The following is a 56531-nucleotide window of genomic DNA, read 5'->3' as shown; positions in this document are numbered from 1 at the left end:
CGAAGCCGAAGCCGAAGCCGAAGCCGAAGCCGAAGCCGAAGCCGAAGCCGAAGCCGAAGCCGAAGCCGAAGCCGAAGCCGAAGCCGAAGCCGAAGCCGAAGCCCCGGTCACTGAAAAGACCGTCGAACGCGTAGTTGAAAAACGTGGCGGTTTCGTTCCGGCCCTGTTGGGGGGCGCGCTGGCTGCCGTTGCAGGTTACGCGCTGGGCAACGGAGGGCTGCTGCCAACCAGCCCGGACAACTCGGGAGCGCTGGCAGAGCTGGAAGCAAAGCTGACAGAACAATCGGACCAGATCGCCAAACTGTCACAGGCGCTTGCAAACAGCCCTGATGTGTCTGGACTGGCAGATCAGGTCAAAGCACTGTCGGACAAGCTGACACCGGTTGAAGGCGACCTGAGCACGGTAAAATCCTCGGTTGATGCGCTGTCCGGTGAGGTCGCGCCATTGACGGACCGGATCGCCGCGCTGGAAAAAGCCCCGATTGCCTCCACGGCTTCACCCGAGGCAACCGCCGCGTTTGAGGCGGAACTGAAGAAACTTCAGGACTCGCTGGCCGCTCAACGGGCTGAAGTCGAAAAAATGGTTTCGGACGCTCAGGCTCTTGAAGCGAAAGCCTCGGCAGAAGCACAAGCCGCAACGAATGCTGCCATTCTGGCGCGTCTGCGTGGGCAGCTGGACACCGGCCAGCCTTTTTCGGAATTGGTTGCTGAATTGAAGGCAGGCGGCGTGAATGTGCCGGACGCCCTGTCCGGCCCGTCGGAAAAAGGCGTGGCAACTCTGACCGCGCTTCGGGCGTCGTTCGAGCCTGCTGCGCGAAATGCATTGGCCGAGGCGCGCGAGGCTGACAAAGGAACGGGTTTGGTCGCCTTCCTGCAACGTCAAACGGGCGCCCGTTCCGTCACGCCTCAGGAAGGTGATGGTCCAGACGCTGTTCTGTCGCGCGCGCAGGCTGCGCTGGCAGATGGCGACCTGACCAAAGCTTTGAATGAACTGAAATCACTTCCCGAAGTGGCGCAGGCTGCGATGGCCGATTGGGAGCAGGCGGCCGGGACACGAGCCGCCGCCGTTGACTCCGTGAATACGCTGGCTTCCAGCCTGAACTCGAACTGAAGGACCTGCCATGCTGTGGTCATTGTTTAAGATCCTCGTTTTTGTTGCGATTATCGGCCTGCTGGCGCTGGGCGGTCACTTCCTGATGCAAACCAGCGGTGGGGTGCAGATCACCGTCGCGGGCACGGAATTCACCCTTGGGCCGCTTCAGTCGGTGATTGCATTGGGTGTTCTGGTGCTTGCGGTCTGGCTGTTCTTCAAACTGCTCAGCCTGTTGGTTGCGACACTCAAATTCCTTAACGGCGACGAAACCGCCTTGTCGCGGTATTTCGATCGCAGTCGGGAACAGCGCGGCTATCAGGCGCTGGCCGATGGGTTGATGGCGTTGGCCTCGGGCGAGGGGCGCATTGCCATGACCAAGGCCAGTAAAGCCGAAAAGCTGTTGAACAAGCCGGAACTGACGGATCTTCTGGTGGCGCAGGCTGCCGAGATGACGGGTGACACCAAGAAAGCTTCGGACACCTACAAGAAACTGGTGACAAACAGTGCGACCCGATTTGTCGGGGTGCGCGGTATCATGAAACAGAAGCTGGCCGAGGGAGATGATGAAACCGCCCGCAAGCTGGCCGAAAAGGCACTGGCCATCAAACCGCGTCACGAAGAGACACAGGATGTTCTGCTGAATTTGCAGACCAAGGCGCAGGATTGGGCCGGTGCCCGGTCGACGCTGACTTCCAAGTTGAAAGCAGGGTATCTGCCGCGCGACGTCTTCAAACGCCGTGATGCGGTTCTGGCGCTGTCCGAAGCCAAGGGAATCCTAGATGAAGGCGCAACTGTCGAGCAACAGGAGCGCGCGATCGAAGCCAATCGCCTGTCGCCCGATCTGGTGCCTGCCGCCGCCATGGCGGCCCGCGCGTATATCGCCAAGGGTAAGTCGCGGGCGGCGACAAAGATCCTGAAAAAAGCGTGGGAGGTTCGCCCACATCCGGATCTGGCCCATGCCTTTGCCGAGATCGCGCCGGATGAAACCCCGGAACAACGGGTCAGACGATTCACGGCACTGACCCGCATTCATCCTGAAAACATGGAAACTCGTTTGATCCTGGCCGAGCTGAACATTGTGGCCGAAGACTTTCCCGAAGCCCGCCGTGCCCTGGGTGATGTTGTCGAAAAACGGGGTGATGCGCGCGCCTATACATTGATGGCTGCTGTTGAGCGCGGCGAGGGTGCCACGGATGCCGTTGTCCAAGGTTGGCTTGCCAAGGCGCTGAACGCGCCGCGCGGCCCGCAATGGGTGTGCGACAACTGTCATGACATTCAACCCGAATGGGGACCTGTCTGTCAGAACTGCCACAGCTTCGATACGCTCAGCTGGCAGACACCACAGACACCCGAGATTGCAACAGCAACCGGGGTTCACATGTTGCCCCTGATCGTCGGCGCACTTGAGAACCAGACCGAAGAACCCGAAACAGTCGAGCCTGCGGAAGACGATGACGTGGTTGAAGCCACGGTGGATGCCGTAGAGGTCGCGGACGATGCAGAGGCTCAGAAACAGGTCTGAGCCCTGCTGTTGCTAACTGTGAATTGTCGCAATCAATTCGGTTTGCTAACGTCATCCTCGCGTCGGGGAGGGCGTTCAAATCCAAATGCTGGACTACTCTCACAACACTTGGTTGGTGGTGGCTTCGCTTGCCGTGGCGCTCATGGCCGGGTTCACGGGTCTGTACCTGACGCATGGCGCGTCAAGGCTGGATAGCCAGCAGCGCAAGTTCGTGGTGGCATTGGCCGCTGTCATTCTGGGCGGCGGCATCTGGTCGATGCATTTCGTAGCGATGCTGGGGCTGCAACTGCCAATCCTGTTCTACTATGATGCCCTGATCACTCTGATGTCGGCACTGGTCGCGATCCTGATGGTCGGGCTGGCGTTGCTGCTGCTGCATTTCCGGCCTCGCTCGGTTCAGACGATGATCGGATCTGGTGTGATTGTCGGGCTGGGCATCGTCGCGATGCACTTTGTCGGGATGGCTGGTATGCAGCTTTGCCGCCCCGTCTATGACATTTTCGATGTTGCTCTGTCAGCACTGGCATCAGTAATCTTGTCGGTGGCTGCAATTTGGGTGGCTTATGGCAACCGGACACAACGGAACATCCTGCTTGGCACGGTTTGTTTCGGGCTGGCGGTGTTCACCATGCATTTTGTTGCCACGGGCCTGACTGATTTCGTCGCGAGCGACAGCCTCGGCGGGGCGGGTCCAGCGCTGGATAATCAGGTTTTGGCAATGGGGGTGACGGTATCCGTCTTTCTGATCTGTGGTGCTTTCCTGTTGACCGGTATTACGTTCATAGAGCCAAAGCCCGTGACTGCACCTGCCTCAGGACCTGTGTCGGAACCCACCCCAATGCGCGCTGGTGTTCCGTATGAGCGCGAAGGCCAGACTTTTTTTGCGCATCCCGCGCGGATCGCCGCAATTCGGGCCGAAGGGCATTACACGGTACTCTATATGGATGCAGAGAAACTGTTCTGCCCCTGGTCGATCACCGATGCGGAAACGCGGCTTTTGCCCGAAGGGTTCCTGCGGGCGCATCGCAGTTATCTGGTGAACCCGAAACACGTCTCGCGATTTGAACGTCACAAGGACAACGGCACCTGTTATTTCGATGGTGTTGACGCGCTGAGCAAGGTGCCGGTCAGCCGGTCCCGCCTGACAGATATTCGCGAGGCACTGGGGGTCTAGGCGCAACTCGTGCAGTTCTTTCGCATTTCGTGAAACAAGCCGCGCGCTCCGTTTTCCTTAACTGGATCAGTTAAATCCGCCGTTCTTTCCTTACCTCAGGTCCCCCAAGGCATATCGCCCGGACCCAGGGAGGAAAAACATGATACCAGCCGGCTTTGAGTATCACCGGCCAGGCGACATTGCCTCGGCCATCGGCATTCTACAGGAATATGGCGACGAGGCGCGCGTGATCGCGGGCGGGCATAGCCTGATCCCGATGATGAAGCTTCGCATGGCCGAGATGGGTCATCTGGTCGATCTTCAGGCCATTGAAGAACTCAAGGGGATAGAGGTCGGGCCTGACACCGTTACTTTGGGTGCGATGGTCACGCAGCACGAGCTGATCACCCACAGCGGTCTGGCCGAAGCCATTCCGTTGATCCGCGAGGCGGCGCTTCAGATTGCGGATCCGCAAGTGCGGTACATGGGCACTGTCGGTGGCAATGTAGCCAATGGTGACCCGGGCAATGACATGCCGGGTCTGATGCAATGCTTGAACGCCGCGTTCGAGTTGTCCGGCCCGGACGGGAACCGGACAGTTGCCGCGCGTGATTTTTATGAGGCCGCGTATTTCACCGCCCGCGAAGACGAAGAAATCCTGACCCGGATTTCGATCCCTGTACCGGGTGCAGGCGTGGGGCAGGCCTATCAAAAGCAAAAGCGCAAGATAGGAGATTATGCGACCGCCGCCGCGGCTGTGATGGTTGGCAACGGTCAGGCCTCGGTTGCGATGACCAATCTGGCCGACACGCCCATCTGGTCGGATGAGTCCAGCACCGCGCTGGCCGGGGGTGATGTCGAAGGGTGCGTTGCCGCAATGCTAGACGCAATCGATCCGGTCGCTGACAACCGCGGCCCCGTCGAATTCAAGAAACACGTGGCAGCCGTGGTGCTGCGCCGCGCCATCGACCGTGCGCAAAGCCGCGCGGGCTGAGGGAGAAGGAACCAATGTCGAAAATGCATGTCAAACTGACCGTAAACGGCAAGCAGGTTGAAGATCTGGCCGAGCCGCGCACGCTGCTGATCCACTTCCTGCGGGAAGACCTGAAAATCACCGGCCCACATATCGGGTGTGAAACCAGCCACTGCGGTGCCTGCACCGTGGATATCGACGGCAAGTCGGTCAAATCCTGCACCGCCTTTGTAGCGCAGGTAAACGGTGCTGAGATCACAACTGTTGAAGGCCTGACCAATGATGATGGCAGCCTTGGAGTGTTGCAGGAAATGTTTCGCGAACATCACGGGCTGCAATGTGGGTTCTGCACGCCGGGCATGATCACCCGGGCGCATCGTCTGTTGCAGGAGAATCCGAACCCGACCGAGGAGGAAATCCGTTTCGGCATGGCCGGAAACCTGTGCCGCTGCACGGGATACCAGAATATCGTCAAAGCGATCTCGGCCTCGGCTGATTTGCTCAATGCACAGAAGGAGGCCGCGGAATGACCGACCAGACTCTGACCCCCGAAGAACGCGCTGCCAACCTCAAAGGTATGGGCTGCGCCCGAAAGCGCGTCGAGGACGTGCGTTTCACTCAAGGCAAGGGTAATTACGTTGATGACATCAAGTTGGACGGGATGCTGTTTGGCGATTTTGTGCGCTCCCCCTACGCACATGCCCGCGTCATCAGCGTGAACAAAGAGGCGGCCTTGGCACTGCCCGGCGTGATCGCCGTTTTGACCGCCGAAGACCTGTCGCCTTTGGGATTGCACTGGATGCCGACACTGGCCGGTGACAAGCAGATGGTGCTGGCCGATGGCAAGGTGTTGTTTCAGGGCCAGGAAGTTGCCTATGTCGTGGCCGAAGACCGCTATGTCGCGGCAGATGCCGTTGAACTGGTCGAGGTCGAATACGAAGAGCTTCCTGTCATCACGGACCCGTTCGAATCGTTGAAGTCGGACGTGGTGCTCCGCGAAGACCTGGAAGGTCAGACCGAAGGCGCACATGGTCCGCGCAAACATCACAACCACATCTTTACGTGGGAACAGGGCGACAAGGACGCGACCGAAGCTGTGCTGGCCGAGGCGGACGTGGTCGCCGAAGAGATGATCTATTACCACCGCACCCATCCGTGCCCGCTTGAGACCTGCGGTTGCGTGGCGTCGATGGACAAGGTGACTGGCAAGCTGACTCTGTACGGGACGTTCCAGGCCCCCCATGCAATCCGGACAGTTGTGTCTCTGATTTCGGGGCTGGCCGAGCATAATATCCGCGTGATCAGCCCCGATATCGGTGGTGGGTTTGGCAACAAGGTGGGGGCTTACGCAGGCTATGTGTGTTCGGTGGTGGCCTCGATCGTTACCGGCAAGCCGGTGAAGTGGGTCGAGGACCGGATGGAAAACCTGATGTCCACTGCCTTTGCCCGCGACTACTGGATGCAGGGGAAGATTGCCGCCACCAAGGATGGCAAGATCACCGGATTGTGGTGTCACACCACGGCGGATCATGGTGGTTTCGACGCTTGTGCCGATCCGACCAAATTCCCTGCCGGCTTCATGAATATCTGCACCGGGTCTTATGACATCCCGACTGCCTATCTGGCGGTGGATGGTGTCTATACCAACAAGGCGCCGGGCGGTGTGGCCTATCGCTGTTCCTTCCGCGTAACCGAAGCCGCCTATTTCATCGAACGCATGATCGAGGTTCTGGCCATCAAGCTGAACATGGACGCGGCCGAGTTGCGTCGGATCAACTTCATCAAGGCAGATCAGTTTCCCTATCAATCCGCGCTGGGCTGGGAATATGACTCGGGCGATTATCACACGGCCTGGGACAAAGCGCTGAAGGCTGTGAACTATGAGGGTCTGCGGGCGGAACAGGCGCAGCGGATCGCGGATTTCAAGGACGGAAAAACGCGCAAGCTGCTGGGCATCGGCCTGACGCATTTCACGGAAATCGTCGGAGCCGGACCGGTGAAGAACTGCGATATCCTCGGGCTGGGGATGTTCGACAGCTGCGAGATTCGCATTCATCCGACCGGATCAGCGATCGCGCGGCTGGGGACGATCAGTCAAGGGCAGGGCCATGCCACAACCTTTGCCCAGATCATCGCCAGTGAAATCGGCCTGCCCGCCGATGACATCACGCTGGAAGAGGGTGACACGGATACCGCGCCTTACGGGCTTGGGACCTATGGATCCCGGTCCACTCCGGTCGCTGGCGCGGCCACGGCAATGGCGGCCCGCAAAATTCGGGCAAAAGCCCAGATGATCGCGGCCTATCTGCTGGAGGTACACGACAATGACGTCGAATGGGACGTGGATCGCTTTGCTGTCAAAGGCGCGCCGGAGCGGTTCAAGACCATGAAGGAAATCGCATTCGCCGCCTATAATCAGGCCATTCCTGGGCTGGAGCCGGGTCTGGAGGCCGTCAGTTACTATGACCCGCCCAATATGACTTATCCGTTCGGAGCCTATATCTGTGTCATGGAGATTGACGTGGATACTGGTGAATGGGAAGTCCGGCAGTTCTATGCGCTGGATGACTGCGGTACTCGGATCAACCCGATGATCATCGAGGGGCAGGTCCATGGGGGTGTGACCGAGGCACTGGCCATCGCGATGGGTCAGGAGATTGCCTATGATGACATGGGCAATGTGAAAACCGGTACGCTGATGGACTTTTTCCTGCCAACCGCGTGGGAGACGCCGAACTATACCACTGACCATACGGTGACCCCATCCCCGCACCATCCGATTGGCGCAAAGGGTGTGGGGGAAAGCCCGAATGTCGGCGGTGTGCCTGCGTTCTCGAACGCAGTGCATGACGCGTTCCGGCCTTTTGGGTTGGTGCAGAGCCATATGCCGCACGATCACTGGCGGATTTGGAAGATTGCCAATGGTCTGGGGATGCATGGGTGATTGGTATCGGACCGGCTGTTGCCGGTCCGACCGACGGAGGGGGCTCTGCCCCCTCCGAACCTCCCCCGGGATATTTGGGGCCAGATGAAGATAGGATCCTGGTTTTGACCTTTAAAGATGTGCAGAACGGGCTGGCCGCGCAGGGCTATGTTGCCGATGATCGGTTGGCCATGGCGCTGCATCTGGCGCAGCAACTTGGGCGCCCTTTGTTGCTGGAGGGGCCGGCGGGCGTGGGGAAAACCGAAGTTGCGAAAGCGGTGGCAGCCTGGCGCGATACGCGATTGATACGTCTGCAATGCTACGAAGGTCTGGATGCCAGTCATGCCATCTATGAATGGAACTATCAGCGACAGCTATTGGCGATCCGGGCGAGCGAAGCGCAAGGCGGCGTCGCTGAGGCGCAGCTGTTTTCGGATGAATATTTGCTGAAAAGGCCTTTGTTAGAGGCTATCTCGGAAACGAAACCTCCGGTTCTTTTGATTGATGAGATTGATCGGGCGGATGAGGAGTTCGAAGCCTATCTTCTGGAAATCCTGTCAGACTTTCAGATCACCATACCCGAGTTGGGAACGGTGCAGGCACATGTGCGGCCTGTCGTCATTCTGACGGCCAACGGGACGCGGGATTTGTCGGATGCGCTGCGCAGAAGGTGTTTGTACAGCTTTCTTGACTACCCATCGAGGGAGACCGAACTGGCAATCCTGCGGGCGCGACTGCCTGAAATTGAAGGGATTCTGGCGCGTCAGATCATCGGTGTTGTACAGGCGCTGCGTCAGGAAGATCTTGAGAAGAAACCGGGCATCGCAGAAATGCTGGATTGGGCAGCAGCCCTGTCCGGGTTGGGTGTCAATGATCTGGCCAAATCCCGCGAAGACGTGCAGGCGACGCTGGTGTGTTTGCTGAAAACTGCCGCAGATTACAATGCGGCACCGCCCGAGGTGATGGATCGCCTGATTGGAAAGGTCGCGTGATGCAGGTTACGCGCTTTCCCTCTCGGGCCTCGGGTCTTGCCGACCGTATGTCGGGTTTCATAGCGCATTTGCGAATGAACGGTATGCAATTGGGGGCGTCGGATGCGGCGGACGTGCTTGCCGCCTTGTCCGAAGTGGATGCAACGGATGCCAAACAGGCCCGGCAAGCCATGTGCGCGATATTGACCGGAGATGCAGAAGATTGGCGCCGGTTTGATGAACTGTTTGACGCCTATTGGTTCAACGCTGGCGCACAGCGTTCGGGAAAAGCGAAAAACAAGCATGTGCGGGTGCAGTCCGCCAAGCCAATGATCTGGCAGACCAGAACTCAGGGTGAGGACGAACCACGATCCGGGTCGGAGCAAGAGGCCACTCTGCCTGACTGCGGTGAAGGGGAAGCCGAAGGGGTGGACGGCAAGTTGATCGCCACGCGAACGGCCAACCTGTCACGCCGGGACTTGCGAGAGTTGATGGATGAAGAGGCCCTAAAACAGGCTGAAACAGCCGCGCTGACCTTGGCGCGGGCATTTCGGGACAGGCGATCGCGCCGCCGGAAACGGGCGTTGCGCGGGGCTGTTCTGGATATGCGCCAAATACAGCGCGCCAGTCTGGCGCGTGGCGGTGAGCCGCTGGACCTGTATCGCCGAGCGCGGCCACCGCGTCCGATGCGGATTGTGGCATTGTGCGACGTGAGTGGTTCGATGACCGCGTACTCACGCGTGTTTCTGGCCTTCCTGAAAGGGTTGATCGGCAGCGGGATCAAGGCGGATGCGTATTTGTTTCACACACGATTGATGCGGGTTACAGATGCGTTGCGCGACCATGACACCCTCCGGGCTGCGGGGCGATTGTCGCTGATGGCCGAAGGCTTCGGCGGCGGTACCGATATTTCCGGCAGTCTGGAGCGATTTCTGTCGGGATACGGCGCGCGGGCACTGAACGGGCGTACTGTTGTCCTGATCCTGTCGGACGGATATTGCAGTTCTGATCCGCAGGCTCTGGGGGATATGCTGGCGCGTATCAGGCGCAAGGCACGCCGGATCGTCTGGCTGAACCCCTTGAAGGGCTGGAAGGACTATCAACCTATTGCGGCAGCGATGCAGGCGGCTGAACCCTATCTGGATGCGCATTTGCCGGCCAATACACTGGATGCATTGGCGGCGCTTGAGCCGCAGTTCCAAAAGCTGTGAAAGGAGTCTGACCTTGGCGAATTTCGACATTTTTGACACTATCGATCAGCTGCGCGGAACCGGAGAGGCATTTTGTGTGGCGACGGTTTTGCGCACGGCGGATGCGACTTCGGCCAAAGCTGGGGGGAAGGCGGCGATTACCCGGGCGGGTGAAATTCTGGGGCATCTTGGCGGGGCTTGTGTGCAGCGCGCAGTCCGGGCAGCGGCGCAACAAGCTTGGGCGTCCGGGGCGCCGCAGATTATCCGTGTCAAACCTTCGGAAAAGGTGGTGAACATGACGGATCCCGATGGTGTTCAAACGTTCAAAAGTGGGTGCCCGTCCGGTGGTACAGTTGATCTTTTGGTCGAACCCTATCAACACGCGCCCCGGCTGGTGATTTTCGGCGAGGGGTTGATTGCCAAAGCTCTGGCAGCGCATGGATCGCTGGCCGGATTTCGCACGGCTGTCGAGGATGGGCTTGATATTGCTGGAAACCATGTGCGGTTCGCCTTGGCTCAGGTCGATGCGCTGGGCGTGGAGCCGCGGGACTTTGTCGTGGTGGCTGCGCAGGGGCGCAGCGACGCATCCGCTTTGAAGGCGGCCTTGGAAACCGATGCGGCACGTGTGTCGATGGTGGCCAGTCGCCGCAAGGCAGCTACGCTGACTGCAAAGCTTATCGCCCAGAGATTGGACCCTTTGAAAGTTGCGCGCCTGAAATCCCCGGCGGGGTTGGACATACATGCCATAGATCCGCATGAGATCGCCCTGTCGATTTTGGCCGAGATTGTGATGTGGCGGAACGGTGAAAAGGCAGCAAAGGTGCCGCATGATGAAAAGCTTGCTTGAACACCTTTGCCACATGTGGCCTGCGTGGCTGGCTCAAAGGATAGAAACGGCTGCAATGCGCCTATTTCCAAGATGTTGTTGAACAAAGGAAAGACCTGAATGGAACTGACTGATGAAATCCGTATCGCAGCGCCACGCGACGTCGTTTACCGCGCGCTTAACGATCCCGACATTTTGATGGAATGCATCCCGGGATGTGAGGAACTGACGCAGAAATCACCAACCGAGCTTGAGGCGAAAGTTGTTCTGAAAATTGGCCCGGTCAAAGCGCGCTTTGCGGGTGAGGTCACATTGGACACGGCCAATGCACCAAACGGGTTCTCTTTGATGGGTGAAGGCAAGGGCGGGGCGGCTGGATTTGCCAAAGGCGGCGCAGACGTTTCGTTGACCGAAGAAGGGGACGAAACTGTACTGAAATACACGGCGAAGGTTGATGTTGGTGGCAAGATCGCTCAGCTCGGCAGTCGGCTGATTGCGGGAACCGCCAAGAAGTTGTCGGCAAAGTTCTTTACGCGGTTCGGAGAGATCGTGTCAGAGCAGTCGACTGCATGATCCGGGGCGTTCCATAGCCGAGAGGTTGTCAAAGCATGGACCACTGACGACAAGGCGGGGGAACCCGCCATCAACCGAAGTGTGGCAATCGGCGGTGACTGCAAATACTCAGTCAGGACAACACCCTTCAGCGAGAGCTGCGAGCACCCCTGTCAACGGGGGGTTGAAAATCGGGTTCTGCCCATAAAAAATTGGCTTTTCCCGAAATAACCGGTAGATTTTCTGCAAAAGGTGGAAAACACCGGAGGCAGTAAGAGAGCAGATGTCACAGGCAAAAACTCGTGTTTTGCGGACCACGATACCTGCCGGTCTTGTCGGCAAACGGGACGGTCTTTTTTTCTTGTGGGGCGAGATTGAGCGCGCCCGTTTGAAAATTGAAGACGGAGCCCACCACGACTCTGCAACGCCAGATGGGCCAAATGTAAACATGGCAGACGCAGCAAGGCGTCTGGTACAGGTGCCGGTGGACGAGTTCATATTTTATTGATGGGCAACGTTTGGATGGAAATAGCGGAATCTATTCTTTTTCAAAGATCAGGATAACTTCGCCGAGGCGTATGCCAAAGCGTGAGACGTAAGCGCGGTTTAACAGACGGTCCTCGGTCAGCAGCCACATCCAATCGTCAAAACTGACGCGCATCGTGCCATCTTTGACAGGCAGGTCTATTTTGTATTTCCAGTTGAAGGTGTCGCCCCTCTCGGTCCCGCTGGCGGTTCCCAGCACACCGGGCGCAGTACCAGTCCACGTGTCATCGCCAGTCTTTGTCAACGTCCAGATGCGCTGTTCAGTTGCGCCGTCGTCGTAGATAAAATCCTCGACCAGTGTCAGGGTTTTCCCGTCCCATGTGCCGTCGATATCGACTTCAAATCTGCGTGGAACATTCCCCAACACATCCTGAAACTGCCCGTAAGCTACGGTCTTTCCGTCGAAGAATTCCTCGAGGTTCAGTTGCCGTTCAGACAGAAAAGTTGTCGGAACCTTCGGTTTGCCGGAGCAGGCAGCCAGAAGAGCAAGGCTTGCGACGGCAACACATGTAATCAGAGAGCGACCTGTGATCATTGCACCAGCTGCCTTTCTGAAGTGATGCTGTACTCATTTGCGCCACTTACGTGGATCGGATGTGATTTGAGGTTCGGGCGCATTGTTGCAACGAGCTCAGCAACCTTGATGCCGAACTTACGCATCTCGGAACGATTCATAATGACGCCATGTTCTGTCAGATACATCCAGTCTGTAACATCCAGTGTGTGTCCTCCTGCGTCTTTGGGCAGAATGATCCTGTAGGTCAGCTTGATCGTTGCGCCGGATATCGTGCCGTGACCTTCGCCAACGATATCCTCTGCTGTTGCCGTGAACGTATTTCTGGTGCCTAGCGTCAGATACCATTTACGGTTCATCTTTTTGCCATTTGAGTACGTGAAGAACTCGGAAAGTGTGCCGGTGTTCCCATTCCACTCACCGATCATGCGGGCCACAAAGCTGTTCGACATCCTGCCATTGGGGCCATAGATCAGACCCTCGGACAGGATTTCACCGTTCAGATGCCTTTTCAGCGAAAAGATGGGCCCAGTACCGGCATAGTCTGACGGGGTCTGCGCACGAAAGCTCAGCAGTCGGGCGCGGAAAAACATTGCAATCAGCAGAGCCAGCAGGATGATGGCGAAAGCATTCATTTGCTTGTAACCTCGGTTGGCAGGGTCAGGACCATTCCAAAGGCCCCAAGTTTCAGGATGCAGGGCAGCACCGCGTAGGCGAGATTGAGTGAATCAAGCGCTTGGGCGGAATTGGTTTGACCGGGGGTGAAGCCACTGCGCTCCAGCAATGGCAGGGTAATAAAGGCTGCCAGAGCCAGGCCCAGCTTGCCAGCAAAGGACCAGATACCAAACGCTGTGGACGCGTTAAGACCGGCTCGGGTCAAAGTGACCGAAAACATGGCGGGCAGCACGACCATATCCGCGCCCAGAGCGGCACCCGAGGCGAGGCAAATCAACGCAAAACCGGTGAGGTTCCCAGCGCTCAGTGTGGCGGCACCGATAAACCCCGCGATGGAAAGCGGCATCGCAATTATCAGTGTCTGTTTCGAGCCAATTTTGTTGCTGAGCTTTGCCCAAAGCGGCACGCTTGCGCCCGCGCTGAGGAAAAACAGGATCAGCAACGGTCCGGCTTTGCCGGGCAGTTGCAAACGGTCCTCTACGAAAAAGAGAAACAGGGTCGATGTGATGGCCACAGGCAGGCTGTTGATCAAAGCCAGCACCAGAAGGCGCAAACCCCCGGCCTTGCCCAGGCTTGCGAAAGACAGACCGGATCCGGTGATTGGGGGCCGCCGCCAGATCGGAACAGTCAACAAAAGGGTTGCGACCGATAGCAGACCCAGAAACAGACCAAATGCGGGATAGCCTTGCGCGTGGGCTCCGGCGGCAACAAAAAAGGCAGGGGCACTTGCCGCGATGATAACGCCCGTCAGTTGTCCGCCTTCCCGATAAGCGGCGAGGGTCATCAACTCCTTCGCATCAGCGCGTTTTGCTAGCGTCGCACTACGCCCGTAGAGCAGGATAGTCCCCAGGCTAAAAGCCGAAAACAACAGTATCAGAAGAACAATCAATGTCAGTACATCTGCGCCTTGTTGCAGGCTGAACAGTGCCGGAAATCCAATGGCAAGGCCGAGAGCTGCCATGGACGCAAAGACAAGCTGGCCACTGGGCCATCTGTCAATCGCCCAACCGATCAGTGGGTCCTGTACCAGATCGACCAAACGGATCACCAGCAAGACGGTACCGATCACCCCCAGTCCAATGCCCAGATTCACCGCCGCAAAACGCGGCAGATGAATGTATAGCGGGATACCCGCCGCAGCGAGCATCAGCGCGTATAAGCTGACCCGAGGGTAAAGCATCACTTTCCCTGAAGCATTTGGGTGAAGGACGCTGACCGTGTGTTTTCGCCGAGGAAAACCGACATGAAACTGCGTTTGATGCCCGGATATGCCATTGTGCAGGTCTTTCGACCGTTCAGCCAGAAACTGACCTTGTCTGGCCCGTCGGACACCGCCAGATAGCTGTCACCCTTGGTGACACCCCTAAAACACACGTCCAGTTGGTCGCCGACCGGGGCAGGGTGGCCGACGCGTTTCATCTCGCCGAGCGTCGAGTTGACCAGCGCATTCTTCTTGATGCTTTTACGGTATGTCAGCTGAAGCCCGAAATCTTCACTCCAACTGAACGAAGCACCTTTGGGTGTGTAAAGCTTGGCGTCGTAGATCGGAAACCCGAGATAGCGGAAGGTTGCAGTTCCGCGAAGTTGTGCACCATCCAACTCTTCCGTCACAGGCGACGCGATCAACCCAGTGGGGGCCAGCAAGGAAAGGCTTAGAAGGCTCGCGCGCAACATCCCGCTATTCGGCGGCAACAGAGATGGCCGGATTTTGTCCAAGAATGGCATATTCAGCTCCGATTGTTTGCGGGGCACCATTTATCCGCTCAACAACATGCATCGCGCTGGCGATCCCGTCTTCGTGAAATCCGTGCCGGTTATACGCACCGGCGAACCAGGTTCGGTTCTGTCCCTGTATCTCGCGAATATGCCCCTGTGCTTTCAGGGCGGCTTTGTCGAATACCGGGTGGGCAAATTCGACCTGATCATAGATTTTATCCTCAGGAACCTCTGTCGAGGCGTTCAGCGTCACAAAAAGCGGGTCGTTGTCCGGTATGTTCTGTAGTCGATTCATCCAATATGTAACGCCTACGTCTCCGGCCTGTGATCGATAGGTCCAGCTGGACCAGCATGCACGCCGCTTTGGCATCTGGCCAGGATCACAATGCAGGGTGGCGGTGTTGGGTTGGTACCGAATTGCGCCCAGTGCAGCGGTTTCCGCCGGGGTGGCATTCGCGCCCAAAATGGCAAGCGATTGGTCAGAGTGGGTAGCCAGGATGATCTCATCAAACTGATCCACCGCACCCTGACTGCGGACCGTAACACCTGTCTCACTCCGGGAAATGTTCTGAACCGGACTGGCCAAACGGATTGCCGCCCCTCGTGCCCGTAGGGCGGCATCGATCCTGCGGACATATTCGATACTGCCACCTTTAACTGTGTACCACTGGTGTTGATTTGCGCGGCCACTGGCCAGAAGGGCGTGATTTCGAAAGAACTGCACCAATGAGCGTGCAGGGAACTGATCCACCAGTTCAACCGGAGTTGACCAGATCGCCCCACACATTGGCATCAGATAGTTGTGGCGGAACCAGTGTCCCAGACGAAGCTGATCCACCAACTCACCAATCGTGGTGTCGTCATCTCTTGCAGCCTCCGGAGCCTTTTTGCCAAAGCGCAGAATGTCGGCAATCATCTTGTAATAGGCAGGGCGCGCAAGATTGCGCCTCTGCGCGGTCAGGGTGCGCAGATTGTTCAAACCATATTCGATACGACCATTGTCGATTGTCGCTCCAAAACTCATTTCGCTTTCGATCACGGGAACATTGAGCTCATCAAAAAGTCGGGTCAGAAAAGGATAGGTTGCGTAGTTGAAGACGATGAAACCAGTATCCACCGGTTGATCGCCGTTCTTCCCGGCCATGACAGTGCGGGCATGGCCACCTAAACGCGGTTCCGCCTCATAGAGGGTCACGTCGTGGTTTTCTGAAAGGTAGTAGGCGGCTGAAAGGCCTGAAATACCTGCACCAATAACTGCGATTTTCTTCCGTACACCCTGGGTTTCGTCGAACATTCCAGCCTCGTTATGTGGTTCTTAGAATGAAATACGCGGGGTAGGTGCAGTTGGATCAATCCGGTTGGAAGTTTTACCAGAGGTGCGATCCCGTTTGATCCAATTGCGTCACGGGCCCGTAAAATGTGAAACATGACTGAATCGGCCCGTGCATGAGCAGCTTTGACGGAAAAGCCTATTGGATCATCGGCGCAAGCGAAGGTTTGGGTCGTGCTTTGGCTAATGCGCTAAGCGACAGCGGCGCGCATTTGATCTTGTCGGCGCGTAATTCCGAACGTTTGGCTGACATCTGCTCCGAGCTTCCCAATGCCCGTGCGATCCGGTGCGATGTCACCGATTTAGACTCTGTTCGCGGGGCTGTGGCCGAGGCGGGTCTGGTCGATGGGCTGGTTTACAATGCCGGCGCGTATGACCCCGTGCGCTCGGCGGATTGGGATACAGAAGCGTCGCTCAGGATGGGTGATGTGAACTATCTGGGTGCTTTGCGTGTGTTGGGTGAAACCGTTCCGGACCTTGTCAAGGCAGGTCGGGGGGATATTACGCTGATCGGGTCGCTCGCGGGCTATCACGGGTTGCCAGCGGCCATCGGATATGGGGCCAGCAAGGCGGCACTGATTTCTCTGGCGGAAACGATGCGCCACGATCTGGCGGGCACCGGCGTGACCGTGCGGATCATTAATCCCGGCTTCATCAAGACCCGACTGACTGAGAAAAACAGCTTCAGGATGCCCATGCTGATGAGCCCCGAGGATGCGGCGGGTCGTGTGGTCAAGGCGATGTCGCGGCGCCGTTTCCGTACGGATTTTCCTGCACCATTCTCGTGGTTTATCCGTCTGATTGACTATCTGCCGGATCTGTTGGTGTACCGAGGGAAATAGACCCTAACCAAACTGCCCGTGACAGAACCAGCCTGCAGACATGGTTCCGCCATGGCCGTAAAACAGCCACAACCGCTCGCCCTGCTGTGTCACCACAACCCAGTAGTCCCGCACGCCGCTGCGCCAGTTCGGGTCATCCAGCCACCATTCCGGTGCGATCCGTTCCGGGCCGGTGGCCTGCGCCAGCTGCCAGTTACGCCCGCGCCAGCGAAAGGCGCTGGGCACGTCAGGGGTTTCCGGTGCCATCACCGGCTCAGGCTGCCACATCAGCAGGGGGCGGGGGCGTGGCGGCGCAGGCCAGTCGCGGGCAGGTTCCGACCATGCCGCCGCCAGCGTTTGCGCCGTTTTCTCAGGGATGTGCGAGGCCGCGGGATGGCGCCGGGTGATCGCCTCAAGCCCCACCCGCGCGCCCAGCTTGCCGATCAGATCATCCACGGCGGTGTTGCCCGCCAGCCGGTTGCGGGCCACACGGCGGGCTTCGGCATGGCCGGCCACGGTACGGGCGTGGATGGGTTCTGTCTGAACCGCCTCAAGCCGCAGCATGTCGATGCCGTAGCCTGCGTCGATCTTGTCAACTTTCATCTCTAACAAAGGGCGAATGCGGTATTTATCGTAAGTTGGGCGGGCCAGGCCGACCTCGATAACCTCAGCTGCCTGATCGGCGCGGTGCGCCTCCAGCCGCAGGGTGCGGGCACCGCGCCCCTTTTCTTCCAGCTTGGTGCAAAGCGTTGGCAGAACCCGATCAACCGCAGCCATGACATCCTCAACCAGACCAATCGGGTTGGGCAGGGTCATCCGCACCGCGAAATGGTGCGGCGGGCGGGCGGGCGAAACAGGCTCGGGCGCGCTGCCCATGGCCTGATCCAACCGCAGAACCAGCCCGCGTCCAAACCTCCGCGCAAGGCTGGCGCGGGGTTGACCCAGCAGATCGCCGATGCGGCGCAGGCCCAGACGGTTCAGCTGCACGACAACCTGATCTTCCAATCGCAGCGCGGCGATAGGCAGGGGGCTGAGTGCGCCATAAGATTGACCCGGCGGTGCGATCCGCGCGCCTCCACCCAGGGCCCTCACTTGCGGCGCGGTGCCGCCTTTGGTCCAGTGCCGCCGTTTACCCGCCCGGGCGCGGGTGGCACGGGCCTCCTGACTGATGGCGTCGCCATTGCGGTCGGATGTGGCCGCCTGCCCCGCATAGCGCGCCAAAGCCCAGGCTGCGCCCAGCGTGTCGGCGATGCCAATCTGTACGCTGAGGCCCATATCCGCGCAATCGGTTTCAAGAACGTTCAGCAACGCCTCCTCTCCGCCAAACAGATGGGCGCAACCTGACAGATCGACGATCAGCCCGTCCGGGGCCTCTTCGGCCACCCATGGGCTGAACTTTCCCGCCCAGCGACGCAACGCGGCCAGGAACGCGGCTTCGGCCGGGGCGTTACGGTGCCGCGTGATCAGGTTGGCACACATGGCATGAGCATCCCGCACCGGCTGGCCGATACGCAGCCCGACAGCCTGCGCATCGGCATTCACTGAGGTAATAACCTGCATGTTCGACTGTTCGGCCACGATGGCCAAAGGCCCGGTATGCAACCCCCGCGCAGCGCGGATCAGCCGTTCAGCCCCCAGACGGGGGAACCATAGCGAAAGTATTCGGCGTTTGGGCATTTGCAGGCATCACAATGTTCTTACTTTGTTCTTAAGTGAGAATCGATGCCTGAGTCGAGTCCGCCCTTATCCGCAGGTCAGCCGCAGGATGATCCCGTCGCCATTCACGTACACGTTCAGCCGGTCGATGCGGTAATCCTGTGTGGCGATGCCATCCGGGCCCAGCACGCGCGACCGTGCGGGCAGGTTTGCCTGAATGTTCGAAACCGGCTGGCCAACGGTATCGGAAAAATCTTCTCCCTGACAAAAGGCCAGATCGACCGGGGCAGGTTCCGGCGGCAGCAAAGCGTCTTCGGGCGCGGGCGGGGTTTCAGCACAGGCCGCCAGAAAGAACAGGATCGGGAAAAATCGGTGCATTGGCGTTCCTCATTCTGGCAATGTCGTTTCTGCAATATCAATTAATTAGCCAACCTGCCATGAAAGCACGGTTGAAAACACCCTGTAATTGACGCAGGGTCGGGGCAAAAGTGACAGGGAGATAAGTAGCATGCGTACCCGTGCCGCCGTCGCCATTCAGGCAGGCAAACCTTTGGAAGTGATGGATGTGAACCTCGAAGGCCCCAAGGCGGGCGAGGTTCTGGTCGAGATCAAGGCCACCGGTATCTGTCATACCGACGAATTCACCCTGTCGGGTGCCGACCCCGAAGGCTTGTTCCCGGCCATTCTGGGCCATGAAGGCGCAGGCGTGGTGGTCGAAGTGGGTCCGGGCGTAACCAGCCTGAAGCCGGGCGATCATGTGATCCCGCTTTACACGCCGGAATGTCGCGAGTGTGAATACTGTCTGCACCCCAAGACCAACCTGTGTCAGGCGATCCGGGAAACCCAGGGCAAGGGCCTGATGCCCGATGGCACCTCTCGTTTCTCGACCTCGGATGGCGATCCGATCCTGCACTACATGGGCTGCTCGACCTTCTCGAACCACACAGTTCTGCCTGAAATCGCCCTGGCCAAGGTGCGCGAGGACGCGCCGTTCGACAAGATCTGCTATATCGGCTGTGGTGTCACGACCGGTATCGGCGCGGTCATCAACACCGCCAAGGTGGAAATCGGCAGCCGCGCAATCGTGTTTGGTCTGGGCGGTATCGGCCTGAACGTCATTCAGGGCCTGCGTCTGGCCGGAGCAGACCAGATCGTCGGCGTCGACCTGAACCCCTCCAAAGTGGAAATGGCCACCAGGTTTGGCATGACAGACTTCGTGAACCCGTCTGAAGTTGAAGGCGATCTGGTGCCGTATCTCGTCAACCTGACCAAGGGCGGAGCGGATTATACGTTTGACGCCACAGGCAATGTCGGCGTGATGCGCGCAGCACTTGAAGCAGCGCATAAGGGATGGGGTGAGTCGATCATCATCGGTGTGGCACCTGCAGGGGCCGAAATCTCGACCCGGCCATTCCAGCTGGTTACCGGTCGTTCATGGCGCGGTACCGCGTTCGGCGGCGCGCGTGGGCGCACGGATGTGCCCAAGATCGTCGACTGGTACATGGAAGGCAAAATCGAGATCGACCCGATGATCACCCACACCATGGGTCTAGACGACATCAACCACGGCTTTGACCTGATGCATAAGGGCGAAAGTATCCGTTCGGTGGTTATCTACTAAGAGAAAATCCACAGTTTTCCAACCAAGGCGCGCTGATCGGCGCGCCGTTTTTGTTGGACCTACTTTCCAGGCCGTGACGCCCCGGTATCTGAACGCGGCGACCGAACCCGCAGAACCGGGGTGTTGACCGAGGTGGTGTTGGCCCGGCTTTCTCGCCAAACAACATAGACGCCGGACGCGATGATGATGCTGGCACCGACGGCGACCCAGATGTCAGGGCGCTCGTCGAAGAAGATCATTCCAAACAGTGTTGCCCAGATGATCTGGCTGTATTGGCTGGGGGCGACGACACCGGCGGGTGCGGCGCGGTAGGCCAGAATGATCAGGTGTTGCGCGATGACCGAGAACACCCCAACCAGCGCCATCATCGCCAGATGAAGCAGGGAAGGCGGCTGGTATACAGCCGGTTGGGCAAGGCTCATCACAACGATGGCCAGCAGCATCGGATAAAGGATCAGCACGGCCGAGCGTTCCTCATTCCCGATCTTGCGCACCAGGACCGAGGCAAAGGCGCTGCAAAAGGCGGCCATCAGGGCGGCCATATGGCCTAGTGTGATATCCGTTGCACCGGGGCGCAGAACGATCAGGACGCCGATTAGGCCGACGCCAACCGCAGCCCAGCGCTGGACGCGGACCACTTCACCCAGTATCGGGATCGACAGCACCGTGACGATCAGCGGGAATGAAAACAGCAGGGAATAGACCTCGGCCAGTGGCAGAACCGAAAACGCATAAAACGCGCAGGACATGGCCGTAACCATCAGGCCCGAACGCAGCAATACCAGCCATGGGTGATGCGGCAGAAAGTTTCCCGTCGTGCGGTCGGTCAGGATCGTGACGGCCATTGGAACGAACGAAAACAGCGTGGCGAAAAAGATGATCTGCATCACTGAATAGGTGCCGCCCAGCACCTTGATCAGCGCGTCGTGGCTGGCAAAGACGGCAAATCCCAGAAATGCATAGCCAAGCCCCCGCAGGGTGTTGTTTTGAGCACTCATCAATCCGGCCTCGGCCTATGTTGGTATGGTGACGATACATCATAGCAGCGCAGGCAGGGTTCCCGGCTGTCCGTAGTGCTGCTTAACCCTATTCCGAGGGCGCGAATAGCCCTTATTTTATCGCTAACATCGCATGGCCGCCATGATCCGGGATCATCGCAGGATCGGCGGCGCGTCTTTGGGCTGTCGTGCGGATTGGACACCTGCCTTCATGCCGACACCGATGCGGCGGGCCAAGGCGACCCACGGTGTGGCCGTTTCCGCGGGCAGGGTCCGGGCGGCGACCTCCTCGAACAGATCCAGCCAATGGGCAAAGAATTCCGGTTTCACATCGGGCCGTTCGATATGGACCCGTTGCGGATTGCCGTCATAGCAGCGCTCATACAGGATGGCATTGCGCCAGAAGGCGGCGATCTTGTCTTCATGCGCGGGCCAGTCGGTGACGTGGTTTGCGAATACGGGTCCAAGAACCGTGTCTTGCCGGACACGGGCATAAAAGGCGCGAACTTGCGCGTTGATCTGCGCGGGCGTCGCGGGAAAGCGCGGGGGAAGGATGGGTCTGGTCATGACGGCCTGAATTTCGACTCTGTTTTTGGCAGATAGGGTGTTCCGGGGTTACGGAACAGAGGTGGTTTTGTCGCGCCCATCCGGCGTCAGCAGGTACCGCAGCAGGGCCACCGGGTGCGCCCGCAGGCTGAGGCGGGTGGCGACGTAATCTTCGACCACCTGTTCGCCCAGCGTCATTTGCGGCAGATAAGCCTCGGGTTCGTCCAGCGCCTCGCCCTCCAGATCTTGCGAAAACAGGGGCAGAGGCTTGGCTGTGGCAATTGCCTTGGCCTGCCACAGCGCCTCGCGCCGGGTCAGGTCGCAGGCGGCGAAGGCATCAGCCTCGGCCAGCCGTTCGATCACCGATGGTCCAAGGCCTGCGCGGCGCCAGACATCGTCGACCTGGGTGTAGCCGTTGCCGCGCGCGGCGGTCAGCCAGCTGGCGTCTTCCTCGCTCAGGCCCTTGATCTGGCGAAAGCCCAGCCGCAGCGCCAGCCCGCCATGGCCATCAGGCTCCATCACATTGTCCCAAAAGCTGGCATTGATGCAGACCGGGCGCACCTGCACCCCATGCTCGCGCGCATCCCGCACAATCTGGGCCGGCGCGTAGAACCCCATCGGCTGCGAATTCAGCAGGGCGCAGGCGAAGATGCCCGGATGGTGGCATTTGATCCAGGCCGAGGCATAGACCAGCAGCGCAAAACTGGCCGCGTGGCTTTCGGGGAAACCGTACGAGCCGAAGCCTTCGATCTGGGAAAAGCAACGTTCCGCGAAATCCTGTTCATACCCGTTGCGCTTCATCCCGCGCAAAAAGAGCGCGCGGAACTCGCTGACATTGCCATGTTTCTTGAAGGTCGCCAGCGAGCGGCGCAGCCGATCGGCCTGTTCCGGGGTGAAGCCCGCGCCGACAATGGCGATCTGCATCGCCTGTTCCTGAAACAACGGCACGCCCAGCGTTTTGCCCAGCACCTCGCCCAGCGCGTCCGAGGGGAAGCTGACCTCCTCCTCTCCGTTCCGGCGGCGGATATAGGGGTGGACCATGTCGCCCTGAATGGGGCCGGGGCGGATGATAGCAACCTCGATCACCAGATCATAGAAATTACGCGGCCGCATCCGCGGCAGGAAGTTCATCTGTGCACGTGATTCCACCTGAAACACGCCGATGCTGTCCGCCTTGCAGAGCATGTCATAGACTGCCGGATCCTCGGGTGGCAGGGTGGCGAGGGTATAGCTGGTCTGGTGGTGCTGGCCGATCAGGTCAAACGCCTTGCGGATGCAGGTGAGCATCCCGAGGCTGAGGACATCGACCTTGAGGATGCCAAGACTGTCGATATCGTCCTTGTCCCAGCAGATGACCGTGCGGCCCTCCATCGTGGCGTTTTCGATGGGGACAAGCTCATCCAGCCGACCCTCGGTGATGATGAATCCTCCCACATGCTGCGAGAGGTGGCGGGGAAAGCCGTCGATCTCATAAACCAGCATTAGAGTCTGTTTCAGGCGCCGATCTTCGGGGTCGAGGCCAATTTCGCGCATCCGTTGCGCCTCAAGCCCCGAGGCCGAGAAAAAGCCCCAAAGCTGTGAGGAAAGCGCCGAGATTGTATCTTCGGTCAGGCCCATGGCGCGTCCAACCTCGCGGATGGCGCGTTTGCCGCGGTAATGGACCACCGTGGCACAGAGGCCCGCGCGTTCGCGGCCATAGCGGTCATAGATGTGCTGGATCACCTCTTCGCGGCGTTCATGTTCGAAATCGACGTCTATGTCTGGCGGTTCATCGCGCGCCTCGGAGACGAAGCGTTCAAACACCATGGTGCCCATCTCGGGGCTGACCTCGGTGATGCCGAGGCAGAAACAGACGACCGAGTTGGCAGCCGATCCGCGCCCCTGGCAGAGGATGCTGCGCGACCGGGCGAAATGGACGATATCGCGGACGGTCAGGAAGTAGGGTTCGTATTTCAGCTTGCCGATCAGCGTCAGCTCATGCGCCAGCATTTTTTTCGCCTTTTCGGACGCCCCGGCGGGATAACGCCATTTCAACCCCTCATGCGCCAGACGGTGCAGGCGCTGGGTCGGGGTTTCTTGCGTGCTGCCCTCGTTGGGGTATTCATAACGCAGCTCGTCCAGCGAGAACGTGAGTTGTTCGCTGAGCGCATAAGCGCGGGCAACGGCCCCCTCATGACCTTTGAAGATGCGTAGCATCTCGGCCTCGGAGCGCAGGCGCTGTTCACCATTGGCCAAAGCGTCCCGGCCCAATGCATCCACTTTGCGACGCAGGCGGATGGCAGTCAGCACATCGCCCAGTTTGCGGCGGGTGCCGTGGTGCATCATCGGTGTCGCGCTGGCGAGCGTGAGGATGCCAAGCTGTTTTGCTTCAGTCTCTAATAAAGAGAAAAATGCGCTATCGGCGCCATCATACCGGGGGTGCATCAACAGATGCATCCGCCCGGCAAAGCGGCGCGTCAGCTGCTGCGCCTGTGTCCGCCACGCGCCCGCGCCGCCCGGAGAGCCCGCCGCCTGTGGCCACAGCAGCAGGTGGAGGCCATCGGAAAATTCGAGCAGGTCAGACAGGTGCAGGATGCAGTCGCCTTTCTCGGCGCGCAGGCGGCCTTTGGAGAGGATGCGACACAGGTTGGCCCAGCCCTGCCGGTTCAGGGGCAGAGCGGTGACCGTGGGCGCATCGGTGAAGATCAGCCGCGCCGCCGGGATCAGGCGGGGAACCGCGTGGATGGGATAGGAGGGCGGCCTGGGGATGTGATCGGGGCAGGGTGGACCGATTGAGGTATTCTGTGCCTCCCACGCCAGCCGTTCGCGGACCTTGCGGGCGATCTCGCGCGCCTGAGTATGGGCGCGGACGATCCCGGCGACCGAGTTGTCATCGGCAATCGCAATGGCGGGTAGGCCCAGGGTGACGGCACGCTCCATATACTCCTCGGGGTGCGACGCCCCGGTGAGGAAGGTAAAATTCGACGTGATCGACAGCTCGGCATACATGGCGATTCCACATTATATTCACGTTTTGTTCTTTTTCGAGTCCTTTGCGCAGGAAACGGGTCGATTGGGTCCGGCCGCACGGGCATGGTCAGCAAAAAAGGAGATCCGAGATGTTCAAAATCACCGCTTTGCCCACCAACGATGTACGCGCCCTTCAGGAAGGTGGCGCGGATGCATATGGTTCAACGCCGGAACGTGCTGTTTCGACGGGTGCAGGTAACCCGTGCCGCCACTGCCTGCGACATATCCCCGAGGGCGATGAGATGCTGATATTGGCACATCGACCTTTTTCAAAGACACATCCCTATGCAGAAACCGGCCCGATCTTTCTGTGCGCAACACCATGTGATCGGTACGAAGAAGACGCGCTGCCCGAAATTCTGACCACCTCGCCCGACTATCTGATCAAGGGCTACGGTACGGATGACAGGATCGTCTATGGCACCGGGGCGATCACGCCGACGGATCAGATCGGCGCAAAAGTCAGGGATATCTTTTCCCGATCCGACGTTGCCTATATTCACGTGCGATCTGCGCGGAATAACTGCTATCAGGCGCGAATAGACCGGGCTTAAAGCTTGACGCGGTGGATGCCCCGGCGTGGCTGATCCTGATCATCCGCCGGATGATCTTCGGTACGGGACGAGGTCAGGGCAAGGAATACATCCTCAAGATCGGCCTCTTCGGTGCGGACGTCGCGGATGCGGATATTCGCGGCGCGCACCGATTCCAGAACCTGTTCGGCGCTGGTCTGGATGTTTCGGTATTGCAGGACAAGGCTGCCATCATCGCGGAGAGCTGCCTCGACGCCTTCTGACGCAGGCAGATCAGTGATCGGGCTGTCGGGCACAATCACCATGGTGCGGCTGTCCATGCGGCCCAGCAAGTTGGCCGTGCTGTCCTGCGCGACCTTTTCACCGTGGTTGATAATGGCGATCTCGTCGCACATCTCCTGCGCTTCTTCCAGGTAGTGGGTGGTCAGGATGATGGTCATGCCCTGTTCGTTCAGCTTGCGCACATTGGCCCAGAGCATCTGGCGCAGTTCGATATCCACACCCGCTGTGGGTTCATCAAGCACAAGGATTTTCGGGTGATGCACCAGTGCCTTGGCCAGCAGCAACCGCCGCCGCATACCGCCCGAAAGAGTGCGGGCATAGGCCTCGGCCTTGTCGCTGAGACCGACCAATTCCAGAATCTGATCACTGCGCCGTTGGGATTTCGGAACGCCATAGAGACCGGCCTGAACCTCAAGCGCGCCGCGCGGGGTGAAAAACGGGTCGAGGTTGAGCTCTTGTGGCATTACACCGATGGCCGATCGCGACTGGCGTGGACTCTGATCCTGATCGAAGCCCCAGATCGCCACGCGACCCGCCGATTTCACCACCAGACCAGCCAGGATATTGATCAGGGTCGATTTTCCGGCACCGTTCGGACCCAGCAGACCAAAAACCGAGCCGCGCGGGACGGTCAGGTCAATGCCTTTCAGCGCATGCTTTTCGGGCTGACCCTTGCCACCGCGATAGGTTTTGCGCAGCCCTTCGATCCTGATTGCCGCGTCGCACATGTGGCACTTGCCCCCGGTTTGATCATCGCTCATAAACGCACCTAATACATGCCCGCGTGGCCGACAACCGAAGAAGGATCGCCAGCCGTGACCATCGAAGCGCCGGAAACCAAGATCGTCGAAACCGCCCGTGTTGCCTGTGATGGCGGCGAAGGTGCGTTGGGCCATCCGCGCGTGTGGCTGCAAATTCCAGAAGACGCAGGCTGGGTCGAATGCCCCTATTGCGACTGCAAATATGTTCTGGCCGGGCATCAGACTGACGCCTGAGCCTGTGTTGCCCTGAGTGGGCATTGAGTATTTATGAAAAGATGAAGTTTGCGGCTGCGGTGCGGGTGGCTCTATCGTTGCACCCGTGGCATTAGTGTTTTCGCAAACGATCAGAGAGGGCGCGTAATGACCACGAATTTCGGAAAAGGGTGCCACCTGCATCTGATCGACGGATCGGCCTTTATTTTCCGGGCCTATCATGCGCTGCCGCCACTGACCCGCAAGTCGGATGGGTTGCCGATTGGGGCTGTTTCGGGCTTTTGCAACATGCTGCAGAAATATGTCGAGGGAAACACCGGGGCAGATGCGCCGACCCATGTGGCGGTGATCTTTGATAAGGGTTCCCATACTTTCCGGAACGATCTTTATGACCTCTACAAGGCCAACCGCGAGGCGATGCCCGAGGATTTGCGCCCACAGATGCCGCTGACCCGCGAGGCGACAAAAGCGTTCAACATCGCCTGCAAGGAGATGGAGGGTTATGAGGCTGACGACATCATTGCGACGCTCGCCGTTCAGGCGCGGGATGCAGGTGGCCGTGTGACCATCGTGAGTTCCGACAAGGACTTGATGCAGTTGGTCGGGGACGGCGTCGAAATGCTGGATGCGATGAAGAACAAACGCATTGACCGGGATGGCGTGGTCGAGAAGTTCGGGGTCGGACCGGAACGTGTGGTCGATGTTCAGGCGTTGGCCGGTGACAGCGTCGACAATGTTCCGGGGGCGCCGGGAATCGGGGTCAAGACGGCGGCTTTGCTGATCAACGAATTCGGCGATCTGGAGACCCTGCTGGACCGGGCAGATGAGATCAAGCAGCCTAAACGCCGCCAGACCCTGATCGAAATGCGAGACCAGATCGAGCTTTCGAAGAAACTGGTTCAACTGGACGAGAATACTCCGCTGGATTTCACCTTGGACGACCTTGAAGTGAAGGACCCCGATGCGGACACGCTGTTGGCGTTTCTGGCTGAGATGGAGTTCCGCACCCTCACCAAGCGTATCGCTGACAAGCTGGGGGTTGAGGCTCCGGTGATTGCCGACGCCCCTGCGCCAGCGGTGGAAGCGGTCGAGGCCGAGGTGATCCCGTTTGACAGCTCGAAATACGAATGCGTGCGTGATGCAGCGGCCCTGCAAAAGTGGATTGACCAGGCCTATGAGCGTGGTTGGGTTGCTGTGGACACAGAGACCACGGGCCTGAACGAGATGATTGCCGGTCTGGTGGGTATTTCGCTGTGTGTCGAGGCCGGAGAAGCCTGTTACATCCCGTTGACCCACCGCGATGGATCAGCGGATGATCTGTTTGGCTCGGATGCTTTGGCAGAAGGGCAGATGCAATTGGATGAGGCCCTGAGGCTTTTGAAACCGATGCTCGAGGACCTGTCGGTCCTCAAGATCGGGCAGAACATGAAATATGATGCCAAGATCTTCAGGCGGTATGGCATCGACGTGGTACCCATCGACGATACGATGCTGATGTCCTACGCCATGCATGGCGGTGAGCATGGGCATGGGATGGACACCTTGTCCGAGCGTTATCTGGGCCACACACCAATCCCGATCAAACCGCTGCTGGGGTCGGGAAAATCGGCAATTACCTTCGACAAGGTCGCGATTGACGAGGCCACGGCTTATGCCGCCGAAGATGCGGACATCACCTTGCGTTTGTGGCAGCTGTTCAAGCCGCAATTGCACCGGGCGCAGGTGACCACGGTCTATGAGACGCTGGAACGGCCGCTTGTGCCGGTGCTGGCCGAGATGGAGATGCATGGCATCAAGGTCGACCGTGATGTCCTGAGCCGGATGTCCAACGCATTTGCCCAGAAAATGGCCGGGTTAGAGGCTGAAATTCACGAGCTGGCCGGAGGAAGCTTTAATGTCGGGTCGCCTGCTCAGCTGGGCGAAATCCTGTTCGACAAAATGGGTCTGGAAGGTGGCAAGAAAGGCAAGACCGGCAAATACTCGACCGGCGCTGATATTCTGGAAGACCTCGCAACCGAGCATGAACTGCCGCGCCGTGTTCTGGACTGGCGGCAGCTGAGCAAGCTGAAATCGACCTACACCGACGCGCTGCAGACCCATATCAACCCCGACACAGGTCGGGTGCATACGTCTTATTCGATCACCGGAGCAAATACAGGGCGTCTGGCCTCGACCGATCCGAACCTGCAAAACATTCCGGTGCGGACAGAAGAAGGGCGGCGTATTCGTGAGGCTTTCATCGCCGAGCCGGGCAATGTGTTGGTAAGCCTCGACTACAGCCAGATCGAGTTGCGGATTCTGGCCCATATCGCCGATATTTCGGCTCTGAAACAGGCATTTTCGGACGGTTTGGATATTCACGCCATGACCGCGTCCGAGATGTTTGATGTGCCGTTGGATGAGATGACGCCTGATATCCGCCGTCAGGCAAAGGCAATCAATTTCGGTGTGATCTACGGCATCTCGGGCTTTGGTCTGGCCCGAAACCTGCGCATTCCGCGGGCCGAGGCGCAGGGCTTTATTGATCGTTATTTCGAACGTTTCCCAGGCATTCGCCGTTATATGGACGACACAGTCGAATTCGCGAAAGAGCACGGCTATGTGCAAACCCTGTTCGGGCGCAAGATTCACACGCCCGAGATCAATGCCAAAGGGCCACATGCCGGGTTCTCGCGCCGCGCAGCGATCAATGCGCCAATTCAAGGTACGGCGGCGGATGTGATCCGGCGCGCGATGGTGCGAATGCCCGATGCGATCAACGGGTTGCCTGCCAGGATGCTGTTGCAGGTTCACGACGAGTTGCTGTTCGAAGTGGCCGAAGATGCAGTGGATCAGGTGATCGACGTGGCCCGAGACGTGATGGAGGGCGCTTCGGATCCTGCGGTCAAACTGGATGTGAAGCTGGTCGTGGATGCCGGGAAGGGTGCAAACTGGGCTGAGGCGCACTAGCGGCGTTGTTCATCAGTCCTCGGCGGGCTGTCCTTGCAGCGGGTCAGCCCTGCGGCCTGACCATACGGTTCACCATTCGTTGCACGGACGGGCCAAACAGCAGGATTACGGTGAAGGCAATGGGCCAGCAAAATGCCCAGGACGCCATCCAGTCGCCAACTGTGCCGGGGTTAAACCCGATTGCTTTGACCGTCGCGATCCCCGTTACAATCAAGGACATGAGGCCGGACATGATCAGGCTGAAAACGGCACGGGCATAGCGGGCTGGTATCAAGGCAGGCATCCTAATGGTCGCAATGCCCTTGATGTGCGGTATCTGAATGAAAATTACCAGTGCAAGTCCCGCATCCAGTCGAGTGTGTCGCAGGTGCGTTGAGTTGAGGGTGTGTATTCCGCGCTGATCCAGCCGCTATAACCTGCCGCGTCCATGGCCGAGAACAAGGCCTTGAAATCCGTTGGTCCGCGACCCGGTTCCGTGCGATCCGGGGCTGCGCCAACTTGGGCATGGACCACCTGCGGATGAAAGCGGTCCCAGACAGCCAGCGCGTCGCCATGGATCATATGGGCGTGAAAGCTGTCATATTGCAGGCCGACATTCGGGCGATCCACCTGGTTGAGCACCTCTGCTGCCAGATCGTAATCGTTCAAAAAATATCCGGGCTGTGAAACCGGGTTGAGCGGCTCGATGGTGAATTGTTGCTGTGGGGCGAAATCGGCGGCCCATTGCAGATTTTGCACAAAACAACTCAATGCATCCGGCCCGGTAGCGTATCCGGACATGATGTGGATCAGGCCGGGGCGTAGCACCCTTGCATATCGCAGGACACGGCGAATGTCCGACTGGAACCGCGATTGACCGTCGGGGATCGCGGCGTAACCCGGCGCACCGCCGGTGTAGTTGGGCGGTGGCGCGTTGATCAGCACAAGCTCCAACCCGTTGGCAAGCAAGGCACGGCGGGTTTCCGTCGCGGCGATGTCGTAAGGAAACAAGACCTCGACCGCTGTGAACCCGGCATCTGACGCAGCCTGAAACCGCTCCAGGTAAGGCATTTCGGTAAATAGCAGTGAAAGGTTGGCAGCAAATCTGGGCATGAGCGGTCAGTGGTTGTGTTGATCCGACCATAACCAAGGGATGATTTTCGGGGAAGGGATCGAAAACGACAGATTGTCGAAAATCGACCAGATCGCTTGCTCCGAATCAGCAAGGGTCCGCACAGCGCGGCGCGTCATTACGGGTGCCGCATTAACAAAAGGTCCGAATCCAATGGCGATGAGCCCGGAACCCGTACGCGGGGCAACTACCGCTATGTCTGGTGGCCGAAACCCTGCGTTGTCAGGGAATGGGTTGGCGGTTGCCTCCATGATTACCTGGGCGGCGGGGTTCCCGGCGGCCGAAGTTTTGCTGCAAACCTGGCCCCCTGTTGCATTGCTGACCGCGCGCCTGGTGTTGGCGGTTGCCGTTTTGATACCGGTCTGGGTTCTGCTGGACGGTCCCAGCAGAGTGTTACGCGCCAGATGGGGCCGGGCGATGGTTGTCGGCGGCTTTGGTTTTGGCTTTGCCATGTTTCTGCTGATCGTGGCGCAGAAAATGACGGACCCGGTGACAGTCGCGATCATTGCATCCTGCGCGCCTTTGCTGGCAACGGTACTGGAGCTGATGGCAGGAACCCGACGGCTGAAGTGGACCTTTGCGTTGGGTGTTCTGGTGTCGGTTCTGGGTGGGCTGATTGCAACCAGCACCGCCGCGCCCGAACAGCTGGGGCTGGGCGCGGTTCTGGCGATCCTTGCAACGGGCCTGTTTTGCTGGGGCAGCATGGCCACTGCGCGCGACTTCCCCGAACTCAGTCAGATCGGGCGCTGTACAATTACTTTCGTCGGTGGGTTGCTCATGGCCGCAGTGCTGAGTTTTGGGGCGGCCCAGCTGGGCATGGATGTGCTGCCAACCGCCGCCATTGATGGGCAGCAATGGGGGATGCTTGGGATCTATGCCTTGATATCACTGGGGCTCAGCCAAGTGTTGTTCATCTCGGCCGTGGGAAAGCTGGGCGTGGCGCTGGCTTCGTTTCACATCAATATCGCCCCGTTTTACGTGATGCTGATCATGCTGATGCTGGGGGAAGACTGGAACTGGACCCGTGCGCTGGGCGCGGGCGTAGTCGCCTTGGCCGTCGTGCTGGCCCAGGATCGCGCTCCACGGTCAGCCAAGATCGGCTGAAGGGATCAGCGGGAAGAATTGCCCACCTGACCAGACACCAAACCAGCCCTCATGGTGGCTGCCAATCTCGACGAGGCGGTAAAAACTTTTGCGGTCTATGCGGGCTTCGAGGTTGGCGCGGATCAATATGTAGGGTGACGGTTCTTCTGTTGCGGGATCAATAACAACCCGGATCGGATGAGCGGGCCCTGCAACAGCGATGCCGTCCACTTGTGTGCGAAAGGTCAGGTTCTGCGTCTGACCTTCGCCGGTTTGCTCGAAATCCACGGCGATGAACGGCGCGTCCTCGACAGTGATTCCCACCTTTTCAACCGGAGTAACCAGATAATATTTCCCGTCTTCTTTCTTAAGAATTGAGGAAAAAAGCTTCACAAGCTCGAACCGATTGATGGGCGAGCCTAAATAACTCCATGTACCATCTTTTGCGACACGGATGTCCAGATCGCCACAAAACGGAGGATTCCACAGGTGAACGGGCGGTAAACCCCGGGTTTTGGCGGCTTTTACCGATGCGGCCAATCCGTCGGGCGAGGGTTTCACAGGTTTTTGTCCGCTCATTGCTTTTGCCATTTCCTCTCAGCGCGATACACTTCAATCATATTCGTCCACGGAAGGGAAAGTCATGAACGAACCTGCCGACCTCGTAGCCGAGATCGAAGCGCTGGAAAACAAGCTGCAAGAGGCCAAGGCCTCGATCACCCGCCGCTTCATCGGGCAGGAAAGGGTCGTTGACCTGACCCTGGCTGCGCTTTTGTGCGGTGGTCACGCCCTTCTGATCGGTCTGCCGGGCTTGGGCAAGACGCGTCTGGTTGAAACCCTGTCAACGGTGATGGGGCTGCATGGCAATCGCATTCAGTTTACGCCCGACCTGATGCCAGCCGATATTCTTGGATCTGAGGTGTTGGATACGGCCGATGATGGCAGCCGTCATTTCCGTTTCATTCCCGGCCCGATCTTCTGTCAGCTGCTGATGGCGGATGAAATCAACCGCGCAAGCCCGCGAACGCAATCCGCGCTGCTGCAGGCGATGCAGGAACGTACGGTAACAGTAGCCGGTGAGGACCGTTCCCTTGGTGTGCCATTCCACGTTCTGGCCACGCAAAACCCGATCGAACAGGAAGGCACCTATCCCCTGCCCGAAGCGCAGCTGGACCGGTTTCTTGTGCAGATCGATGTAGAATACCCCGACCGCCAGACCGAGCGGGATATTCTGCTGGCCACGACCGGTGTTGACGAAGACGAAGCACATCAGATTTTCAGCAAGGAAGAGTTGCTGGCTGCGCAGGTCCTGCTGCGTCGGATGCCCGTCGGGGACTCGGTTGTCGAGCTGATCCTTGATCTGGTGCGGGCCTTCCGCCCTGAAGAAGCGGGTGTATCCGAACGGGTTGCCGAAACCGTCGCGTGGGGTCCCGGGCCACGCGCTGCGCAGGCGCTGATGATGACGGTTCGGGCACGTGCGATGTTGCAGGGGCGTCTGGCACCCAATGCCGAGGATGTGCTGGACATGGCGCGCCCGGTGCTTAGCCACCGGATGGCTCTCAACTTTGCGGCACGGGCACGCGGCGACAGTTTGGCCGACCTGATCGACTCGACTGCTGTCGGGTTGATTCGGACCGAGGCGGCAGCGTGAATGCCGCGCTGACCCTTCGCGAAAGATCCGAGGCCGAGGCATCGCGGCTGCCGCCCCTTTTGGCGCGGGCCGAGCATCTGGCGGGTACCGTTCTGCTGGGTGACCATGGACGGCGGCGCTCTGGCATGGGGGATGATTTCTGGCAATACCGCCCAGCGCAGATCGGCGACAGTCGCCGGATGATCGACCACCGCCGCTCGGCGCGTGGAGATCAGCAATATGTGCGGGAACGCGAATGGCAGATCGCGCAATCGGTAATGCTTTGGGTCGATCAGGGGGCGTCGATGCGGTTTGCGTCCGACAAATCGTTGCCGACCAAGGCAGATCGCGCCCGGCTTTTGGGACTGGCAACGTCCATCCTGCTGGTCCGCGGTGGAGAGCGTGTTGGCCTGACAGGCACGACCTTGCCACCCCGGCGTGGCAATGCGCAGATCATCCGGCTGGCGCAAGCCTGGTCCGAGGATGATCAAACGGATTACGCCCCGCCTGAACATCGCGCCATGATCCCGCATGCCCGTGCCGTGTTCATTTCGGATTTTCTTGGTCCAATGGACGAAGTTGAACTGGCCCTGACCAAAGCCGCAGACCGTGGTGTTCGCGGCGTAATCCTTCAGGTGCTGGACCCGGGCGAAGAGACATTTCCTTATCGTGGGCGTACGATTTTCGAAAGCGTCGGGGGGTCCGTCCGGCACGAAACGCTCAAGGCGGCAGAGCTGCGGGACCGCTATCTGCAACGCCTCGCCCACCGTAAGGATGCGCTGACGCAGCTTTGCCGGGCGACTGGCTGGCAAATGGGCCTGCATCACACGGGCGATAGCGCGCAAGCGGCTCTGTTGTGGATATATCGTGCGCTGGACGGGGGAACGCGATGACGGTTCTGGCGGGCATCGGCTTTACCGCTCCATGGGTGCTGCTGGGTCTTCTGACCCTGCCGATCCTGTGGCTGATCCTGCGCGCGGTGCCGCCGGCGCCGATCCGTCGGATGTTCCCGGCGGTGACGTTGCTCTTGGGCCTGAAGGATGACGAAAGCGTTTCGGACCGCACGCCGTGGTGGCTGTTGCTGCTGCGGATGCTGGCAGCTGCGGCGGTGATCATAGGTCTGGCCGGTCCGGTTCTGAACCCGTCGCGGGATGAGATCGGGTCCGGGCCGCTGCTGATGGTGTTGGACGCCAGTTGGGCAGGCGCGACCCGATGGTCGGCCACGCTGGATCAGATCGATGCGCAACTGACCGAGGCCGGTCGCGCAGGGCGCACGGTGGCTATCCTGCGCCTGACCGAACCGGAAACACCTGTTTTTCAGGCGGCCGAGGCATGGCGGGGACATTTGCCGGGATTGATGCCCAACCCATGGCAGCCGACCGAACCTCAGATCGCACAGGCCATTGCGGCACTAAATTCAATTGATGGGGGGTTTGACACCCATTGGTTCAGTGACCGGCTGGATTATGTGGATCATGCGGCGCTGGTCTCCAGCTTGCAGGCTCGTGGCGATGTGGTGGTTTATCAGGCGGCGTCCCGGCCCATGGCGATCCTGCCTGCCGCTTATCAGGACGGGTTGATCCAATTGACAGTGCAGCGCGCAGGCCCCGGACCCGAGGAACGTGTGACAGTATTGGCACAAGGGCGCGACCCGGCCGGAACGGCGCGTGTGCTACATTCAGTGGAACTGACCCTGGAAGCCGGGAACGCTTCGGCGCAGGTCGATCTGGCGCTGCCATCCGAACTCCGCGCGCGGATCACGCGGTTCGAAATCCAGGGCCAAAGGTCTGCCGGGGCCGTGACCCTGACCGATGACAGCCTGCGTCGTCGCGAGGTCGCGCTGATTGCCGGGAGTTTGAACCGCGAAGGTCTGGAGCTGCTGTCACCCCTGCATTATCTGACTCAGGTCCTGAGCCCCACGGCGGATTTCGTCGATGGTGGCCTACCCGAGGTTCTGCCCGCCAACCCGGATGTCATTGTTCTGTCAGATGTGGCCCAGATGTCGGAACCTGAAAAGGCGGACCTGATTGAATGGGTCGAACAGGGCGGTTTGTTGCTGCGCTTTGCCGGCCCGCGCATGGCGGCCAGCGATCTTGGGCGCGACACCGAAGACACCCTGCTGCCTGCACGGCTGCGCAGCGGTGGGCGATCTGTCGGCGGCGCGATGAGCTGGGGTGAGGCCAAGACCTTGGCACCATTCCCCGAAACCTCGCCCTTCTATGGACTGCACATCCCTGATGACGTGGTCGTTTCCACTCAGGTCATGGCACAACCAGACCCTAACTTAGCGGATCGCGTGATTGCCTCACTGTCTGACGGCACGCCTTTGGTGACTCGTAAGGTGTTGGGGTTGGGGCAGGTGGTGTTGTTCCATGTGACCGCCGATGCAGAATGGTCGAGCCTGCCACTGTCGGGCCTGTTCGTTGAAATGCTGGATCGGCTGGCCGTGGCTTCGGCCGCAAAGTCCCGGCAAGAGGCTCAGTTACTGGGAACAACATGGGAGCCGGTACAAATCATGGACGGGTTTGGCACCTTGTCAGATGCCGGAACCCTGGCAGGTGTCGACGGGGTTGAACTGATATTGGGTCAGATCGGGCCGGAACTGCGCCCAGGTCTTTATGAAAGTGGTAAGCAGAAGCTGGCGTTGAACGTCGTCTCGGAAGAAACCCAGCTGCGCCCTGTTGTCTGGCCCGCGAATGTGCCGATCAAAGGGCAGGAGGTCAGTACGGAAACGCCACTGGGCGGTCTGTTGCTCAGCCTTGCACTGATTTTGCTGACAGTCGATGTTATTGCATCGCTTGCTTTGTCGGGCAGGTTGGGTTTGGCCCGAACGACGGCCGCTGCGCTGGCCGGTTTACTGCTGGTCCCCGAAGGTCACGCACAAACGCCCGAGGACACCGAGTTTGCATTGGCTGCGACCCACGAACTGGTATTGGCGCATGTCCTGACTGGCGATGCGCAGGTAGATGATATTGCGCAAGCCGGGTTGCGCGGGCTTGGCCAAACCCTGCTCTATCGCACATCGGTTGAACCCGCAGACCCCATCGGTGTTGATCTGGAACGGGATGAGCTGGCGTTCTTTCCGTTGCTTTATTGGCCGATCTCAGCGAACCAGTCGCAACCTTCAGCCGAGGCCTATGTCAAGCTGAACGCCTATCTGCGGTCCGGAGGGATGATCCTGTTTGACACACGTGATGCGGATATCGCCAGTTTCGGTGCCTCCAGCCCAAATGGCCGCAAACTGCAACAACTGGCCGGACCGCTGAATATCCCTGCATTAGAGCCGATTCCGCGTGATCATGTTCTGACACGCACGTTCTACCTGTTACAGGATTTTCCGGGCCGATATTCAGGCACCGAGGTTTGGGTTGAAGCCGCGCCGCTGGATGCAGAACAGATCGACGGGATGCCTTTCCGCAATCTGAACGACAATGTGACGCCGGTGGTCATCGGCGGCAATGACTGGGCCGGTGCCTGGGCGGTGGATCGCAACGGGCAGGCCCTGTTGCCCGTCGGGCGCGGTTATGCCGGGGAACGGCAACGCGAGTTGGCCAATCGTTTTGGTGTCAATCTGGTGATGCATGTGCTGACGGGGAACTACAAATCCGATCAGGTTCACGTGCCCGCCCTTCTGGACAGGTTGGGACAATGACAGGAACCGTCATCTTCGATCCGCTGATCCCGTGGGCGATGCTGCTTGTCGTGGGTATGATTGCCGTGGCCGGAGTCGTTCTGGCTTTGTGGCGTGGATTGTCGGGATGGGCCTTGCGTGGGTTGGCGGCGCTGGTGATCATCGCTGCGCTGTCCGGCCCGGTCTATCAGATCGAGGATCGTGCACCTCTGACAGATATCGTTCTGATGTTCGAGGATGAAAGCGCCAGCCAGGCGCTTTCAGACCGGGTGGAACAAACGGCTATGGCCGCAGAGGATTTGGCCACCGAGATCGAGGCACGCGACAATACAGAACTGCGCCGCATCCGGGTCGGCGATGGTGAAGGCGATGAGGGCACGCAGATCATGGCAGCCCTGAACGAGGCCCTGGCCGAAGAGCCGCGTGCGCGTATTGCCGGTATCCTCGTGGTGTCCGACGGGATAGTGCATGATGTCGATCAGGCCCCGGATCTGCCCGCACCGATGCACCTGCTGCAAACCGGGCGGGAAAGCGACTGGGATCGCAGGCTTATTGTCCGAAACGCCCCTGCTTTCGCCATCATTGGTGAATCGGTGACCTTGACCCTGCGCGTCGAAGACAGCGGAGCTGCCCCCGCAGGTGCAACATCTGCACCGTTGGAAATTTCGGTGGATGGGGGCGAGCCCGAGCAGTTCAGCATTCCAATCGGTCGCGATGTCGAACTGCCCGTCACATTGCCCCATGGCGGGCGCAACGTGATCCAGTTTTCCGTTCCTCAGGCTGAGGGCGAGTTGACCGACCGCAACAACACGGCCCTGATCCAGATGAACGGCGTAAGGGACCGCCTGCGCGTGCTGCTGGTCTCGGGTGAACCGCATCCGGGTGGTCGCACGTGGCGTAACCTGTTGAAATCCGACAGTTCTGTTGATCTGGTGCATTTCACCATCCTGCGCCCGCCTGAAAAGCAGGATGGTGTGCCGGTGGACGAGCTGTCGCTGATTGCCTTCCCGACGCGTGAGTTGTTTCTGGAAAAGATCAACGATTTCGACCTGATCATCTTTGACCGCTACAAGCGGCGCGGGATTCTGCCTGCGATCTATCTGGACAATGTCACAAGCTACATCAACGAAGGCGGCGCGGTCCTGGTTGCCGCCGGACCTGATTTCGCCGGTGCCGACAGCATCTTCCGCTCGCCCCTGGCGCCAGTTCTGCCAGCTCAGCCAACCGCGCGGGTGATCGAGGAACGATATGTGCCGATGGTCAGTGATCTGGGGCATCGTCACCCGGTCACGACCAACCTTGGAGAATCCGAGGATTGGGGGGCGTGGTTGCGACAGATCGACGTGAAACATCGCTCGGGCGACGTGCTGATGACCGGGGTCGAGGATCGTCCGCTGCTTGTCCTGAACCGTGTCGGCGAAGGGCGCGTTGCGATGCTTGCGTCTGACCATGCCTGGCTTTGGAGTCGTGGCTTCGAAGGAGGGGGTCCGCAGCTGGAGCTGTTGCGCAGGCTGGCCCATTGGATGATGAAGGAACCGGAACTGGAAGAAGAGGCGTTGTGGGCCGAGGCCAACGGTCAGTCCATGCGCATCATTCGTCAGACGCTCGGGACAGAAGTCGGCCCGGTAACAGTCACCTTGCCGAATGGCGAGACGTTGGAGATTACTTTGAAAGAGGTTTCTCCGGGTCGGTTTGAAGCGCAGTATTACGGCCCCGAGATCGGCCTTTATCGTTTGCAGGAAGGCGACCACATGGCTGTGATCGGCCTTGGCCCTGCTGCACCGAAGGAGTTCGAGCGCACCATCGCGACTGGTGATGTCCTTGAACCGGTGCTGGCCAGGTTGCGGGGCGGTGTGATCCGGTTGGAAGATGGGCTGCCGTCGATCCGCAACGTACGCGCCGGACGCCCCGCCGCCGGTCGGGGTTGGATCGGTCTGACCCCACGCAACGCGTATGAGACGCGGGATGTCACGCAGGCCGGGTTGCTGCCGCCCTGGCTTGTCTTGCTGCTGGCTGGAGGCTTTCTGCTGGGCGGTTGGCTGCGGGAAGGGCGGCGTTAACGCTGGCCCATTGCTGTTCTTTAACGGGAACCGGGCGCGCTCTGGTCGATCCGGAACGAGGCCCGGTCGGATTGACCCTGTGCATCCACCACCACAAGTGAGGTAAATCCGGGTCCGGGATTGGGAATTTCGAATTCTCGCTGCCGTTGCCCGGTCAAGACAGGCACGCCGTTGGTCAGAACGGAAAACGGCCCGACACCACCGCGTAGTTTCACCGTCAGAGGGCTCCCGAAAGTCTCTAACACAGCGTTTTCTGGCGGAAACAACAGATCAGGTGCGGTTTGGTCCGTTTCGAAAGCCGCCGCGCGGGGCCGGAAACGTTGCAACGGTTGTGGCAATTGCGCCGCGCCAACCAACAGTGTTGATGGCGGCGGTGGGCGCAGGGGCGTGAGTTCGGGTTTCAACAGGCCGAAAGCCTCGGTCAGAAGCGGCGCGGCAACGTCCCCTCCGAATGCGCCGGGAACAGGTGTGCCATCCGCGCGTCCCAGCCAGACCCCGATGACATGCTGCCCGTCAAAGCCAATGGCCCAGGCATCGCGGTGCCCATAAGAGGTTCCCGTTTTGAAGGCCAGCGCCCCTGAAGTGCTGCCCGTGGGTGGTGTGATCCCGGATAGGATATCCGCAATCTGCCATGCTGAGGTTTCGGACAAAACACGAGAGGTGAGCCGTGCATCAGCCAGGGCGTCATGGCGCAGAATCGGGCCTTGCCCACCAGCGGCCAGCGTCACGTAGATCTGCACAAGATCATGCAGGCTCAGCCCGACGCCACCCAAGGATATTGCCAATCCGGGTGTACCACTGCTCAGGCGCGGTTCTGATCCTGCTGTCCGCAGTGCTGCCATCACGCGCGCAGGGCCCAGCTCGTGCGTCAGGCGCACGACAGGGATATTCAGCGACAATTGCAGCGCGTCCCGAACCCTTACATCGCCTCGGAAAACGCCATCGAAGTTTCGCGGTGCGTAACGCCCGAACATCACCGGGCTATCGCTGATCAGGGTTTCCGGATGGGCCAGCCCCTGATCGAGTGCCAGCCCGTAAACCAGAGGTTTCAGCGTCGATCCGGGCGACCGCACGGCTTGGGTCATATCCACGAACCCTTGTCGTGCATCCTGATACCCGGCTGACCCGACCGAGGCCAAAATCTTACCGTCGCGATGATCTGCCACGATCAGCGCACCGGACACGCGCGGCCCGATGCGCGCGGCGGCCCGAGCGACCACAGTTTCCAACCGGGCTTGCACCCCTGCATCCAGGGTCAGATCAAATACACCGGTTGCACGGGTTTGGCTTTTCACGCGGTCGGCCAGATGGGGTGCAAGGCGCGGAAACGGGATCATTCGATCAGGAATGGTTTCCGTCAGGGCTGCGTGCGTCTCAGCCTTGGTCAATACGCCGTAGCGCTCCAACCTGCGCAAAATCCGATCACGGGCAATTTGGGCTGCCTCGGGTCTGCGATCCGGGCGCCGCGCCTCCGGGGATTGCGGCAAAGCGACCAGCAGGGCCGCCTGTGCGGCGGTCAAACGGGTTGCTTCTTTGCCGAACCAGGCGCGGGCACCGGCACGGATACCTTCCAGATTGCCGCCATAGGGGGCATGGGTCAGGTAGAGGTTCAGGATCTGTGTCTTGCTCCGCTGCCGTTCCAGCGCCAATGCGACCCTAATCTGGCGAAATTTGCCACTCCAACGCCCGGTCGATCCATCTTCGATCAGCCGCGCGACCTGCATGGTCAGGGTTGACCCGCCCGAAACCGCGCGCCCATTCCAAAGGCTTTGCCCGGCTGCGCGCAGTAACGCGACAGGGTCCACGCCCGCGTGGGTCCAGAAACGTTTGTCTTCGTACCGGACCAGCATGGTGGTGAAATTGGGATCGACCGCGCCGGGCTGCAGCCTCCAGATGCCATTTGCAACCGGAAACACACGCAGGAGGTCACCGTTACGATCCCGCATCTCGACCGAAGTTTCAGTCAGAACGGGCGGCAGCACCGTGGCGTCGACCCAGCGGTCGACACCATCCCGCGCCAACGCCGCCAGATAGAGGGCACCGGCCAGCGCAAATAACAGGCGCGGCACCCTAGGCATGAGAGCCGCCCAAACAGGGATATGAAAGATGGCCGGTCACTGCACCTCGACCCGTCCCGTCGCCGTTCGCGCACGGTTCTGGGGGCGGTACATATCCTCGACCGAGGCCGCGGGACGGTGGAACACGCCCGGTGTGACAGCACGGGCGACATAAGCCAGTGTCACGGTCTGGCGCCTTGACAGGTCAACCGCAGCCAGGAACCTGTCCGAGCGGAACTCGGTATGTGTGGCATCAGACAGATCCAACCAGTCCAGCGACCGTACATCGCCCGATCGCAGCAGGTTCGGGTTGTCAATCTCGATTCCGGCGGCAAGGGGATCGTCCACCATCAGACGCGCCCCACCGCTTTCAAACGGCGTGACCGTCAGAACCGTGACAAACCGGTCCCCCACGGCAAAGCGGCCTGCGTCAATCAGATCGCCGTCCATCGAATAATACTGCCGTTCGATTGCATAGCCGGTGCCACCAGCCCCAGGCGGATCTTCGGGGATTCCGGTCACCGTCAGGGTGATATCGGTTGCCTGACCGTCGGTCGCAGTGATGTTGACCTCTTCCGCCTGCCCGGATTGCAGAACCTGAACAAAGGGGCCGGATACTGACACGCCATTGACCGTCAAACCGGAGCCGGACGGATCAGACACCAGCGCGTGCGCCGCCAGCAGGGACCATGTGGCCTCTTGCGTGGACAGGGGAGTGCGGCCCGTGCTTACCCGTTGGATCAATGCGTTGCGGTCAATCGCCTCGCTGCCCGCATCTACCGCCAGGGTCAGCAGGCCCGCCGCATCCCGCAGGCGGGTGCCGTAATCCGCGCGCCAGTGGTTTTCCTGATCGTTCGGCACCTGTTGCAGCATCCGCGCCGCACGGGCGAACATCGCGTCTGCGCGGGTCTGGTCCCCGTACGAGGCCAGCGCAGCGCCCAGTTGCGCTGCAGCCAACGGCGTGTCGAAAGCATCCCCTTTGACATCCGCATAATAACGCAGATCGCCCATCGCCGCCGCGCCTTCCCGCGCCAGAACCATCAGGGCATAAGCGATATCCTGACCACCTTCGTCAAAATCCGGCGCATAATTGACCCGATTGCGCAGGTTATCCATGGCCTGCGCAAAAGCCTGATCCGGTACCGGGTGCCCCTGCGCACGGGCGCGCGACAGGAAATCGGTCACATAGGCGTCCAGCCAGAAATCACCGCTGCCTGCGCGCCACAGGCCAAAGGCACCGTTTGCAGCCTGACGAGTCAGGATGCTTCGGATTGATTCCGTGATGCGTTGATTCACCTCCGGGCCATTGCCCAGCCCCGAGGCCTGCGCAACAGATGACAGGTAAAGCAGCGGCAGCGCCTTGCTTGTGATCTGCTCGGTGCAGCCATAAGGGTAACGGTTCAACTGATCCAGCAGGCCGGGCATATCGAACTTTGCCAGTGCTCCGGCGGACAGGATGGCCTTGGCCGAGCCGGGTTGAAACCCATCAAAAACATCCTGCGAAAACAAAAAGCTGTCGCCCGCACCCAGCGCAAAGCGCCGTGTCCGGGCAATCACGGGATCATTGGCCCGCACCGGCATCCGCAGGGTTTGCGACAGATCGCGCCCGTCTGGCGTGGTGATGGAAACGCTGATCTCTGGATCGCCAATAACATGGGCCGTTACAGGGATGTCGAACACCGCTTTGCCACCATCCTCCAGCAGAAAGCTTGCCGGTACCGGGCCCAGTTCCAGCCCACTGGTGGTGGTCAGGCCAAGCGCCATGTCTCCGGATGCGCCATCCGCATGGACAATCTCAAGCCGCATCCGACTTTGATCGCCGGGGGCCAGAAACCGCGGCAGACTGGCAGTAACCACCACCGGATCGCGGACGATCATGTCAGCTTCGGCCTGACCGACGGCTTTTTGTGACCACGCGACGGCCATCAGTCGGACCGTACCATTGAAGGCGGGCAGGGGGATGTCGACCTCAACCGCGCCATCCGCACCGACCTGAACCGGGCCGCTGAACACCGCCATCAGATCTTGCGTCGGTGGCGGGGATTGGCGGCGCATCCCGTTGTCATTGTCGCCGCCAGAGCGAACCGTACCCATCGTTCCGTTCATGCCGTTGATCAGCCGCCCGTAAACATCACGCAGGTCCACACCCAGCCGACGTTGCCCGAAATAGTACGCTTGCGGGCTTGGGCTTTCGAACCCCGTCAGGTTGAGGATGCCCACATCCACAGCAGCAAGGGTCAGCCAGACTGGATCATCGCTTGTAACATTTTCGACCCTAACAAGGGCCTTCTGTGTTTGACGGGGCGAGGTAACCTCGGGCACCTCAATGGCAACCGACAGCGTGCGATCCGCAGGATCAATGGCAGCATAGGCGACGCCCATGGCGCGTGCCGGGTTCTGACCGGCCGCAACATCCATCGGTCGGATCACCGTGGCAGTGACATAGGCACCTGCACCCCAATCTTCTGTCACCTCTATCGGGATAACACTCTCGCCCTCCTTTACGGCAACCATCTGGCGATGGATCAGTCGGTTCGACAGCACTTCGACTTGGGCGATACCTGCCATGCGCGGAACGATGCGCAGCTGTGCGGTTTCCCCGGCGCGATAGCTGTCGCGATCCAGCGACATCTCAAGCCGGTCAGGCGTGGTCGAAGCATCTGCGGCCTGATACCAGCCTGCGTGGAAATCGACAGCGGTTTCCGTAAAGGTGCCATCAATACGTTGGACCACCAGTTCATAACGGCCCCAGTCCACGGGTTGGGACAACGTCAAAGGCTCAGTGGCGACGTCAATCTCTCCGGTGGCAACGCGAGTGCGTCTGGTTGTCGGTTCCCAATTCCAGTTTCCGTAAAGCTGATACCATTGATACCGCGTTTCGATCTTGTTCAGCGTCCAGCGCAGGCGCATCGGGCTGGGGCTCAGGTCGGGTGCAAGGCCGATGATCTGAAACGCGGCCTCGGTACCTTCAGGGAGTACGTCCTCGAACAGGGGTTTGACACCGATGACAGGTTGCGGCGGCAGGACAGGAACGCTCAGGTGACGTTCAACAGGGCGGCCTGAGCCGTCAGCCAGTCGCGCAATAACCTCGGCTTCAATTGGCTTCCCTTCCGTCTCTAACACAGGGATTTCAACGGCAATAGATGCTTTGCCGTTTGCATCTGTACGCGTGTCACCAAAATAGGTGCTTTTGATCGATGTCTCGGCGTCATAGCGGCCAAAGCGATACCCGTCGTAGCCCGGCACTGTGTCCGCCGGGCGTGCGATAACCTGACCGTCGATGCTCAGGTCCGACCCCGGCGCACCAAACAGATAGCGCGCGTCGATCGAAAGCGGAGGGCTGTCGCCGGGACGCAGGGGCGCGTCCGGCAGGGTCAGCTCAAAATCTATACGTTCCGGCAGGAAGTCTTCTACCAGCACTGTTTGCCGCGCCAACGCATCGCTTTTGGGATCAGACCTGATCTCGATCCGCCAAGCACCGCGCGGTGCATCCTCCGCAACAGGCAGGGCAAAGATATGCCCCCCGGCGACGCCGCCATCCGAGACGGTTCGGCGGTATTCCACGCCGTCAGGGCGATACAGGATCGCAATCAGGGGCAGGCCCTCGATAGCCTGCGCCTCACCATCGCGCGACAAGGCGGTGAGGTGGATCACCTCTCCGGCTCGATAAGCGCCGCGATCCGTGGCTAGAAAAACATCAACCGGCCCCGCAGGTGCACGTCCTTCAACACCACGATCTGACAGGTCAAAGGCAGGATCGGTCAGGGATAGAAAGCTGAAGTCACTGTCCCCGGTCGATGCCATCACCAGCGCGGGCGCACTTGCCCCCTTGCCCCGTGTCAGGCCGGGATCGAACCGGACATAACCCGATTCATCCGTTCGCGCTTCGGCGATGACCGCATTTGCGCTTGTGACCAGTGAAACCTCGACACCTTCACGGGGTGCCGCGTCGCTCAGCCCGCGCACCGTGACGTGCAACCCGTCGGTGCCAAGCACGCTGCTGATCCCAAGATCGGACAGAACAAACCATTGCGTTGCGCCCGGGTCGTCATAGGGATCAGCCCCCGGAACACGGGCGGTCAGAGCATAAATACCGGCGGGCTGATCCGCGATCGCCTCGGCCATGGGCAGGCGCGCCGTCATGGTCTGGTTCAGTTCGTTGGCCACTTCGGCGATGCCAGTCCAGATATCCTCGGCAATTTCATCGGAAAATTCTGCTTCCTGCCATTCACTAAGCGGACGACCGAAGAAATCCTGCTGCACCGCGCGCAACAGGTTCCGGTCGCTGACCCTCCGCAGGATCAGGTTCAGCTCGGTGACGTTGACCGTTTCAACGGGCAACGCAGCATCAGCGGATTTCGGCAGAACGTAGCTGCGCCCGGGAAACCGGACCGAAGGCGCCCGGTCGCGCACGTAATGGGCAAGCTCAACATTGCGGTTCAGCGCCTCGCCCGAGGCGGAGGGCAAGCCTTCGCGTAGCGTCAGGCGATAGCGCTGACCATGGGCGACACCGCCAACGCACAGCTGCCTGCCCTCAGCCTGTACCACCAACCCGTCATCGTTGCGCTGGACAAACGGATCATAGTCGACCCCCGCCTTGACCAGCGGTTCTGAAAACTCGACGCAGATCCGCGGTGCAACGGCGTCGCTTTCCACAGAACTGTCGACCACGCGAAACCCGTATTTCTTGATGGCATCATTCAGCGCGGCCAGTACATCCTCGCGCGGTTGGATTTGCTCTGCCAGCCGCAGCACAGGGATCATATCGCGCCCGCGCTCGACCTCTTCCAGGGCGCGGGCCAATGTCATTAGGGCGGCAACCTGCGTGCCGGGAGTATCGGCGCGCAAGTAGCCATTGGTTGCGGCATTCAGCGCACGGTTGCGCAGGTCGCGCCGTTCACTCCAGTCCGAAGAGTTTGTCTGCAACAACAGGCGCGCGTATTCCACCCATAAATCGGGCGCGTCACTGAGCGATACGGCCACACCAGTCCAATTCGTCGCCTGTCGCGGGCTGCTCGCGCTGCGCGCCGCGCCCAGAACAGCCTGCAGGTCGTTGCCTTGCGCCATATGAACAAAGCCCAGATCGCGTGCCTGATCTGCGGCCTGCTTCAGGTCAGCAGTACCAAGTACACTCAACGCATTTGCACGCGTTTTTGCCAATGTTTGGGTCTGATCTGGGGTAGACACCTTCTGTGCGGATACAGCCCCTTGATAGGCCTCTTGCCGGTTTACACCGCTTTTTGGAAAACAGGCATTGGATCGGGTGTTGTAGGTGAACGCGGTGCAAAGCGTATTGGCGGAACAGGCCTGAATGCAGGACTTCAGATCGGTATCGAAAAGGGCGTCCAGATCCGAGCCATAAAAATCTGCGTCCCGCGTCGTGATGTAACGGAATTCAGGCACTGCATCTTGCGCCTGGGTGGCGCTGGGCAGGACCAAAAGCGAAATGACGTAAGCTATTGAAATAAAAACAAAGCGGCGCATGGTGCCCTCCTCTTTGGACACAGCGTTGCATGGCGTGCGCCTGTTGTGCAACGGCTTAAACAGTTTTTCATCCTCTGTCGGGATGCTGGGTGCAGAACGTTCTGGAATCAATCAAATGAGTCTTGCATATAAATTGGCACAGGAACGGCGCGCGCGCTTGGCAGCTGAACGAATGCTGGCCCTGAAGCAGGCCGAGCTTTCGGCAGCCAATCGCAAACTGGGTCAACATGCCATGGCGTTGACCAAACGAATTGGCGAAACGCAGGCTGAGGTTGAAACCGTTCGGGATGAAAACGAAAAGGTCAAATCCGATCTCTGCGTGGCCAACGCCAAGATCGAGGTTGCCGAACGCCGTTTGTGGCACTCGATTCAGACAATTCAGGACGGATTTGCCTTTTTTGACGGTGACAACCGGCTGATCGGCGCAAACACCGCGTATCTGAGCGTTTTTGAAGGCCTGGACGAGGTCGCGCCGGGGATATCATACCCGCGTATTCTGCATTTGCTGACGTCAGAAGGTATTGTCGATATCGGGGATGAATCTGCGGAAGACTGGCAGGACAGAATGCTGGCCCGCTGGAGCCGCGCCAACCCGCCACCAATCGTCATGCAGCTTTGGAACGGTCACTATATCCGCCTGATCGACCAGCGCGGCAGCGGTGGCGATATGGTGAGCCTTGCTCTCAACATCACGGCGTCGGTCCGGCACGAAATCGAGCTTAAGGCGGCGCGCGAGAGGGCCGAAGCAGCAAACCGGGCCAAGTCGGCCTTTCTGGCCAATATGAGCCATGAAATCCGCACCCCGATGAACGGCATCGTTGGCATGTCCGAATTGCTGGACGAGACACCGTTGGACGAAGAGCAGCGGCTATACGTCAACACGATCCGAAATTCGGGTGAGGCGCTGCTGGTCATCATCAACGACGTTCTGGATTATTCCAAGATTGAGGCGGACAAGCTGACTCTGCACCCCGAACAGTTCGATCTTGAACGTTGCATTCTTGAAGTTGCGATGCTGCTACAGCCCAGCGTGCGCGATAAGGGGCTGACATTGCTGGTGGATTACGACTTGTTCTTGCCAACCCTTTTTGTGGGCGATCCTGGTCGGATACGGCAGGTTCTGACCAATCTGGTCGGCAACGCCGTCAAGTTCACCTCCGAAGGCTACGTGCTGGTCCGGGTGACAGGGGTGCCCAACCCGGATGTGCAGATCTGCGACATCCATATCGCGATTGAAGACACCGGAATTGGCATCGACGCCGAGAAAATCGATCACATATTTGGCGAGTTCAATCAGGTCGAAGACGAGCGCAACCGCCAGTTTGAAGGCACCGGGCTTGGCCTTGCCATCACCAAGCGGCTGATCACCTTGATGGGCGGCTCGGTCTGGGTTGAAAGCGAACCGGAACAGGGATCCTGTTTCGGTTTTCGCGTGACACTGCCCACGGTAGAAGGCCCGCAACCCGAGCCTCCGAACCTGGCGGAATGTTTGAAACATGTCCTACTGGTCGAAGATCTTGCCGTGAACCGGGCCATTCTTGCCAAACAGCTTGGGCGACTGGGGGCTGAGGTGACGGTTTGCACGTCGGGGACCGAGGCGCTGTCACAGATGAATGATCAGATTGATTTGGTTCTTTGTGACCACGATCTGCCGGATATGGATGGGCTGGATCTTGCGGTCGCGCTCAGGGATCGCGGGTGGGGTGACATTCCGGTGGTCGTGATGTCTGCAAGCCCCGGTTTGATTCACGCGCATCCTGCCCGTGACCTGATCGACGGTGTCTTGCAGAAACCCATCCCTCGGTCCGAGTTGTATGGCAGGTTGATGGCCCTCGACGGCTCATCGTTGGAAAGGGGCCCTTTGGATGTGGGTAAAACAGTCTCTAAAAAGCGAGATTCTGAATCTGCGCACCCCCGACGCATGAGGATTCTTGCCGCAGAAGACAACCGCACCAACCAATTGATCCTGAAGAAGATGGTCAAGGATCTGAATATCGATCTTCGCTTTGCCTCGAATGGGATTGAAGCGGTTGAGATCTATCAGGCGTTCGAGCCAGATCTGATCTTCATGGATATTTCAATGCCGAAGATGGACGGCAAACAGGCAACAGCGGAAATTCGCGGGCTTGAGGTTGCAACCGGTCGTCACGTTCCCATCGTTGCCCTGACGGCTCATGCCATGGCGGGGGATGATCAGGGTATTCTGTCAGCCGGCTTGGACCACTACCTGACCAAACCGCTACACAAGAATCGAATTCACCAGATGATCCTGCAACACCAACCCGATTGCGTCTGCTCGGTCGCAGACACCATGCCCAGTGTCAAAATCCGGCGTGAGCGGGGCGAAAACCCGAATCCGACCTCATCGGGCTGACACTTCAGGCGTTTGCCATCGGGATGCAAGTTCAAGTGACCTGGGTTTCAGGCCGCATAAGGTCTGACGAAAACGGGCTTATCCGCTTCCGACAGATCAGGGCGGTATTCATAGCCGCCACTGTCGAAATCCAGCAGCCCCTTAGGGTCGGTCAAGCGGTGTTGGATGACATACCGCGCCATGGCACCGCGCGCCTTTTTGGCAAAAAAGCTCACAATCTTTGGGGTGCCGCCCTTCTCTTCCATGAAGACCGGTGTGATGACGCGCAGGTTCAGGGCATTCAAATCCACCGCACCAAAATACTCCTGACTGGCACAATTCACCAGAATGTTGCTGTTAATCTCGGCACCTTGTGCATTCAGTGCCTTACTCAGCTGGTCGCGCCAGTATTCATAAAGGTTCTTCCCTCTTCGGGTTTTCAGTTTGCTGCCCATCTCAAGCCGGTAGGGCTGTATCGCATCGAGTGGTCGCAACACTCCATAAAGGCCGGAAAGGATGCGCAAGTGGTCTTGCGCCCATGACAGCTCGTCTTCGTCCAGCGATGCAGCTTCAAGTCCTTGATATGTGTCGCCAGCAAAAGCAAGAGCAGCCGGGCGTGTGGCCTTGGCGTCGGGTGCATCCGAAAAAGCGCGATACCGGTCGCGGTTCAGGCGTGCCAGATCGTCGCTCAGGTCCATCAGCTTTTTCAAATCACCCAGCGTCAGGTTGCGGGCGGTTTTGGACAGCCGGATTGCATCATCCTGAAAATCGGGCTGCGTTACCCCTACACTCCGCTCGGCCCAGTCCAGCCGTTTGGCCGGGGAAATCACGATCAGCATATCCGCCCTCTTTCTTGCCTGTTTTGGGGTATCTAGCCCGCCTCTCGCAGTACGTCCAGAAAAGCAGCGCCAAACCTTTCGTGACGTCGATCACCCAGCACCTGTGCAATTCCACGGGGATCATCGGGGCGCAGTTGCGCAACCTTTGCCAATTGTGAGGCCGAGCAGGTCAGGGGCTTGTCGATCCCGTCCGGTCCGCGCGACAGCAAGGACTGAACTTCCATCAAGCGGTCGTAAATCTCACCCTGATTGCGGCCAGCCAGCTTTCGCCGCGCCGGATGAACGCTTTTTACCGCCCCTGCGATCACTTCAAGGAACGTGTCGCCATAGCGTTCCAGCTTTTTGGCCCCAACACCGCCGATCCGGGCCATTTCGTCCAGCGTTACAGGGCGCTTTTCCGCCATCTCGATAAGCGTGCGGTCGGGAAAGATGACATAGGCCGGAACACGTGCAGCTTCGGACAGGGCACGGCGTTTGGCCTTGAGCGCTGACAGCAGCGGGGCGTCTTCTTCGGACACCATAGCCTTGACCGCAGGCCGACGTACCGCATTGCGCAGCGTATCCTTGCGCAGGTTTATCTTTGCCTCGCCTTTCAAAATTGGTTTGGCCGCCTCGGTCATGCGCAATGCGCCGTGACGTTCAGGGTCTGGGCGCACCAGATCGTGGCCCATCATCTGGCGGAAAATGGCCTGCCATTGCGGGCGCGTCCAATCTTTGCCGATGCCAAATGTGGACAAATCCTCATGGCGGCGGGCGCGGATTTTGTCGGTCTCGTTTCCCAGAAGGATGTCGATCAAGTGGCCTGTCCCGAACCATTCCTCGGTCCGAAGGATCGCGGACAGGGCCATGCGTACCGGAGTTGTGCCGTCGAAAACTTCGGGCGGGTTGTCGCACAGATCGCATTTGCCGCAGCGTGCTGTGGCCTCGCCAAAGTAACCCAACAATGTCTGGCGGCGGCATTCCAATGCCTCGGCCAGACCCAGCAAGGCGTTCAGGCGCGCATGATCGGCCATGCGCCGCTCGGGCGGCGCTAGACCCTCGTCAATCTGTGATCGCCGCAGGCGAATGTCATCGGGGCCAAACAGGGTCAGCGTTTCGGCCGGGCCGCCATCGCGTCCGGCGCGTCCGATTTCCTGATAATAGGCTTCGATTGATTTCGGCAGGTCCGCATGGGCGACCCAACGGATATCGGGTTTGTCGATGCCCATGCCAAAAGCCACGGTTGCGACCACGATCAACCCGTCCTCGCGCGCGAAACGGGTTTCGACAATGCGGCGATCTTCGGGGTCCATCCCGCCGTGATAGTGGCAAGCCGAGTGCCCCTCGGCGCGCAGGGCCTGAGCAATCACCTCGGTTTTATTTCTGGTGCCGCAGTAAACGATACCGGACTGGCCTTTGCGCGCATCTGCGAAATCAAGGATCTGCTTGCGCGGTCCGTCCATTGCGGCGAAAGCCAGATGAATGTTAGGCCGGTCAAATCCGCGCAGAAATTTGCGTGGCTCAATGCCATCGAACAGTTTTTCGACAATCTCATCCTGCGTTTCGGCGTCCGCCGTGGCGGTAAACGCGGCCAGCGGAACCTTCAGGGCGCGCCGCAACTCTCCGATCCGCAGGTAATCAGGGCGAAAGTCATGCCCCCATTGACTGACACAATGGGCTTCGTCCACGGCGATCAGGCTGACGTTGATCCGACGGAGCGTCCCAAGCGCAGACCCGGCAGCCAGACGTTCGGGTGCCATGTAAAGCAGCTTTAGCCGCCCGTCCTCCAGAGCGTCCCAGACGGCCTCGGTTTCCTCGGGCGTGTTGCCGGATGTCAGCGCACCGGCTTCGACCCCGGCCTCTTGCAGCCCCCGCACCTGATCACGCATCAGGGCAATGAGCGGAGATATAACGACCGTCACGCCATCGCGGAGCAGTGCAGGGAGTTGAAAGCAAAGAGACTTCCCGCCACCTGTGGGCATGATCGCCAGCACGTTTTCACCTGCCGTCACGGCGTCGACAATCTCTTCCTGCCCGGGGCGGAAGGCGTCGAATCCAAAGACATCTCGCAGCAAGGGTGCGGCGTCGAACATATGCGGGGGTGCCCTGTTTTAAGGTTTATCTGCTCTTAAGACAGGACAATCACATACTAAGATTCAGTGAACAAGTGGTCAGTAGAAATAGGGCGCGTTGTTGATAAGGATGATCCGCAAGGCATAAACGCCGATCAGCACCACCAGCGGGGTCAAATCCAACCCACCCATATTGGGTAGAACGCGGCGGATCGGCCCGTAAATAGGCTCTAATATCCGATTTAATCCGTACCAGATTTGTGCAACCAGTTGTTGGTGCAGGTTGAGCACCTGAAAGTTGATCAGCCAGCTCATGATCACATGGGCCAGAATGATGAACCAGACAATGTCCAGGATCAGCAGCAGGATTTGGATCAGCGACAGCATGGGCACTCCGTTTTCTAGTTGGTCGAGACCTAAGCACCCTTTCAGCAAAGAGCAAGTAGGCTGAACTCTGCGCTTGCGAATTGCGCCAAAGCCCCGTCTTATGACCGCAACAAGAAAACAGGGGCAGAAATGGCAGAAATATCCAAGCGCAGGCGTATCTGGGGTTGGTGGTTCTTCGATTGGGCCAGTCAGCCCTATCACACCCTTTTGGTCACGTTCGTGTTCGGCCCTTATTTCGCGGGCGTCGCTGCGGAGTACTATTTGGCATCCGGCCTGGACGCAGGGTCTGCAGACGCACAGGCACAGGTGGTCTGGGCCAACTGCATGACCATAGTCGGTTTGATTATTGCCTTCGGTGCACCGCTGATGGGGGCGATGGCTGATGTGTCGGGTCGGCGCATCCCCTGGATATTCGCCTTTTCCGTGATGTACGCCGTAGGTTCCGGCGCGCTTTGGTACACGATGCCCGATGGCTCGAACATGTGGTTGATGCTGTCTGCCTTCGGTCTGGGTTTCATCGGTGCGGAATACGCCCTGATTTTCATCAATTCCCAACTGCCCGATCTGGGCGATGACAGCGAAGTGGGCGAAATCTCCGGCTCGGGCTTTGCTTTTGGCTATTTCGGCGGCCTGATCTCGCTGGCAATCATGCTTGCGCTGTTTGTGGAGCAGGCCAACGGTAAAACGCTGATCGGAATGGACCCCTTGTTTGGGCTGGATGCGTCGCAACAGCAGGGCACGCGCTTTGTTGGGCCGTTTACTGCCGGGTGGTTCATCTTGTTCATGGTGCCCTACTTCCTTTGGGTCCATGACGACGAAACGACAAACAAAAAGGGCAGCGTTGCCGAGGCGCTGCGACTGTTGGCAAAATCAGTGTCTAACCTACGCCATCGCACCAGTCTGGCCAGTTACCTGGGCTCATCCATGTTCTATCGGGATGCGCTGAACGGGCTTTATAGTTTTGGCGGGGTCTATGCCCGGCTGGTGTTGGAATGGGACCTGATCAAGATCGGTGTTTTCGGCATTGTTAGTGTTCTGGCCGCAGCGGCATTTTCCTGGGTGGGCGGCAAGCTGGACAAGAAATATGGCCCCAAGCCCGTGATCATCGTTGCGATCTGGGTGTTGATCCTTGTCTGCATCACCATCGTTTCAATGGACCGGTCCCAGATATTCGGTATCGCCATGTCCGAAGGGTCAGGCTTGCCGGATATGATTTTCTTTGGTTGCGGTATCCTGATCGGAGGCATGGGCGGTATTCTGCAATCCTGTAGCCGGTCGATGATGGTCCGACATACGGACCCGGCAACCCCCGTCGAAAGCTTTGGCCTTTACGGTCTGTCGGGTCGCGCCACCGCCTTTGCTGCGCCACTTCTGATCGGGATCGCCACCTCGGTGACAGGAAGTGCTCGTCTGGGGGTGTCACCCATCGTTCTGTTGTTTATTCTGGGGCTATTCCTGATGCGCTGGGTGAGACCGGAAGGGGATCAGAGCAGATGATTTTAAAACGTTTTTTGGTAATTTTGGCGGCGCTTGCTATTGCTGGCACTGCGACGGCAGAACCGCTGGCAAAGCAGTTGTTCGGGGCGCAGAAACAAGGTTCACAGCAAAAACCGGCCGCTTTCGGCAGTTATTCGCGCGGATGTGCTGCGGGGGCAGTTCAACTGCCTGAAACGGGACCTACATGGCAAGCTATGCGCCTGTCGCGCAATCGCAACTGGGGGCATCCGCAGACGATCGATTACGTGCAGGACCTCAGCAGATTTGCAGCCAGTCAACCGGGATGGAACGGTCTCTATATAGGGGATATCAGCCAGCCACGCGGCGGGCCGATGACCTCGGGCCATCGCAGCCATCAGCTGGGGCTGGACATCGATATCTGGATGCTGCCGGGCGAAAACATGCGCCTGAGCCGCAAGTCACGCGAAAACATCTCGTCCATCTCTCTTCGTCGTTCCAATGGCGCCTACGTCAACAGCAACTGGACCAAGCAGCATCATGCGCTGTTGCGCGAAGCGGCAAAAGACAAGCGTGTCGCCCGGATTTTCGTGTTTCCCGGGGCCAAGGTTCAGATGTGCGACGATGAAAAGGGGAACCGCGACTATCTGCGCAAGATAAGGCCCTGGTGGGGGCATCACTATCATTTCCACGTGCGCCTGAATTGTCCCAGAGGGGCAAAGGGTTGCGTGAATCAGGACCCACCCCCCAAGGGCGATGGCTGCGCCGAGGCCCGTCAATGGGTGCACAACATCCTGAACCCGCCGCCACCCGATCCGAATGCGCCGCCGCCGAAGAAACGCCGGGAATACGTTCTGGCCGACTTGCCGCAACAATGCTCCGCCGTTTTGCAATCCAACTGAGTGTAGCGCTGTTTCTTGCCCCGGTGGCCGCCGCGCTGGATGTGAAATCTGCGGTCCACCTGGACAGTTTCGTTTGGCGGCATCCAGCAAGTTGGTTTGGCGGATTTTCAGCGCTTCATATCTCGGACGACGGAGGCCAAATGATTGCGCTTAGCGACCGGGCGCGGATCGTGACCGCGCGAATTGAGCGGCGCGAAGGCCAGATCGCGGATATTCACGTTCTTGGTCAATGGCCGGTGCTGTCCAGCAATGGGCATATCATGAAAGGCGGCGTCGGCGATTCCGAAGGCATCGCGGTGACGCCGGATGGCGGGATATTCATCTCGTTCGAAGGGGTGCATCGTGTCGCCTATTACCCTACACCGGGCTCAAGCGCGCGTGTGTTACCTCGCCCGAATGCGTTTCGGGACCTTGCCGACAATGGTTCTTTCGAAGCTCTGGCCATTGATGGGCGCGGCTGGCTTTACACTTTGCCGGAAAAGAACCGCACCGCTAAAGGGGACATTCCGGTTTACCGTTGGAATGGCGGCACATGGTCGACCCCGTTTGTTCTGCCACAGCGCAGCGGCTTTAAACCCGTTGCCGCGGATTTCGGTCCCGATGGACGGTTCTACGTTTTGGAACGCAAGGTATCCTTGGTCGGTTTTCGATCGCGACTGCGGCGATGGGACGTGGTAGACGAGAAACCAGGCACCGAGGAAACCCTGTTCGAAACCGGAACGGGCGCGCATGACAACCTCGAAGGATTGTCGGTCTGGCGCGACGGGCAGGGCCGGTTGCGCGCCACGATGATTTCAGATGACAACTTTCTGGCGTTGCAGCGGACCGAACTTGTGGAGTACCTGCTGCCCGATTGACAGGGCGCAGGCAAAGGTCTAAAGGCACGGCTTGCCTTGGGACGGTCCCTTGGCCAAGTCGCCGCTACCTTGTCAAAACGGGCATCAAAACATGCAACGTAACTTCATTCCCGGCATTATTGCAATGGCCACCATTGTTGTGGCGTCGAACATTCTGGTCCAGTTCCTGATCCTTGACGGGCTGCTGACATGGGGTGCTTTCACCTATCCGCTGGCCTTTCTGGTCACAGACATTATGAACCGCGTCTATGGCGTTGGTCCGGCCCGTAAGGTCGTGTTTGCCGGATTTGTCACCGGTGTTATCTGTTCGCTGATCGGCAGCCAGATCATGTTGCAGGGTGACGGGTTCACCTATGCTGCCGTACCGCTGCGCATCGCCGTTGCATCGGGAACCGCCTTCCTGATCGCGCAACTGACGGATGTCACCGTGTTCAATTCCCTGCGCGGTGGTCGCTGGTGGCGTGCACCGCTGGTGTCGACGCTGGTGGGGTCGGCACTGGATACCGCGATCTTCTTCACCCTCGCCTTTTCGGCTTCGGTCACCTTCTTCGGCGCCAATGCTGACGCCGCAATCAACTGGGCGTGGGAACCTGTTCCGTTCATGCTGTCCGGCCCGATGGCACCACTTTGGGTGACGCTGGCTTTTGCGGACTGGTTGGTGAAGCTTTCGCTGGCGCTGATCGCCCTGATCCCGTTCAAGGTGATCGTTGCGCGGATGACTGTACAGCCTGTGTAAAAAAACGCTTTGAGAATGGCACAACTTGTGGCACGCTTCTTTTCAACCGCAACAGATAGAAAAGGAGGTGATCCAGTGTCAAGAAAGAGATTGGAGAGAGGTGTCGGAACAACCGGGGGGATCGCCCGTTAGGGCAGCCCTTGGCGGAGCGCTCGCTCCGGCTGGTCGATTGATCTAACCGACCCGACCTCCTGAACTTTCGAAGGGCCGTCCCGCTGGGGCGGCCCTTTTTGATCCCTTCACTTTCTGGGGGTGTTCAAAACTTACCGTGCGCGGAGGCTGGCTGCGTTCCACGCAGCATAAAGCTTGGTCGCGGCAACGGCGTGAATACGTGTCGTCAAAGCTTCGGTGTCTGGCCGCGTGCACTTGATGTCTGGCAAAGCTGCCGCGCGGCCTGACCCGGATATCCTTCTTCCTCACTTTCATCGAACACGACATAGGCGGCATAAGCGAATCTGGGTGCCATTTCGATCAACTTGAGCCATCCGTTGCAAAGCTCCGGTTCGACAACGCGCCTTGGGA

45 protein-coding genes (1 of these 45 cut by a window edge) are annotated in these 56531 nt (G+C 59.3%); 25 read left to right on the top strand and 20 right to left on the bottom strand.

What is annotated here, in order from left to right; genetic code table 11:
• The 10 genes from ACR0DS_RS15800 to ACR0DS_RS15755 all read left to right on the top strand — a co-directional run.
• The coding region (locus ACR0DS_RS15800; protein WP_480616837.1) for a COG4223 family protein at nt 1-1111 on the top strand (1111 nt) is incomplete at its 5' end.
• 10 nt (nt 1112-1121) lie between these two features.
• Nucleotides 1122-2615: a heme biosynthesis HemY N-terminal domain-containing protein gene (locus ACR0DS_RS15795; RefSeq protein ID WP_480487923.1), complete on the top strand. Its 1494-nt coding sequence runs from the start codon at nt 1122-1124 to the stop codon at nt 2613-2615.
• Nucleotides 2616-2700: 85 nt separating this feature from the next.
• Nucleotides 2701-3789 carry an MHYT domain-containing protein gene (locus ACR0DS_RS15790; RefSeq protein WP_480482627.1) on the top strand — a complete coding sequence of 363 codons (1089 nt, stop codon included), beginning with the start codon at nt 2701-2703 and terminating at the stop codon, nt 3787-3789.
• 139 nt (nt 3790-3928) lie between these two features.
• Nucleotides 3929-4762 carry an FAD binding domain-containing protein gene (locus ACR0DS_RS15785; RefSeq protein ID WP_480482629.1) on the top strand — a complete coding sequence of 278 codons (834 nt, stop codon included), beginning with the start codon at nt 3929-3931 and terminating at the stop codon, nt 4760-4762.
• 14 nt (nt 4763-4776) lie between these two features.
• On the top strand, nt 4777-5271 hold the full coding sequence (locus ACR0DS_RS15780) for a (2Fe-2S)-binding protein (RefSeq protein WP_480482631.1): 495 nt from the start codon (nt 4777-4779) through the stop codon (nt 5269-5271).
• On the top strand, nt 5268-7685 hold the full coding sequence (locus ACR0DS_RS15775) for an aerobic carbon-monoxide dehydrogenase large subunit (protein ID WP_480559122.1): 2418 nt from the start codon (nt 5268-5270) through the stop codon (nt 7683-7685). The genes ACR0DS_RS15780 and ACR0DS_RS15775 overlap by 4 nt, the downstream gene beginning before the upstream one ends.
• 104 nt (nt 7686-7789) lie before the next feature.
• Nucleotides 7790-8656, top strand: a complete 867-nt coding sequence (locus ACR0DS_RS15770) for an AAA family ATPase (protein WP_480560071.1) — start codon at nt 7790-7792, stop codon at nt 8654-8656.
• Nucleotides 8656-9846: a vWA domain-containing protein gene (locus ACR0DS_RS15765; RefSeq protein ID WP_480560073.1), complete on the top strand. Its 1191-nt coding sequence runs from the start codon at nt 8656-8658 to the stop codon at nt 9844-9846. Before ACR0DS_RS15770 ends, ACR0DS_RS15765 begins: the two co-directional genes overlap by 1 nt.
• A 13-nt stretch (nt 9847-9859) precedes the next feature.
• Nucleotides 9860-10672 carry an XdhC family protein gene (locus ACR0DS_RS15760; protein ID WP_480560075.1) on the top strand — a complete coding sequence of 271 codons (813 nt, stop codon included), beginning with the start codon at nt 9860-9862 and terminating at the stop codon, nt 10670-10672.
• A 99-nt stretch (nt 10673-10771) separates the two neighbouring features.
• On the top strand, nt 10772-11224 hold the full coding sequence (locus ACR0DS_RS15755; RefSeq protein WP_480560077.1) for an SRPBCC family protein: 453 nt from the start codon (nt 10772-10774) through the stop codon (nt 11222-11224).
• A 517-nt stretch (nt 11225-11741) separates the two neighbouring features.
• Here ACR0DS_RS15755 and ACR0DS_RS15750 read toward each other — a convergent pair.
• From ACR0DS_RS15750 to ACR0DS_RS15730, 5 genes are read right to left on the bottom strand one after another with little or no spacing between them, the layout of a single operon-like run.
• A complete protein-coding gene (locus ACR0DS_RS15750) occupies nt 11742-12284 on the bottom strand; it encodes a DUF3833 domain-containing protein (RefSeq protein WP_480560079.1) in 543 nt (180 codons plus the stop codon).
• Complete coding sequence (locus tag ACR0DS_RS15745) at nt 12281-12898, bottom strand: DUF3833 domain-containing protein (protein ID WP_480506590.1); 618 nt, start codon at nt 12896-12898, stop codon at nt 12281-12283. Before ACR0DS_RS15745 ends, ACR0DS_RS15750 begins: the two co-directional genes overlap by 4 nt.
• The gene (locus ACR0DS_RS15740) at nt 12895-14118 is read right to left on the bottom strand and encodes an MFS transporter (protein WP_480560081.1); all 1224 of its coding nucleotides are present in this window, start codon (nt 14116-14118) and stop codon (nt 12895-12897) included. Before ACR0DS_RS15740 ends, ACR0DS_RS15745 begins: the two co-directional genes overlap by 4 nt.
• Nucleotides 14118-14630, bottom strand: coding sequence for a hypothetical protein (locus ACR0DS_RS15735; RefSeq protein WP_480616835.1), 513 nt, complete (start codon nt 14628-14630; stop codon nt 14118-14120). The genes ACR0DS_RS15740 and ACR0DS_RS15735 overlap by 1 nt, the downstream gene beginning before the upstream one ends.
• Nucleotides 14617-15948 (bottom strand): NAD(P)/FAD-dependent oxidoreductase, encoded by a 1332-nt coding sequence (locus ACR0DS_RS15730; RefSeq protein WP_480560083.1) that lies wholly within the window; start codon nt 15946-15948, stop codon nt 14617-14619. Before ACR0DS_RS15730 ends, ACR0DS_RS15735 begins: the two co-directional genes overlap by 14 nt.
• A gap of 152 nt (nt 15949-16100) precedes the next feature.
• Here ACR0DS_RS15730 and ACR0DS_RS15725 point away from each other — a divergent pair, with 152 nt between their 5' ends.
• A complete protein-coding gene (locus ACR0DS_RS15725) occupies nt 16101-16826 on the top strand; it encodes an SDR family NAD(P)-dependent oxidoreductase (protein ID WP_480546884.1) in 726 nt (241 codons plus the stop codon).
• Nucleotides 16827-16829: 3 nt separating this feature from the next.
• Here ACR0DS_RS15725 and ACR0DS_RS15720 read toward each other — a convergent pair whose 3' ends face one another.
• Nucleotides 16830-18482: a DUF6504 family protein gene (locus ACR0DS_RS15720; RefSeq protein WP_480482653.1), complete on the bottom strand. Its 1653-nt coding sequence runs from the start codon at nt 18480-18482 to the stop codon at nt 16830-16832.
• Nucleotides 18483-18548: 66 nt separating this feature from the next.
• Nucleotides 18549-18839, bottom strand: a complete 291-nt coding sequence (locus tag ACR0DS_RS15715; RefSeq protein ID WP_267364411.1) for an I78 family peptidase inhibitor — start codon at nt 18837-18839, stop codon at nt 18549-18551.
• 130 nt (nt 18840-18969) lie between these two features.
• Here ACR0DS_RS15715 and ACR0DS_RS15710 point away from each other — a divergent pair, with 130 nt between their 5' ends.
• Nucleotides 18970-20082, top strand: coding sequence for an S-(hydroxymethyl)glutathione dehydrogenase/class III alcohol dehydrogenase (locus ACR0DS_RS15710; protein ID WP_480482655.1), 1113 nt, complete (start codon nt 18970-18972; stop codon nt 20080-20082).
• Nucleotides 20083-20141: 59 nt separating this feature from the next.
• Here the strand turns inward: ACR0DS_RS15710 and ACR0DS_RS15705 are convergent, their stop codons facing one another.
• From ACR0DS_RS15705 to ACR0DS_RS15695, 3 genes are all read right to left on the bottom strand, one after another.
• Complete coding sequence (locus tag ACR0DS_RS15705; RefSeq protein ID WP_480506582.1) at nt 20142-21080, bottom strand: DMT family transporter; 939 nt, start codon at nt 21078-21080, stop codon at nt 20142-20144.
• 153 nt (nt 21081-21233) lie between these two features.
• Complete coding sequence (locus ACR0DS_RS15700) at nt 21234-21647, bottom strand: group III truncated hemoglobin (protein WP_480546888.1); 414 nt, start codon at nt 21645-21647, stop codon at nt 21234-21236.
• A 48-nt stretch (nt 21648-21695) separates the two neighbouring features.
• The gene (locus ACR0DS_RS15695; protein WP_480560086.1) at nt 21696-24614 is read right to left on the bottom strand and encodes an error-prone DNA polymerase; all 2919 of its coding nucleotides are present in this window, start codon (nt 24612-24614) and stop codon (nt 21696-21698) included.
• A 110-nt stretch (nt 24615-24724) separates the two neighbouring features.
• Here ACR0DS_RS15695 and ACR0DS_RS15690 point away from each other — a divergent pair, with 110 nt between their 5' ends.
• Entirely contained in the window at nt 24725-25189 is a 465-nt protein-coding gene (locus tag ACR0DS_RS15690; RefSeq protein ID WP_480482663.1) for a DUF1203 domain-containing protein, read from the top strand.
• Here ACR0DS_RS15690 and ACR0DS_RS15685 read toward each other — a convergent pair.
• Nucleotides 25186-26178, bottom strand: coding sequence for an ABC transporter ATP-binding protein (locus tag ACR0DS_RS15685; RefSeq protein ID WP_480482901.1), 993 nt, complete (start codon nt 26176-26178; stop codon nt 25186-25188). The two genes, ACR0DS_RS15690 and ACR0DS_RS15685, sit on opposite strands and share 4 nt — an antisense overlap.
• An 87-nt stretch (nt 26179-26265) precedes the next feature.
• Between ACR0DS_RS15685 and ACR0DS_RS15680 the strand changes: the two genes are divergently transcribed.
• Both ACR0DS_RS15680 and polA read left to right on the top strand, forming a co-directional pair.
• Nucleotides 26266-26445, top strand: a complete 180-nt coding sequence (locus ACR0DS_RS15680) for a zinc-finger domain-containing protein (protein WP_267364399.1) — start codon at nt 26266-26268, stop codon at nt 26443-26445.
• Between the two features lie 126 nt (nt 26446-26571).
• Entirely contained in the window at nt 26572-29373 is a 2802-nt protein-coding gene (gene polA, locus ACR0DS_RS15675; RefSeq protein ID WP_480560088.1) for a DNA polymerase I, read from the top strand.
• A gap of 43 nt (nt 29374-29416) precedes the next feature.
• Here the strand turns inward: polA and ACR0DS_RS15670 are convergent, their stop codons facing one another.
• Nucleotides 29417-29647 (bottom strand): DUF2798 domain-containing protein, encoded by a 231-nt coding sequence (locus ACR0DS_RS15670; protein WP_480474477.1) that lies wholly within the window; start codon nt 29645-29647, stop codon nt 29417-29419.
• A 53-nt stretch (nt 29648-29700) separates the two neighbouring features.
• Nucleotides 29701-30465 carry a hydroxypyruvate isomerase family protein gene (locus ACR0DS_RS15665; RefSeq protein WP_480482667.1) on the bottom strand — a complete coding sequence of 255 codons (765 nt, stop codon included), beginning with the start codon at nt 30463-30465 and terminating at the stop codon, nt 29701-29703.
• 178 nt (nt 30466-30643) lie between these two features.
• On the opposite strand from ACR0DS_RS15665, the gene ACR0DS_RS15660 reads away from it, so the two are divergent.
• A complete protein-coding gene (locus tag ACR0DS_RS15660; protein ID WP_480616833.1) occupies nt 30644-31588 on the top strand; it encodes a DMT family transporter in 945 nt (314 codons plus the stop codon).
• Here ACR0DS_RS15660 and ACR0DS_RS15655 read toward each other — a convergent pair.
• Complete coding sequence (locus tag ACR0DS_RS15655) at nt 31571-32146, bottom strand: DUF1285 domain-containing protein (RefSeq protein WP_480538452.1); 576 nt, start codon at nt 32144-32146, stop codon at nt 31571-31573. The genes ACR0DS_RS15660 and ACR0DS_RS15655 overlap by 18 nt on opposite strands.
• A 64-nt stretch (nt 32147-32210) precedes the next feature.
• On the opposite strand from ACR0DS_RS15655, the gene ACR0DS_RS15650 reads away from it, so the two are divergent.
• From ACR0DS_RS15650 to ACR0DS_RS15635, 4 genes are read left to right on the top strand one after another with little or no spacing between them, the layout of a single operon-like run.
• Entirely contained in the window at nt 32211-33218 is a 1008-nt protein-coding gene (locus ACR0DS_RS15650) for an AAA family ATPase (RefSeq protein ID WP_267365919.1), read from the top strand.
• The gene (locus ACR0DS_RS15645) at nt 33215-34090 is read left to right on the top strand and encodes a DUF58 domain-containing protein (protein WP_267365920.1); all 876 of its coding nucleotides are present in this window, start codon (nt 33215-33217) and stop codon (nt 34088-34090) included. The genes ACR0DS_RS15650 and ACR0DS_RS15645 overlap by 4 nt, the downstream gene beginning before the upstream one ends.
• On the top strand, nt 34087-36849 hold the full coding sequence (locus tag ACR0DS_RS15640) for a DUF4159 domain-containing protein (RefSeq protein WP_480560092.1): 2763 nt from the start codon (nt 34087-34089) through the stop codon (nt 36847-36849). The genes ACR0DS_RS15645 and ACR0DS_RS15640 overlap by 4 nt, the downstream gene beginning before the upstream one ends.
• Nucleotides 36846-38888, top strand: coding sequence for a hypothetical protein (locus tag ACR0DS_RS15635; protein WP_480482675.1), 2043 nt, complete (start codon nt 36846-36848; stop codon nt 38886-38888). The genes ACR0DS_RS15640 and ACR0DS_RS15635 overlap by 4 nt, the downstream gene beginning before the upstream one ends.
• 20 nt (nt 38889-38908) lie before the next feature.
• Here ACR0DS_RS15635 and pbpC read toward each other — a convergent pair whose 3' ends face one another.
• Together pbpC and ACR0DS_RS15625 are read right to left on the bottom strand one after the other, a co-directional pair.
• A complete protein-coding gene (gene pbpC / locus ACR0DS_RS15630; protein ID WP_480560094.1) occupies nt 38909-40966 on the bottom strand; it encodes a penicillin-binding protein 1C in 2058 nt (685 codons plus the stop codon).
• A 36-nt stretch (nt 40967-41002) separates the two neighbouring features.
• Entirely contained in the window at nt 41003-46429 is a 5427-nt protein-coding gene (locus tag ACR0DS_RS15625; RefSeq protein ID WP_480560096.1) for an alpha-2-macroglobulin family protein, read from the bottom strand.
• Nucleotides 46430-46544: 115 nt separating this feature from the next.
• Between ACR0DS_RS15625 and ACR0DS_RS15620 the strand changes: the two genes are divergently transcribed.
• Nucleotides 46545-48803 carry a response regulator gene (locus ACR0DS_RS15620; protein ID WP_480560098.1) on the top strand — a complete coding sequence of 753 codons (2259 nt, stop codon included), beginning with the start codon at nt 46545-46547 and terminating at the stop codon, nt 48801-48803.
• 47 nt (nt 48804-48850) lie between these two features.
• Here the strand turns inward: ACR0DS_RS15620 and yaaA are convergent, their stop codons facing one another.
• The 3 genes from yaaA to ACR0DS_RS15605 all read right to left on the bottom strand — a co-directional run bounded on the left by yaaA (nt 48851) and on the right by ACR0DS_RS15605 (nt 52059).
• A complete protein-coding gene (gene yaaA, locus ACR0DS_RS15615) occupies nt 48851-49621 on the bottom strand; it encodes a peroxide stress protein YaaA (protein WP_480560100.1) in 771 nt (256 codons plus the stop codon).
• A gap of 32 nt (nt 49622-49653) precedes the next feature.
• Nucleotides 49654-51693 carry a DNA helicase RecQ gene (gene recQ, locus ACR0DS_RS15610; protein WP_480560102.1) on the bottom strand — a complete coding sequence of 680 codons (2040 nt, stop codon included), beginning with the start codon at nt 51691-51693 and terminating at the stop codon, nt 49654-49656.
• Between the two features lie 78 nt (nt 51694-51771).
• Nucleotides 51772-52059, bottom strand: coding sequence for a YggT family protein (locus ACR0DS_RS15605; protein WP_170382138.1), 288 nt, complete (start codon nt 52057-52059; stop codon nt 51772-51774).
• Nucleotides 52060-52188: 129 nt separating this feature from the next.
• On the opposite strand from ACR0DS_RS15605, the gene ACR0DS_RS15600 reads away from it, so the two are divergent.
• The 4 genes from ACR0DS_RS15600 (at nt 52189) to ACR0DS_RS15585 (ending at nt 56009) form a co-directional block, all read left to right on the top strand.
• A complete protein-coding gene (locus ACR0DS_RS15600; protein WP_267365406.1) occupies nt 52189-53556 on the top strand; it encodes an MFS transporter in 1368 nt (455 codons plus the stop codon).
• Nucleotides 53553-54416 carry a penicillin-insensitive murein endopeptidase gene (gene mepA, locus ACR0DS_RS15595; RefSeq protein WP_480538466.1) on the top strand — a complete coding sequence of 288 codons (864 nt, stop codon included), beginning with the start codon at nt 53553-53555 and terminating at the stop codon, nt 54414-54416. Before ACR0DS_RS15600 ends, mepA begins: the two co-directional genes overlap by 4 nt.
• Nucleotides 54389-55273, top strand: coding sequence for an esterase-like activity of phytase family protein (locus tag ACR0DS_RS15590; protein ID WP_480538468.1), 885 nt, complete (start codon nt 54389-54391; stop codon nt 55271-55273). Before mepA ends, ACR0DS_RS15590 begins: the two co-directional genes overlap by 28 nt.
• A 91-nt stretch (nt 55274-55364) precedes the next feature.
• On the top strand, nt 55365-56009 hold the full coding sequence (locus ACR0DS_RS15585; protein ID WP_480560104.1) for a queuosine precursor transporter: 645 nt from the start codon (nt 55365-55367) through the stop codon (nt 56007-56009).
• A 337-nt stretch (nt 56010-56346) separates the two neighbouring features.
• On the opposite strand, the gene ACR0DS_RS15580 is transcribed toward ACR0DS_RS15585, so the two are convergent.
• On the bottom strand, nt 56347-56531 hold the end of the coding sequence (locus ACR0DS_RS15580; RefSeq protein ID WP_480560106.1) for a LysR family transcriptional regulator. It continues 682 nt past the right edge of the window; only the last 185 of its 867 coding nucleotides appear in the window; its start codon lies beyond the right edge, outside the window — the gene reads right to left on this strand; its stop codon occupies nt 56347-56349.

The organism is Ruegeria sp. AF5, from assembly GCF_056541905.1.
The sequence above is the reverse complement of the archived record's forward strand: the minus strand, read 5'-3'. Positions and strand labels throughout refer to the sequence as shown.

What these genes read in the sequence shown, in the direction of transcription:
- ACR0DS_RS15795 (WP_480487923.1), top strand. Translation starts at nt 1,122, where the DNA reads ATGCTGTGGTCATTGTTTAAGATCCTCGTTTTTGTTGCGATTATCGGC.
- ACR0DS_RS15790 (WP_480482627.1), top strand. Translation starts at nt 2,701, where the DNA reads ATGCTGGACTACTCTCACAACACTTGGTTGGTGGTGGCTTCGCTTGCC.
- ACR0DS_RS15785 (WP_480482629.1), top strand. Translation starts at nt 3,929, where the DNA reads ATGATACCAGCCGGCTTTGAGTATCACCGGCCAGGCGACATTGCCTCG.
- ACR0DS_RS15780 (WP_480482631.1), top strand. Translation starts at nt 4,777, where the DNA reads ATGTCGAAAATGCATGTCAAACTGACCGTAAACGGCAAGCAGGTTGAA.
- ACR0DS_RS15775 (WP_480559122.1), top strand. Translation starts at nt 5,268, where the DNA reads ATGACCGACCAGACTCTGACCCCCGAAGAACGCGCTGCCAACCTCAAA.
- ACR0DS_RS15765 (WP_480560073.1), top strand. Translation starts at nt 8,656, where the DNA reads ATGCAGGTTACGCGCTTTCCCTCTCGGGCCTCGGGTCTTGCCGACCGT.
- ACR0DS_RS15755 (WP_480560077.1), top strand. Translation starts at nt 10,772, where the DNA reads ATGGAACTGACTGATGAAATCCGTATCGCAGCGCCACGCGACGTCGTT.
- ACR0DS_RS15750 (WP_480560079.1), bottom strand. Translation starts at nt 12,284, where the DNA reads ATGATCACAGGTCGCTCTCTGATTACATGTGTTGCCGTCGCAAGCCTT.
- ACR0DS_RS15745 (WP_480506590.1), bottom strand. Translation starts at nt 12,898, where the DNA reads ATGAATGCTTTCGCCATCATCCTGCTGGCTCTGCTGATTGCAATGTTT.
- ACR0DS_RS15740 (WP_480560081.1), bottom strand. Translation starts at nt 14,118, where the DNA reads ATGCTTTACCCTCGGGTCAGCTTATACGCGCTGATGCTCGCTGCGGCG.
- ACR0DS_RS15730 (WP_480560083.1), bottom strand. Translation starts at nt 15,948, where the DNA reads ATGTTCGACGAAACCCAGGGTGTACGGAAGAAAATCGCAGTTATTGGT.
- ACR0DS_RS15725 (WP_480546884.1), top strand. Translation starts at nt 16,101, where the DNA reads ATGAGCAGCTTTGACGGAAAAGCCTATTGGATCATCGGCGCAAGCGAA.
- ACR0DS_RS15720 (WP_480482653.1), bottom strand. Translation starts at nt 18,482, where the DNA reads ATGCCCAAACGCCGAATACTTTCGCTATGGTTCCCCCGTCTGGGGGCT.
- ACR0DS_RS15715 (WP_267364411.1), bottom strand. Translation starts at nt 18,839, where the DNA reads ATGCACCGATTTTTCCCGATCCTGTTCTTTCTGGCGGCCTGTGCTGAA.
- ACR0DS_RS15710 (WP_480482655.1), top strand. Translation starts at nt 18,970, where the DNA reads ATGCGTACCCGTGCCGCCGTCGCCATTCAGGCAGGCAAACCTTTGGAA.
- ACR0DS_RS15705 (WP_480506582.1), bottom strand. Translation starts at nt 21,080, where the DNA reads ATGAGTGCTCAAAACAACACCCTGCGGGGGCTTGGCTATGCATTTCTG.
- ACR0DS_RS15700 (WP_480546888.1), bottom strand. Translation starts at nt 21,647, where the DNA reads ATGACCAGACCCATCCTTCCCCCGCGCTTTCCCGCGACGCCCGCGCAG.
- ACR0DS_RS15695 (WP_480560086.1), bottom strand. Translation starts at nt 24,614, where the DNA reads ATGTATGCCGAGCTGTCGATCACGTCGAATTTTACCTTCCTCACCGGG.
- ACR0DS_RS15690 (WP_480482663.1), top strand. Translation starts at nt 24,725, where the DNA reads ATGTTCAAAATCACCGCTTTGCCCACCAACGATGTACGCGCCCTTCAG.
- ACR0DS_RS15685 (WP_480482901.1), bottom strand. Translation starts at nt 26,178, where the DNA reads ATGTGCGACGCGGCAATCAGGATCGAAGGGCTGCGCAAAACCTATCGC.
- polA (WP_480560088.1), top strand. Translation starts at nt 26,572, where the DNA reads ATGACCACGAATTTCGGAAAAGGGTGCCACCTGCATCTGATCGACGGA.
- ACR0DS_RS15665 (WP_480482667.1), bottom strand. Translation starts at nt 30,465, where the DNA reads ATGCCCAGATTTGCTGCCAACCTTTCACTGCTATTTACCGAAATGCCT.
- ACR0DS_RS15660 (WP_480616833.1), top strand. Translation starts at nt 30,644, where the DNA reads ATGAGCCCGGAACCCGTACGCGGGGCAACTACCGCTATGTCTGGTGGC.
- ACR0DS_RS15655 (WP_480538452.1), bottom strand. Translation starts at nt 32,146, where the DNA reads ATGAGCGGACAAAAACCTGTGAAACCCTCGCCCGACGGATTGGCCGCA.
- ACR0DS_RS15650 (WP_267365919.1), top strand. Translation starts at nt 32,211, where the DNA reads ATGAACGAACCTGCCGACCTCGTAGCCGAGATCGAAGCGCTGGAAAAC.
- ACR0DS_RS15640 (WP_480560092.1), top strand. Translation starts at nt 34,087, where the DNA reads ATGACGGTTCTGGCGGGCATCGGCTTTACCGCTCCATGGGTGCTGCTG.
- ACR0DS_RS15635 (WP_480482675.1), top strand. Translation starts at nt 36,846, where the DNA reads ATGACAGGAACCGTCATCTTCGATCCGCTGATCCCGTGGGCGATGCTG.
- pbpC (WP_480560094.1), bottom strand. Translation starts at nt 40,966, where the DNA reads ATGCCTAGGGTGCCGCGCCTGTTATTTGCGCTGGCCGGTGCCCTCTAT.
- ACR0DS_RS15625 (WP_480560096.1), bottom strand. Translation starts at nt 46,429, where the DNA reads ATGCGCCGCTTTGTTTTTATTTCAATAGCTTACGTCATTTCGCTTTTG.
- ACR0DS_RS15620 (WP_480560098.1), top strand. Translation starts at nt 46,545, where the DNA reads ATGAGTCTTGCATATAAATTGGCACAGGAACGGCGCGCGCGCTTGGCA.
- yaaA (WP_480560100.1), bottom strand. Translation starts at nt 49,621, where the DNA reads ATGCTGATCGTGATTTCCCCGGCCAAACGGCTGGACTGGGCCGAGCGG.
- recQ (WP_480560102.1), bottom strand. Translation starts at nt 51,693, where the DNA reads ATGTTCGACGCCGCACCCTTGCTGCGAGATGTCTTTGGATTCGACGCC.
- ACR0DS_RS15605 (WP_170382138.1), bottom strand. Translation starts at nt 52,059, where the DNA reads ATGCTGTCGCTGATCCAAATCCTGCTGCTGATCCTGGACATTGTCTGG.
- ACR0DS_RS15600 (WP_267365406.1), top strand. Translation starts at nt 52,189, where the DNA reads ATGGCAGAAATATCCAAGCGCAGGCGTATCTGGGGTTGGTGGTTCTTC.
- mepA (WP_480538466.1), top strand. Translation starts at nt 53,553, where the DNA reads ATGATTTTAAAACGTTTTTTGGTAATTTTGGCGGCGCTTGCTATTGCT.
- ACR0DS_RS15590 (WP_480538468.1), top strand. Translation starts at nt 54,389, where the DNA reads ATGCTCCGCCGTTTTGCAATCCAACTGAGTGTAGCGCTGTTTCTTGCC.
- ACR0DS_RS15585 (WP_480560104.1), top strand. Translation starts at nt 55,365, where the DNA reads ATGCAACGTAACTTCATTCCCGGCATTATTGCAATGGCCACCATTGTT.